This window comes from Fodinibius halophilus, from assembly GCF_011059105.1.
Taxonomy (GTDB): Bacteria; Bacteroidota; Rhodothermia; order Balneolales; family Balneolaceae; genus Fodinibius; species Fodinibius halophilus.
In genome coordinates this window covers 57,672-115,342 of record NZ_JAALLS010000003.1, presented here as the reverse complement: position 1 = coordinate 115,342, position 57,671 = coordinate 57,672, and the positions used below count along the sequence as shown (strand labels likewise).

General features: G+C 41.8%; 58 protein-coding genes (2 of these 58 cut by a window edge). 36 read left to right on the top strand and 22 right to left on the bottom strand.

Annotated elements, in window-relative coordinates:
• From G3569_RS03755 to G3569_RS03745, 3 genes are all read left to right on the top strand, one after another.
• A protein-coding gene (locus G3569_RS03755; protein ID WP_165266235.1) for a glycogen/starch/alpha-glucan phosphorylase crosses the window boundary here: on the top strand, positions 1-1,148 show its 3' portion. Its footprint begins 1,315 nt before the window's first position; only the last 1,148 of its 2,463 coding nucleotides appear in the window; the start codon falls outside the window, past its left edge; its stop codon occupies positions 1,146-1,148.
• Between the two features lie 125 nt (positions 1,149-1,273).
• Positions 1,274-1,702, top strand: coding sequence for a MarR family winged helix-turn-helix transcriptional regulator (locus G3569_RS03750; RefSeq protein WP_165266233.1), 429 nt, complete (start codon positions 1,274-1,276; stop codon positions 1,700-1,702).
• 100 nt (positions 1,703-1,802) lie between these two features.
• Entirely contained in the window at positions 1,803-3,611 is a 1,809-nt protein-coding gene (locus G3569_RS03745) for an AAA family ATPase (protein WP_165266231.1), read from the top strand.
• A gap of 30 nt (positions 3,612-3,641) precedes the next feature.
• Here G3569_RS03745 and G3569_RS03740 read toward each other — a convergent pair whose 3' ends face one another.
• The 3 genes from G3569_RS03740 to G3569_RS03730 are packed head-to-tail and all read right to left on the bottom strand — an operon-like array spanning position 3,642 to position 6,188.
• Entirely contained in the window at positions 3,642-4,310 is a 669-nt protein-coding gene (locus G3569_RS03740) for an alpha/beta hydrolase (RefSeq protein ID WP_165266229.1), read from the bottom strand.
• A gap of 6 nt (positions 4,311-4,316) precedes the next feature.
• Positions 4,317-5,249, bottom strand: a complete 933-nt coding sequence (locus tag G3569_RS03735) for a ring-cleaving dioxygenase (protein WP_165266227.1) — start codon at positions 5,247-5,249, stop codon at positions 4,317-4,319.
• 12 nt (positions 5,250-5,261) lie between these two features.
• Positions 5,262-6,188: a VOC family protein gene (locus G3569_RS03730; RefSeq protein ID WP_165266225.1), complete on the bottom strand. Its 927-nt coding sequence runs from the start codon at positions 6,186-6,188 to the stop codon at positions 5,262-5,264.
• A 166-nt stretch (positions 6,189-6,354) separates the two neighbouring features.
• Between G3569_RS03730 and G3569_RS03725 the strand changes: the two genes are divergently transcribed.
• On the top strand, positions 6,355-7,128 hold the full coding sequence (locus G3569_RS03725; RefSeq protein ID WP_165266223.1) for a patatin-like phospholipase family protein: 774 nt from the start codon (positions 6,355-6,357) through the stop codon (positions 7,126-7,128).
• A gap of 742 nt (positions 7,129-7,870) precedes the next feature.
• Here the strand turns inward: G3569_RS03725 and G3569_RS03720 are convergent.
• A complete protein-coding gene (locus tag G3569_RS03720) occupies positions 7,871-8,593 on the bottom strand; it encodes an SDR family NAD(P)-dependent oxidoreductase (protein ID WP_165266221.1) in 723 nt (240 codons plus the stop codon).
• Positions 8,594-8,764: 171 nt separating this feature from the next.
• On the opposite strand from G3569_RS03720, the gene G3569_RS03715 reads away from it, so the two are divergent.
• Positions 8,765-9,997 (top strand): M48 family metallopeptidase, encoded by a 1,233-nt coding sequence (locus tag G3569_RS03715; RefSeq protein ID WP_165266219.1) that lies wholly within the window; start codon positions 8,765-8,767, stop codon positions 9,995-9,997.
• A 491-nt stretch (positions 9,998-10,488) separates the two neighbouring features.
• Here the strand turns inward: G3569_RS03715 and G3569_RS03710 are convergent, their stop codons facing one another.
• The 4 genes from G3569_RS03710 to G3569_RS03700 form a co-directional block, all read right to left on the bottom strand.
• The gene (locus tag G3569_RS03710) at positions 10,489-10,758 is read right to left on the bottom strand and encodes an endonuclease domain-containing protein (RefSeq protein WP_165266218.1); all 270 of its coding nucleotides are present in this window, start codon (positions 10,756-10,758) and stop codon (positions 10,489-10,491) included.
• Positions 10,759-10,834: 76 nt separating this feature from the next.
• Positions 10,835-10,978, bottom strand: a complete 144-nt coding sequence (locus G3569_RS18315) for a hypothetical protein (RefSeq protein WP_205720016.1) — start codon at positions 10,976-10,978, stop codon at positions 10,835-10,837.
• A 706-nt stretch (positions 10,979-11,684) separates the two neighbouring features.
• The gene (locus G3569_RS03705; protein ID WP_165266216.1) at positions 11,685-12,071 is read right to left on the bottom strand and encodes a hypothetical protein; all 387 of its coding nucleotides are present in this window, start codon (positions 12,069-12,071) and stop codon (positions 11,685-11,687) included.
• A gap of 341 nt (positions 12,072-12,412) precedes the next feature.
• A complete protein-coding gene (locus G3569_RS03700) occupies positions 12,413-13,249 on the bottom strand; it encodes a LytTR family transcriptional regulator DNA-binding domain-containing protein (RefSeq protein WP_165266215.1) in 837 nt (278 codons plus the stop codon).
• 83 nt (positions 13,250-13,332) lie between these two features.
• On the opposite strand from G3569_RS03700, the gene G3569_RS03695 reads away from it, so the two are divergent.
• The 9 genes from G3569_RS03695 to G3569_RS03655 all read left to right on the top strand — a co-directional run bounded on the left by G3569_RS03695 (position 13,333) and on the right by G3569_RS03655 (position 22,933).
• Entirely contained in the window at positions 13,333-14,451 is a 1,119-nt protein-coding gene (locus G3569_RS03695) for a trans-sulfuration enzyme family protein (RefSeq protein WP_165266213.1), read from the top strand.
• Positions 14,452-14,500: 49 nt separating this feature from the next.
• Entirely contained in the window at positions 14,501-14,833 is a 333-nt protein-coding gene (locus G3569_RS03690) for a hypothetical protein (RefSeq protein WP_165266212.1), read from the top strand.
• A 195-nt stretch (positions 14,834-15,028) separates the two neighbouring features.
• Positions 15,029-16,783, top strand: coding sequence for a 2-oxoglutarate dehydrogenase, E2 component, dihydrolipoamide succinyltransferase (sucB, locus tag G3569_RS03685; protein WP_165266210.1), 1,755 nt, complete (start codon positions 15,029-15,031; stop codon positions 16,781-16,783).
• 73 nt (positions 16,784-16,856) lie between these two features.
• A complete protein-coding gene (gene panC, locus G3569_RS03680) occupies positions 16,857-17,705 on the top strand; it encodes a pantoate--beta-alanine ligase (protein ID WP_165266208.1) in 849 nt (282 codons plus the stop codon).
• 8 nt (positions 17,706-17,713) lie between these two features.
• The gene (gene panD, locus G3569_RS03675) at positions 17,714-18,151 is read left to right on the top strand and encodes an aspartate 1-decarboxylase (protein ID WP_165266206.1); all 438 of its coding nucleotides are present in this window, start codon (positions 17,714-17,716) and stop codon (positions 18,149-18,151) included.
• Positions 18,152-18,183: 32 nt separating this feature from the next.
• Complete coding sequence (locus tag G3569_RS03670; RefSeq protein ID WP_165266205.1) at positions 18,184-18,438, top strand: hypothetical protein; 255 nt, start codon at positions 18,184-18,186, stop codon at positions 18,436-18,438.
• Between the two features lie 279 nt (positions 18,439-18,717).
• A complete protein-coding gene (locus G3569_RS03665) occupies positions 18,718-20,073 on the top strand; it encodes an efflux RND transporter periplasmic adaptor subunit (protein WP_165266203.1) in 1,356 nt (451 codons plus the stop codon).
• A 33-nt stretch (positions 20,074-20,106) separates the two neighbouring features.
• On the top strand, positions 20,107-21,459 hold the full coding sequence (locus tag G3569_RS03660) for an ABC transporter permease (protein WP_165266201.1): 1,353 nt from the start codon (positions 20,107-20,109) through the stop codon (positions 21,457-21,459).
• Entirely contained in the window at positions 21,440-22,933 is a 1,494-nt protein-coding gene (locus G3569_RS03655; RefSeq protein ID WP_165266199.1) for a TolC family protein, read from the top strand. Before G3569_RS03660 ends, G3569_RS03655 begins: the two co-directional genes overlap by 20 nt.
• Before the next feature lie 120 nt (positions 22,934-23,053).
• Here the strand turns inward: G3569_RS03655 and G3569_RS03650 are convergent, their stop codons facing one another.
• From G3569_RS03650 to G3569_RS03630, 5 genes are all read right to left on the bottom strand, one after another.
• Entirely contained in the window at positions 23,054-24,427 is a 1,374-nt protein-coding gene (locus G3569_RS03650; protein WP_165266197.1) for a dipeptidase, read from the bottom strand.
• Between the two features lie 94 nt (positions 24,428-24,521).
• Positions 24,522-25,304: an outer membrane protein assembly factor BamD gene (locus G3569_RS03645; RefSeq protein ID WP_165266195.1), complete on the bottom strand. Its 783-nt coding sequence runs from the start codon at positions 25,302-25,304 to the stop codon at positions 24,522-24,524.
• A 2-nt stretch (positions 25,305-25,306) separates the two neighbouring features.
• Positions 25,307-27,085, bottom strand: a complete 1,779-nt coding sequence (locus G3569_RS03640) for a BatD family protein (RefSeq protein WP_165266193.1) — start codon at positions 27,083-27,085, stop codon at positions 25,307-25,309.
• Entirely contained in the window at positions 27,069-27,803 is a 735-nt protein-coding gene (locus G3569_RS03635) for a tetratricopeptide repeat protein (RefSeq protein WP_165266191.1), read from the bottom strand. Before G3569_RS03635 ends, G3569_RS03640 begins: the two co-directional genes overlap by 17 nt.
• A gap of 62 nt (positions 27,804-27,865) precedes the next feature.
• On the bottom strand, positions 27,866-28,633 hold the full coding sequence (locus G3569_RS03630) for a YebC/PmpR family DNA-binding transcriptional regulator (protein WP_165266189.1): 768 nt from the start codon (positions 28,631-28,633) through the stop codon (positions 27,866-27,868).
• A gap of 216 nt (positions 28,634-28,849) precedes the next feature.
• On the opposite strand from G3569_RS03630, the gene bshA reads away from it, so the two are divergent.
• On the top strand, positions 28,850-29,995 hold the full coding sequence (gene bshA, locus G3569_RS03625) for an N-acetyl-alpha-D-glucosaminyl L-malate synthase BshA (protein WP_165266187.1): 1,146 nt from the start codon (positions 28,850-28,852) through the stop codon (positions 29,993-29,995).
• 34 nt (positions 29,996-30,029) lie between these two features.
• Positions 30,030-30,917 (top strand): DMT family transporter, encoded by an 888-nt coding sequence (locus G3569_RS03620; protein ID WP_165266185.1) that lies wholly within the window; start codon positions 30,030-30,032, stop codon positions 30,915-30,917.
• Between the two features lie 60 nt (positions 30,918-30,977).
• On the opposite strand, the gene sucC is transcribed toward G3569_RS03620, so the two are convergent.
• The 7 genes from sucC to G3569_RS03585 all read right to left on the bottom strand — a co-directional run bounded on the left by sucC (position 30,978) and on the right by G3569_RS03585 (position 38,355).
• The gene (gene sucC / locus G3569_RS03615) at positions 30,978-32,183 is read right to left on the bottom strand and encodes an ADP-forming succinate--CoA ligase subunit beta (RefSeq protein ID WP_165266183.1); all 1,206 of its coding nucleotides are present in this window, start codon (positions 32,181-32,183) and stop codon (positions 30,978-30,980) included.
• Positions 32,184-32,451: 268 nt separating this feature from the next.
• On the bottom strand, positions 32,452-33,042 hold the full coding sequence (locus tag G3569_RS03610; protein ID WP_205720015.1) for a hypothetical protein: 591 nt from the start codon (positions 33,040-33,042) through the stop codon (positions 32,452-32,454).
• Complete coding sequence (locus G3569_RS03605; RefSeq protein ID WP_165266179.1) at positions 33,032-33,544, bottom strand: RNA polymerase sigma factor; 513 nt, start codon at positions 33,542-33,544, stop codon at positions 33,032-33,034. Before G3569_RS03605 ends, G3569_RS03610 begins: the two co-directional genes overlap by 11 nt.
• Before the next feature lie 108 nt (positions 33,545-33,652).
• Positions 33,653-34,666 carry a TolB family protein gene (locus G3569_RS03600; protein ID WP_165266177.1) on the bottom strand — a complete coding sequence of 338 codons (1,014 nt, stop codon included), beginning with the start codon at positions 34,664-34,666 and terminating at the stop codon, positions 33,653-33,655.
• A 92-nt stretch (positions 34,667-34,758) separates the two neighbouring features.
• Entirely contained in the window at positions 34,759-35,472 is a 714-nt protein-coding gene (locus tag G3569_RS03595; RefSeq protein ID WP_165266175.1) for an HAD family hydrolase, read from the bottom strand.
• 10 nt (positions 35,473-35,482) lie between these two features.
• Positions 35,483-36,031 (bottom strand): D-glycero-alpha-D-manno-heptose-1,7-bisphosphate 7-phosphatase, encoded by a 549-nt coding sequence (locus tag G3569_RS03590; RefSeq protein WP_165266172.1) that lies wholly within the window; start codon positions 36,029-36,031, stop codon positions 35,483-35,485.
• Between the two features lie 308 nt (positions 36,032-36,339).
• A complete protein-coding gene (locus G3569_RS03585) occupies positions 36,340-38,355 on the bottom strand; it encodes an ATP-binding protein (protein ID WP_165266170.1) in 2,016 nt (671 codons plus the stop codon).
• A gap of 319 nt (positions 38,356-38,674) precedes the next feature.
• Between G3569_RS03585 and G3569_RS03580 the strand changes: the two genes are divergently transcribed.
• Positions 38,675-39,097: a hypothetical protein gene (locus tag G3569_RS03580; protein WP_165266168.1), complete on the top strand. Its 423-nt coding sequence runs from the start codon at positions 38,675-38,677 to the stop codon at positions 39,095-39,097.
• A gap of 32 nt (positions 39,098-39,129) precedes the next feature.
• Here G3569_RS03580 and G3569_RS03575 read toward each other — a convergent pair whose 3' ends face one another.
• Positions 39,130-39,585, bottom strand: coding sequence for a hypothetical protein (locus G3569_RS03575; protein ID WP_165266166.1), 456 nt, complete (start codon positions 39,583-39,585; stop codon positions 39,130-39,132).
• A 506-nt stretch (positions 39,586-40,091) separates the two neighbouring features.
• On the opposite strand from G3569_RS03575, the gene G3569_RS03570 reads away from it, so the two are divergent.
• The 15 genes from G3569_RS03570 to G3569_RS03500 all read left to right on the top strand — a co-directional run bounded on the left by G3569_RS03570 (position 40,092) and on the right by G3569_RS03500 (position 53,807).
• Positions 40,092-40,541, top strand: a complete 450-nt coding sequence (locus tag G3569_RS03570; RefSeq protein ID WP_205720014.1) for a response regulator — start codon at positions 40,092-40,094, stop codon at positions 40,539-40,541.
• Between the two features lie 13 nt (positions 40,542-40,554).
• Positions 40,555-41,061, top strand: a complete 507-nt coding sequence (locus tag G3569_RS03565; RefSeq protein WP_165266164.1) for a chemotaxis protein CheX — start codon at positions 40,555-40,557, stop codon at positions 41,059-41,061.
• Between the two features lie 12 nt (positions 41,062-41,073).
• A complete protein-coding gene (locus G3569_RS03560) occupies positions 41,074-43,527 on the top strand; it encodes a chemotaxis protein CheA (protein WP_165266162.1) in 2,454 nt (817 codons plus the stop codon).
• Positions 43,528-43,624: 97 nt separating this feature from the next.
• Positions 43,625-44,413, top strand: a complete 789-nt coding sequence (locus G3569_RS03555) for a CheR family methyltransferase (RefSeq protein ID WP_165266160.1) — start codon at positions 43,625-43,627, stop codon at positions 44,411-44,413.
• Between the two features lie 14 nt (positions 44,414-44,427).
• On the top strand, positions 44,428-44,901 hold the full coding sequence (locus G3569_RS03550; protein ID WP_165266158.1) for a chemotaxis protein CheD: 474 nt from the start codon (positions 44,428-44,430) through the stop codon (positions 44,899-44,901).
• Positions 44,902-45,046: 145 nt separating this feature from the next.
• Positions 45,047-45,523 carry a chemotaxis protein CheX gene (locus G3569_RS03545; RefSeq protein WP_165266156.1) on the top strand — a complete coding sequence of 159 codons (477 nt, stop codon included), beginning with the start codon at positions 45,047-45,049 and terminating at the stop codon, positions 45,521-45,523.
• Positions 45,516-46,568 carry a protein-glutamate methylesterase/protein-glutamine glutaminase gene (locus G3569_RS03540; RefSeq protein WP_165266154.1) on the top strand — a complete coding sequence of 351 codons (1,053 nt, stop codon included), beginning with the start codon at positions 45,516-45,518 and terminating at the stop codon, positions 46,566-46,568. The genes G3569_RS03545 and G3569_RS03540 overlap by 8 nt, the downstream gene beginning before the upstream one ends.
• 35 nt (positions 46,569-46,603) lie before the next feature.
• Complete coding sequence (locus G3569_RS03535; protein ID WP_165266153.1) at positions 46,604-46,990, top strand: response regulator; 387 nt, start codon at positions 46,604-46,606, stop codon at positions 46,988-46,990.
• Positions 46,991-47,057: 67 nt separating this feature from the next.
• Positions 47,058-47,441, top strand: coding sequence for a response regulator (locus G3569_RS03530; protein ID WP_165266151.1), 384 nt, complete (start codon positions 47,058-47,060; stop codon positions 47,439-47,441).
• Positions 47,442-47,615: 174 nt separating this feature from the next.
• Positions 47,616-48,149: a chemotaxis protein CheW gene (locus tag G3569_RS03525; protein WP_165266149.1), complete on the top strand. Its 534-nt coding sequence runs from the start codon at positions 47,616-47,618 to the stop codon at positions 48,147-48,149.
• A 73-nt stretch (positions 48,150-48,222) separates the two neighbouring features.
• Entirely contained in the window at positions 48,223-49,935 is a 1,713-nt protein-coding gene (locus G3569_RS03520) for a methyl-accepting chemotaxis protein (RefSeq protein ID WP_165266147.1), read from the top strand.
• A 280-nt stretch (positions 49,936-50,215) separates the two neighbouring features.
• Positions 50,216-52,261 carry a methyl-accepting chemotaxis protein gene (locus G3569_RS03515; RefSeq protein WP_165266145.1) on the top strand — a complete coding sequence of 682 codons (2,046 nt, stop codon included), beginning with the start codon at positions 50,216-50,218 and terminating at the stop codon, positions 52,259-52,261.
• A gap of 125 nt (positions 52,262-52,386) precedes the next feature.
• The gene (locus G3569_RS03510; protein WP_165266143.1) at positions 52,387-52,806 is read left to right on the top strand and encodes an energy transducer TonB; all 420 of its coding nucleotides are present in this window, start codon (positions 52,387-52,389) and stop codon (positions 52,804-52,806) included.
• Positions 52,807-52,960: 154 nt separating this feature from the next.
• Positions 52,961-53,365, top strand: coding sequence for a hypothetical protein (locus G3569_RS03505; protein ID WP_165266141.1), 405 nt, complete (start codon positions 52,961-52,963; stop codon positions 53,363-53,365).
• Positions 53,366-53,414: 49 nt separating this feature from the next.
• Positions 53,415-53,807, top strand: a complete 393-nt coding sequence (locus G3569_RS03500) for a response regulator (RefSeq protein ID WP_165266139.1) — start codon at positions 53,415-53,417, stop codon at positions 53,805-53,807.
• A 782-nt stretch (positions 53,808-54,589) separates the two neighbouring features.
• Here G3569_RS03500 and G3569_RS03495 read toward each other — a convergent pair.
• Positions 54,590-55,582: a sensor histidine kinase gene (locus tag G3569_RS03495; RefSeq protein ID WP_165266137.1), complete on the bottom strand. Its 993-nt coding sequence runs from the start codon at positions 55,580-55,582 to the stop codon at positions 54,590-54,592.
• A 355-nt stretch (positions 55,583-55,937) separates the two neighbouring features.
• Between G3569_RS03495 and G3569_RS03490 the strand changes: the two genes are divergently transcribed.
• The 4 genes from G3569_RS03490 to fliF all read left to right on the top strand — a co-directional run.
• Positions 55,938-56,276, top strand: coding sequence for a flagellar basal body rod protein FlgB (locus G3569_RS03490; protein WP_165266135.1), 339 nt, complete (start codon positions 55,938-55,940; stop codon positions 56,274-56,276).
• Positions 56,277-56,294: 18 nt separating this feature from the next.
• Entirely contained in the window at positions 56,295-56,789 is a 495-nt protein-coding gene (locus tag G3569_RS03485; RefSeq protein ID WP_165266133.1) for a flagellar basal body rod protein FlgC, read from the top strand.
• A 73-nt stretch (positions 56,790-56,862) separates the two neighbouring features.
• Positions 56,863-57,180 (top strand): flagellar hook-basal body complex protein FliE, encoded by a 318-nt coding sequence (gene fliE, locus G3569_RS03480; protein WP_165266131.1) that lies wholly within the window; start codon positions 56,863-56,865, stop codon positions 57,178-57,180.
• A 14-nt stretch (positions 57,181-57,194) separates the two neighbouring features.
• A protein-coding gene (gene fliF, locus G3569_RS03475; protein WP_165266129.1) for a flagellar basal-body MS-ring/collar protein FliF crosses the window boundary here: on the top strand, positions 57,195-57,671 show its start. 1,161 nt of this gene lie beyond the right edge of the window; only the first 477 of its 1,638 coding nucleotides appear in the window; its start codon is at positions 57,195-57,197; its stop codon lies beyond the right edge, outside the window.

Sequence of the window (57,671 nt, the reverse complement as noted above, 5' to 3'; positions counted from 1 at the left end):
AAAAAGTAAACGGGGTCTCGAAGTTGCACAGCTCGCTGATGAAGAAAACTATTTTCAGTGATTTTAGCGACCACTTTCCCCAAAAGTTTACCAACGTAACAAACGGCATTACCCCCCGCCGATGGCTGCGGCAGTGTAACAGAGAATTATCGGAACTTATTTCTGATAATATTGGCAGTGATTGGGTTACAAATTTAGAACAGCTGCAGCAGCTGGAGAAGTTTGCCGGCGATGAAGAATTTCAGGAGCAGTTTAAAGAGATCAAACTTCGTAATAAGCAACAGCTGGCCGGCTATATTAAAAAGACGATGGGCGTGCAGGTAGATCCCCACTCTATTTTTGACATCCAGATCAAAAGGATCCATGAGTATAAGCGTCAGTTAATGGCTATTATGCATGCCATCGCGCTATATAACAGGCTGAAGAAAAATCCCAATGCAGATGTTGCGCCACGAACACTGCTTTTTGCTGGTAAAGCGGCTCCGGGCTATACGATGGCCAAGCTGCATATCAAATTGATTAACAGTGTAGCCGAGGTTATTAATAATGATCCGGATGTGGCACCTAAGCTAAAGGTGCTTTTTCTACCGGATTATAGTGTGTCGCTGGCCGAAAAGATGATTCCTGCCGCCAATCTTTCTGAACAGATCTCTACAGCAGGAATGGAAGCTTCGGGCACGGGGAATATGAAGTTTGCCCTCAACGGCGCGCTAACGATTGGTACACTGGATGGGGCAAATATTGAAATCCGTGAACAGGTGGGGAATGAAAATATTTTTATTTTCGGGCACACCGTGGATGAAATTAAAGAGGTGCGCAACAGTGGTTATCATCCACAGGAGATATACGAGGAGGATGAAGAGCTAAAGAAGGTGGTAGACCAGATACATGAGGGATATTTCACCCCCGAAACTCCGGACCTTTTTCACCCTATCACCAATGCTTTACTTAGCCAGGGCGACTATTTTATGGTACTGGCAGACTTCCGACAATATATCGACAAGCAGAAGGAGGTAGAAGAGAATTACCGAAATAGTTTCGACTGGAATAAAAAGGCAATTTTAAATGTTGCGAAGATGGGACACTTTTCTTCTGATCGTTCCATTCGTGATTATTGTGAGCGGATCTGGGATATCGATATAGAGTAATAGGTGCCCGGGATAGAACGGTTGATCCGTTTTTTTGTACAAAGGAATCGGTTTGTAGTGGGATTTGTTTTTAAAATTCTCATGGATCACTATATTGATTTGCATGCACAGCCAAAATAATTGTTATGGCAGAAAACAACGATGACATTCTTGAAGGGAATCTCTTTTTCTTAGCAGCAGCTTTTTCCCGAAAGCTTACGCGACAAGCCGATGAGGTCTTTGCTTCGGTAGGGTTATCATCGTCGCATGCGCTATTATTACTATTGGTTCAAAATGATCCGGGGATACAGCCGAGCAAATTGGCAGAGCGCCTGCACCTTAAGCCTTCTACCATAACACGACTGGTGCAAAAGCTGGAGCGGCGCGAACTGGTTGAGCGGGAATCGAAAGGACGTGCTACATCCGTTGTTTCAACAGCAAAGGGGGGACGCGTTGCCCAGGAAGTTAAGGATAAATGGAGAAGCCTTAATAGTCTGCAGAGCGAGCAGTTGGGAGACCGTTACGTAAAAGTACTATCAGAGATGATCGACAAAGCCCTGGAAGCCATGGAGTAGGTTTGATCAGAATTTTTATTAGGGAGACATTATCAAAATGTTTTTTATACATACTCTTTATTAAGAGTGTATTTTTAATTTGTAATCAAAGTTATTTGTCATGGAGTTAATTAGTTTTAGAATCTTTAATTTTAAATCAATTATTGATTCAGGGGAATGCTATTTGTCAAGGGATTTAACGATTTTAGCAGGAAAAAATGAGTCAGGAAAGTCTAATGTTCTTGAAGCATTGGAGTGCTTTAACGTAGATAAAGAATTCTCTGAAGATCATATACCGGTACATAAAGATGGAGAACCGAGAATTGAGCTTACCCTAAGAATTGGTCATGAAGAGCTTCCTACCTTTAAAGTAACAGAAGAGATTAAAGAGTTGTCCAAAAATGAATTGGAGCTGACTTTGACAAAAGATTTTTCATCAAATTATTTTTTGGATGAAGAATTCTTGCGCCAAATAGGATTATTAGAAATTAAAAAGGCACGATATAAAGTTAGGGAAGATATAGAAAAGAAAACTAGTGAGATTAACATATTGCATGATGAAAATGTGTCAAGACAGGCTGAAGTTAAACTTCCTGAGGTCATTTATAACAATCTTGAAGATTCAATAAAGAGATTCAAGCAATATACTAATCAATTAAATAACAATAGTCATGTTAGCAATGTAAATACTTTAACCCAAGAAGTTAATGAGTTGATTAGCTTACTCAAGATTAATAAAAATGATAACGATGATTTAAGATATGCGACTGAGCTTGCGCACTATGTGCCATATTTCGTTTTATTTAAATCTTTTGATGATATCTTACCTAATGAGATTGAAATCGATAATTTATCAAATAGTAAATGGATTAAAGCATTTGAGAAAATTTCTGATATTGATACAAGTTTAATAAAGTCAGGAGGGAACCTACAGAAGGTTAATCATAAAAAAAGATTAAATATAGAATTCAATGAAGAGCTTCAAAAATATTGGAAACAAGATCAGTCAGAGGTTTTAATAGAATGGGATAGTGATACAGTCTTGTTCTTTATTTCTGAAGAAAATGAGCATTTTAAGCCCAGCATGAGGAGTAAGGGAAAACAGTGGTATTTATCTTTTTATATTTTGGTATCTGCGAAGACAAAAGAAGAGTACGATAATATAATTTTGATAGATGAACCTGGTCTTTATTTACATGCTAAAGCACAGAAAGATATCATCAAGAGATTGAATGATTTGCCTTCACAAATTCTTTTTTCAACACATTCCCCTTATTTGATTAGTAATGATAGGTTGCATAGAGTTAGAGCTGTTTTGAAAGAAAATAATAATACTACAATATCTAATAAATTACATAAGGTTTCGGATAAAGAAACATTAACGCCAGTTTTAACAACAATAGGGTTAGGTATAAATGATGGAATAAGTAATGTTGATAAGATTAATAATATAATTGTTGAAGGTCCTTCTGACTACTATTATTTAAATGCTTTTATGAAAATTATGAATGAGAATTCAGTCAATATAATTCATGGGGGTGGGGCTACTAATATGCCACATGTTGGAACTATTCTCCAAGGCTGGGGTTGTGATATATATTATCTGTTCGATAATGATAATGGATATAAAGAAGCAAAAAAGAAGTTAGATAAGGATTGGGAGTGCACAACTAAAGATATGATAGGTAAAATACCATTGGCAAATGCAGCAATTGAAGATGTTTTAAGTAAAGATCTATATCATTCGGCAATATTAGAGACAGGCAAATATGATAAAAGAAAAAAGAATTCAACGATAGCAAAAAAAACGGATAAGGTACTTAACGCAAAGTTATTCTATGAGAAAGTACTAAATGGTGGAATTGATATAGATGATGAGTCCAAAGAAAATATTAAAAAATTGATAGATATACTTAGAAAGAAGTTCTAAGATAAAATGAGTAATTATACAGTATGTAAACTATATGCTTTCTAATATTTTGTTTACTTCTTTGATCTCATCCTCATTGACCGTATGGCCCATTCCCTTGTAGATTTTCTTTGTTACATCTGCATTCAACTGCTGTAAGATGCGGGCGGTATCTTCCACTCTTTTTTGGGGGATATGGGGGTCAACGTTGCTGCATCCCAGGAAAACCGGTGTTTCTTTTAAGTCTCCTTCATAAGCGGCCTCGTCAATCATGTCGCCAATTAATCCACCGCTAAATCCAATGATTGCCCCAAAACGTTGTGGGTGACGGGCCGCAAATTCGGTGGTAAGGCAAGCACCTTGTGAGAATCCCAGCAGGGCGATATGGTCAGTATTAATTCCAGCTTTATTGAGTTCGCTAATTTGATTATAAATAGCTTGCAGTCCGCTGGAGATTCCGGGCTGATTGTTCTCCCGGGGTGCCAGAAAAGATCGGGGATACCAAGTGTGACGCCTTGCTTGTATGGCCCGGTAGTGGATATCATCTCGTTCAAATTCATCAGCAAAGAGCATCATACTTTGTGCCGATGCTCCCCGTCCATGGGTCAAAATCATTGCCATGGAGGCATCGTTAGGAGATAGGCCGCCCGTAACTACCTGCATATTTTGTTGGTGAGGCCCGTTGAATGGGTTGTCGGGATCTACGCGAAAAAGGGACATAGGATGCTAGGTTTTAAGAGTTGGCAGGGCCGCTTCTATCTCGTCTCGTTGCGAGCGATACCACGGGGGCAGTTCTAGTTTTTCGGCTTGGTCGGCATCAAAATCAGAATTCACAAAATAGCCCGGTCCGCTAGTAGCCATTTCAAAAAGCAGTCCGTTTGGCAGTCGAAAGTAAACAGACTTAAAGAAATGGCGATCAGTAATTTCTGTCGGTTGAAGGCCATATCGCAGTACCTCGTGACGCAGCTTTTTCAGATCTTCTTTATCCTCAGTTTGGAAGGCCAGGTGGTGGACAATGCCCGCCCCATTTTGTCCTTGCCTTGCCGGGGTTTGTTTGAGAATGATGGTTTTTCCGAGTGTGCTCTTGCTTTTATAGAGCGTTGCGTTCTTTTCAGAGCTATCTTTTTCAAATCCCAAAATGGAGGTCAATACGTTTTCTGTATGCTCAGTGTTAGCTACCTCCAAGGTAGTGCTCCAGAATCCTTGTATCTGATGTTCGGTAGGGACCGGTGATTTCTCCCAGCCTTTGGGATCTGAGAGAAGGTCATCAAAAACCAGGTGAAGCTGTAGGCCATCCGGATCTTTAAAAGAGAGGTGCTGTTTATTATAGCGGCTAATAGGACCGCTGAAAGGAATCTTCTGTTCTTTAAGATGTTCTTGCCAATAGGATAAAGAATCTTTTGGCACTGCCAGCGATATAGCAGTAGCTTCCCCGGTTCCGTTGATCCCTTCCCGGGCATTGGGCCATGGAAAGAAGGTCAGGCTAGAGCCCGGGCTCCCCTCGGCATTGGCATAGAAAAGGTGATATTTCGTGGGGTCATCTTGGTTTACCGTTTTCTTAACCATTCGCATCCCCAGCTTTTTTACATAAAAATCATAATTGGCTTGGGGATCGCTGGCAGTGACAGAAATGTGATGAATTCCGCGGTGTTCAGACATGGTAGCAATAAGTTAAGCAGTTAAAGAGGGTAGATCTTGCTCAATATCAGTTCGTTCATGTTCCAGCCAATCGGGTAATTGAAGTGATTGTCCCAGCTTAGCAACATCTTCATCGCAGGTAAAACCGGGTGGATCCGTTGCAATTTCAAAAAGAATGCCGCCCGGTTCGTGGAAATAGACCGATTTAAAGTAATCTCGATCTTTCACTTCCGTGAGGTAATATCCTTTGTTCAATAACTTTTTCCGGTACCGTTCCTGTTCTTCTTCATCTTCGGCGCGAAAGGCAATATGGTGTACGGTGCCTTTGCCCGGTTTGCCATTGAGGGGAAACTGATCAATAATCTCTATCGTTGATCCAAATTCAGCTTTTGATTCATATAGGTACCGGTTTTCAAACTGATTGGTGAGTTCAAAACCCAGATCCTCTTCAAGCAATCGACCTGTTCCTGCATAATTATCTTCGGCCAGGGTAGCGCCGTGGATGCCACGAATGGTGTGTCGAGCCGGAATGGGTCCATCTTCCCAGCCCTCTGCCTTATCTGCCACGGGATCCAATACCAGTTCCAAGTGTAAACCGTGTGGATCTTGCAGTCCAATTACTTCTTTGCCAAATCGTTCAAAAGGATCTTCAAAGTCGATTTTCTGTTCTTCGAGATGGTGCAGCCAAAATGATTTTGAAGTTGTTGGAATAGAAAACGATACAGCCACCACCTGTCCTGCATCCGGTTCTCCGTCTTTCAAGTGTTCCCAGGGAAAGAATGTTAGGATGGTACCCGGTTCGCCCGTTTCGTTGCCATAGTAAAGGTGGTAAACCGAAGGATCGTCAAAATTGACCGTTTTTTTAACCATTCGCAAGCCCAGCACCTGTGTATAAAATTTGTGATTTTCTTTGGGATCGCCGGCCACGGCAGTAATGTGATGGATGCCTTGGTGAGACATAGAGAAAGTTCAGTTTAACTTTTTATTTATAAATTGAATTACATTTTGCACCTTCTTGGTACTACTGAAATTCGGTACCTTAAAGTAAGTGTAATATTGAAAGTTATCATCTTAAATTGGAACAGAATTTGGACTAAAAAGAATTCAGATAAAGAGAATATTATTTATGACTGAGAATGACAGTTCTATTGGTTTGGCCTTGGGAGGCGGTGCTGCGTTGGGCGCAGCTCACGTGGGAGTGCTTCGTGCCATGGAGGAGTTAGAAATAAACATTGATTACCTGGCAGGAACAAGTATCGGGGCTATGGTCAGCGCTTTATATGCCTTTGGGATGCCGGTGGATGAGATTGAAAGTATTGCTCTGGACCTGGACTGGCCGGATGTGTCGGGTATTGCCCTTTCAAAAATGGGATTGTTAACCAATAACGAACTGGGAATGATGCTGGATAACCATTTGGGAAATGTTACGTTTGAAGAGGCTGATATCCCTTTGGCTGTTATTGGCACCGATATTTCCACAGGTGAGAAGCTGATTATTGATGAGGGGGATGTCTCGGATGCGGTGAAGGCGAGCACTTGTATTCCGGTGCTTTTTGAGCCGGTTCGGTATCACGGTCGCCTTTTGGTTGATGGTGGGTTGAAAGAGAGCGTACCGGTATCTGCTTTACAAGCTTTTGAAGCGGATTATATTATTGGCGTAGATTTAGGTGCCAGGCGGGAGTATGAACAACCAAATAATATTTTAGGAATACTGAATAATACGCTCGAGATCGCCCTTTCTCACTTGGCACATGTAAATCCCCTTGATATTGATCTCATCATTCAGCCTGATTTGGGAAAGTTCAGTCGAACTGATACTGAAAACACAGCAGAAATGATCGAAATTGGATATCGCTCTGCCAAAGAATCTTTCAGTACCCTGAGTTCAACTAGTAAGTGAAAGATGAAGTAATATCCCAGGAAATTCCCCGAGGCCTTCCACCAAGCGGTTCATATTATTTCTGTGCAGTTTAAGCCATTAAGCTCGGGTAGCTGGTATTTCCAGTGCTTTAGTGATGGTTCTTAAATTGCCATCAAAAATTTCTCCTCTTTATAAAGAAGTTCATAGAGTTGTGGTTTGGCAACCACCCGTGTCCCCGGCCTATACATGATAAGGAGGGGGACTTTACTATGAGTTAGGTGCTAAATTTATAACCCAATACATCTAAAGCAGGGTTCTATATTTTATTGTTGTTGTAGCCTATGAAGATGGCACATTCATTTCTCCTCCTTATGAAGGAGGAGACCAAGAGGAGGTTGAAAAATAACGGGGAATTGGGCTGGTTAAAGGTCGAAAATCCCAAGTCTTTACTACCGGCGTGCTGACCCACATCTGGCCTATCCCAGGGACGCCTGTCAATAATATGTGCTGATTTTAAAAGCTTCATAACCTTTCTTAGAATCCCAGCCGAACTTCCAGCTGTTACTTATAGAAAGGGAGCTTTGCAAAACTCGGTAATGTCATCCTGAATTCAGTTCAGGATCTCGGTTTTAATGCTAATAACTGTATATGAGATGCTGAAACAAGTTCCGCATGACAAGATGTGACTAGTTTCGCAAAGCCCCCAAAAAAAGTCTTTTCCCCTATGGACAGCCTCAGAACAAGATGGGGCCAGAACAGAGCTACAACAAAAAAATGTGAGCTAACTTTTACCGTAAACAGGAATAACGCCCCCGCGAGTCACTTCATTTTCCGGCGATACCAAGTAAGCAATCTGTTGTGCCAGTTGGTTGGGTTTGGGCCAATCTTCATAGTTTGCGTTGGTCATGTTATTGCGGTTTTGTGGGGTATCAATAATAGATGGAGCAATAGCATTGACGGTAATATCATCTTCAATTACTTCGGCAGCGAGGGATTGGGTAAGGGCGGCAACGCCGGCTTTGGATACGGTGTAAGCGGTCATCCCCTTTCCTTGGCGCGGTTCCACTGCAGGTCGTGCAGCAATATTGACAATGCGTCCCCCGGTATAATTTGATTCCCTTATTCGTTGCACTGCAGCCCGACAACTATTGTAGCAGGTTACGGTATTGAGTTGCAGCTGTTTGTTAAAATCACTCATTGGTGTATCTTCAATATTCCCCATTCCAAATCCGCCTGCAATATGAATGGAAGCCCAAAGGGGCCCTTGCTGTGCTATAGCATCATCATAAAAAGTTTGGGTTTGCTCTTCATTGGTAAGGTCAATGTTCGCTTTGGTAAAAATATTGGCGTGATTACGCAGTCTAAAAGTTTCTTCTTCGGTTGTATTATAGCAGGGTATACTACATTTAGCCCCCTCATTAAGTAACAATTGTACGACGGCTGAGCCCAGGGCACCCGCTCCTCCGGTGACGATGATATGTCGATTAGTAAAGTCAGAATTCATACTAAAGCAGATGTTTTTAAGATTAATAGATTTATTTTCATCTGAGGTTATAACATAAGCTACTTACAGGAAAATCATAGTATTGATAATCTTACATAGCCTAATAATAATTTGTACTTTTGTTAATTGTAAGTTCACAGGATTTCTGATCATATATATACCCTATAGAAGATGAATATTTTTGCAATCATCATATTAGCAACGCTGCTTATTGATTTCGTGCTTAACCTTGCAGCGGACTTTTATAACCTAAAATCGTTGGAAAAAAGTTTACCGGAGGAGTTCAGCGATGTCTATGATGAAGAGACGTACGAAAAGTCGCAAGAGTATACTAAAGTAAAGACAAAGTTTGGGTTGTTAACTTCCAGCTTTAACCTGGTTTTGTTGCTGGTTTTCTGGTTTGCCGGAGGATTCAACTGGCTGGATGAAATTGTTCGTGGCTGGGAATTGGGCACCATCTGGACCGGTTTAACTTATATCGGGATGTTATTGTTGGCCAAAAGCATTTTGTCACTTCCTTTTAGTCTGTATTCTACTTTTGTGATTGAGGAACGCTTCGGATTTAATAAGACAACTCCTAAAACGTTTGTTCTGGATCTTTTGAAAGGGTTGGGATTAGGAATTCTACTTGGCGGCCCGCTGCTTGCCGGCCTGTTGGCGTTCTTTACCTATATCGACCAGTATGCATGGCTCTATGCCTGGGGAGCAGTAACAGCCTTTACGTTGTTTATACAGTTCGTAGCCCCCACCTGGATAATGCCTCTGTTTAATGATTTTGATCCCCTTGAAGAAGGTGAACTCCGACAGAAGATTCGAGAGTATGCCGATAAGGTGAACTTTGCCCTTGAGGGGGTGTACGTAATGGATGGTTCAAAACGAAGCAGTAAATCCAATGCCTTTTTTACCGGTTTCGGTAAGAATAAGCGCATTGCACTGTATGATACCCTGATTGAAAATCATACGGAAGATGAGCTGGTGGCCGTGCTGGCTCATGAGATCGGGCACTATAAGAAAAAGCATATTATTAAAAATATGGTAATCAGCATTGCGCAGACGGGCATTATGTTCTTTCTGCTTTCCATTTTTCTTAATTCGGAAGGCTTGTATGATGCTTTTTATATGGAGCAGATGTCAGTGTATGTCGGACTTATTTTCTTTGGGATGCTCTATGCCCCTATTGACATGATTGTGTCGATATTTATGCAGGTGCTTTCGCGCAAGTACGAATTTGAGGCAGATAATTTTGCAGCTACGACCTTTCGCAAAGAACCGATGGTTGAGGCTCTCAAGAAGCTATCGAAAGACAACTTGTCGAACCTTACTCCACATCCTTTTTATGTGTTCTTGAATTATTCGCACCCGCCGGTGTTGGAACGGATTAAAGTGATAAGGGCCACAGATTAGTACAGATAAAAACTGATAGAGTTGTGTTTATAATCTTGTTTTGCCGCTCTACTATGCACAAGGCTTTGTAGTGCAAGCTAAATTCCTCTTACCACCGGCAGTCGGTCACGGCTCTAAGAGGGACTTTGGTTGAAACCTAATTTAAGGAGTTCCTTCTTGGAGAAGGAGGACAGGAGGATTAGGGCATAGTAGTAGGATAAAGGGCACCTTTCATGCATTAGTCAGTTTCTTCGGGGAGATTGCCGTGTCGTCCCGCCAACCCACGGCACTTCTCGCAATGACAGCCGTTGGTTTTAATGATTTAAAAGCAGCGTCACTGCGAGGGATTCCGGTGATTTTTCGGAAGACCGCGGCAGTCTCCCTTTTTAGTTCGCGTAGTATCTAAAGAGCAAACTTCATACATCAGACAGATGCCTTTCTAGTATTCGAATTATGTTGTCTAGGTCGTTTCGGACTTCTTTTTCAGAAATTCGTACAACGATATACCCAAGTTATGACAAGTTCTTATCCCGAAGTTTATCTTCTTTGTGTTTAAATCTATGAGAATAACCATCCACTTCGATAATTAGCTTAAGTTTTCGAGATATAAAATCAACGATATAATTATCAATACAGAATTGTCGATTAAACTGATATCCATGAATCTTTTTGGCTTTCAAAACCTCATTCCAAAGAATAGTCTCCCCTCTGGTGCCGTCTTTCCGAAGTTTTCTGGCTAATTCTTTATGGTCCTTGTTGTAGTGAGATCTGTTTTTACTCATTTCTCTTAGATGCATGTTAAAACTAATAAATAAGTTTTTCTTGATAAAAGGAAGGTGAATTGGCTGTAGTGGTTCATTAGTCAATCTCCCTAAATCCCTCTTCTCCAAGAGGGACTGTGGGGTTAGTTGCCTTAAAAAGTTCCTCCTTGGAGAAGGAGGACAGGAGGATTGAATAGATCTTATCAATTTTTCTCAACTGTGGTAACTTTTTGTTGAGCATGGCTAGTATCTAATTGTCGAGAGGGAGTTGGGTAGTCAAACTTGGCCTAGGTTTTTTATTTGCACGAGCAAGGGTGCTTGTGCCACAGCTTTGCAATCATATTTACTTTGCTACTGCCGCTGATTTATGAAGCCAAAAAAGACAGTATGTGGGACGATTTGCCAAATCGTCCACTATATTTATCCTTAAGGTTCCTTCTGCCTTACCCCAAAAGGGCCAAAAAGAGTATCCACAAGCCAGCCCAGAGGTTTATTATCGGCAGGCGAAATTTCCGGGAGGTCTGCGTAGGTGCAGTTCCCTTTGGCCGAGAGAACTTTTGCAACAAAACCTTTTGGGTCACTAATGGTGTTTCCTCTCCCATATCCAACTTATCGTTTGACAATAGTTATGTTGCTGGTAGTCTAAAAACTAGCAAAGATTGTGTGCTGGACGATTTGCCAAATCGTCCCACATATATATCCTTAAGATTCTTTCTCCTTTATCCCAAAGGGGTTAAGGAGGGTACTTTTCATCAGCTAGTTCATTAGTGTTGACGAACCACTTAGTTTTGATTTGTATTTTTGAATGTCCCATCCAATCAGTGGAGAACCGATAATGGCGGGAGCTAGCCAGACAAGCAGTTGGGGTAAAAATGGACGTTAACCACAAGAAAGGCGGTTACCGTTGCTATAAAAGCTCCTCCCATTCTTCCTATATGTTGATACAACTACCAAAATTTACTGTTGTGAGCAGGACGATAAAGATTAATCAGATCAAAAGCCGACATGGTGGTATTGATAAGGCCAAAGGCCAATAATACGGTGTCGAATCTACTAATAACTGATGGGAATTCCATTCCTGACCAAACGGCGACCGGGAGTCCTATCATAGCGAGGCCTGACAGAGCTACGGCTCCGGTTAATACCAGGTTGAAGATATAAGGAATGGTGCCCATCGGTTTGTTCTTCCAGTGAATTGCCCGGAAACCACTCCACGTCAGATAGAAACTGAAGATACTTATGAGCAGCAAAAACATATTGGGGCGAACAATCGATAGATATAACGAAGTGGCAGTAACGGCCGTTATACTTCCAACATAGAGTTGACCTGCCATCACATGACGCTTTCCACCTTTTCTTGAAAGAGGGCAAATACTCCGCTTACCAAGGCAGTGAATCCCGATAGAATATGAGTTGCTAAAAAGAATGAAGTCATATGGTGTGGATTTTCAGCGTTAGTGTATGATATTTATAATATTCTCTGCGGATATATGACGACCTGAATAAAATCTACTTCCAGGTGATCGAACCAAAGTTGGCTGCCAACCTGTGTTGGAAGTGATAAAAAAGGAGTGTAACGCAGATTAGTTCGGAGCACAAAGGAAGGTGAAGGCGTGGGGCGAATATCCCAGCCAAGAGATAACCCCCAACTCCATTTTTGTTGGATGAAATCTGATCAGCATAAGAACGGGAGACCGGAACAAAAAAATCGGTGCCACGAAGTTTTAAAGAGTAGCCTTGAGCGTTCCCCGAAATATTGACGACTTGTGAGAGATATAACGATATAGGAACGATGGCATCGGATGACTCCCGTTTCTTTGAGTTGATCTTCAAAACCTTTTAATGTACCGCGTAGCAGGCTCCTTTTTAAATCCGAATTTATTCGATATACAATCTCTACATAATTGTCTGCGGAGGTCAGATACAGAAGCTCATCTGGTTTTAGTTGAAGCCGTTCGTTTTTATTTTCAGAAATGAATGTCAAAGTATTTCCATTTGCAGAGGAAAGTGCTGAAAGTTTATGCTGCAGCTCTTCGGCGCGGTTGGCATGTTTCCGGTACAGCCGTAAATAGTCAACTAGAATAAGAGCAGTAACAGGAAAAATGCCGACAAGCGCGACATAAAAAATTGATATTAGTAATTGGGAAAAGGAGAATGGAGCAGTCTCGACCCAGGCCGAATAAATACTATTGAAGATACTGATAGTGAAAAGTATCCAACCGATCCATAAGATTTGATACCCGACTGTCCATGTTGATTCTTTAAAAAGGTTGGGGAGTACGGGTTGAATTAGATAATAATTAAGAGCTATTGCAGCTGCAGATGTACAACCGTATCCCAGGCATATATAAAGTCGATAGTTAATGTCCAGCTCGGCAAGGCCAAAAGGTGCAAAGAGAAACAAAAAGGCAAAAACAAAAAATGAAATTACGAAAGTTGACTTTGCCTTTTGGGTATGGGAGAGGTCACAAGGATATGGCTGGTAAAAAATGTCCGGAAATATTGTCTTCAATGGCTAAAATCGTTTAATTCACATCAGTAGTGATATTAGTAACTTATTTTTGGTTTATAAACTAAATTAAGCCCCAACATACAATGCATACCAAGACCAAAGCTATTCATGCTGCCATGGAGGTAGTTAATCAGAATCCCGATATCGTGCCGCCCGTTCATCGATCCACAGTATATGAACTTGATAAAGAGGGACGGTCTGAGGATGACTGGCACTATACCCGGTTGGATAATCCCAATAGAGTACAGTGGGAGCATGTGTTAAAGGTGATGGAAGATGGAGAAGCGGCAGCAGCTTTTTCATCAGGAGTAGCAGCAGCTTCAGCGGTTTTTCAGGCGCTGGAGCCGGGTAATCATATTATTATTCCGGAAGATGTATATGCCGGAAATCGTAAACTGGTTAAAGAGCTGATGCAGCCATGGGGGCTAAAGGCGGATTTTATTGATATGACGGATCTGCAGAATATAAAAGCTCATATTACCGGTGATACGAAGCTTATTTGGGTAGAGACGCCTTCAAACCCGATGATGAATATTATGGATATTGGAGCGATTACAAGTCTGGCACATGAAAATGGAGCATTAGTTTGTGTTGATAATACCTGGCCAACACCCATCAACCAAAAGCCTCTCGACCTGGGATCTGACCTTGTATTGCACTCCACTACAAAATATTTTGGAGGACACAGTGATATCCTGGGAGGTGCGATTGTAAGTGCTGAACAAGACGGTATTTTTGAGAAAATAAGAATGGTCCAGCGGGTAGGGGGCGCGGTGCCTTCGCCTGATGATTGCTGGATGCTGGCTCGTAGTACGCGGACGTTGCCTTATCGCATGCGAGGCCACAATGAAAATGCAGAATTGTTGGCTCGCTTTTTACAGAATCATCACAAGGTAGAAAAAGTATTTTATCCCGGATTAGCTACCCATGCCGGGCATGAAGTTGCCGAAAAGCAGATGACTGATTTTGGGGGTATGATCTCTTTTTTGGTTGACGGTGATGCCGATGATGCAATTGATATCGTGGGACGATCAAAGCTTATCGGTCGTGCTACGAGTTTGGGAGGAGTGGAAAGTACCTGGGAGCATCGCCGAAGCAGTGAGGGAGAAGATTCCATCACCCCTAAAAACTTAATTCGCATTAGTGTAGGATTGGAACACGCCGATGATCTGCTGGAAGATCTGGATCAGGCTCTTGTATAATCTCGTAAAAAGAAGTTAGGCAGTATATACCAGACGTAAAGAGCGAAAAATGTCAAAGACCGTCTTCTACATAAAGTTTATTCATTCCTTGCTCTTCTTTCTGATTGGCATCAGCACCATCTATGTATTAATTACCGCAATATTGGATCATATTACCGTGTTAACATGGATCGCATTTGGTATTGCTGTAATCGAATTGCTGGCACTCATGCTTAATAACTGGCGCTGTCCCTTAACCGTTTTTGCCGAAGACCAGGGGGCAGAGGTTGGTTCTGTAGCTGATATATTTTTACCGGATTGGCTGGCAGATCATATTTTCCCAATTTTTGGCATTTTATTTACCGCAAGTTGTATCCTTCTGCTCTGGCGTCTCTTGGCATAGTAACATGCTAAAAGCATTAAGAAGAATATCTAGTGTTAACTAATTGGTTATTTAAATTGTTGTTTGCTCTTGCTAATCATTTTGATCTAATCCCATTTATTGTGATCTTTGAGGGCTGTTTTGCACAACTTAAACAGCACTATTTTTGATAAGGATATTCTATCCGGAAATTTTAATGATTTAATCTGAGTAACGATGGCCAGAGTTGAAGTAGAAATGCCCCAAATGGGCGAATCGGTAATGGAAGGAACTGTCATCGAGTGGTCGAAAGATATCGGTGATACTGTTGAAGAAGATGAAACTCTTCTGGAAATTTCCACTGATAAAGTGGATTCTGAAGTTCCCTCGCCCCAGGCTGGGACGCTCGTAGAAATGTTAGCCGAAGAAGGCGACACTATTGAAGTAGGACAGGCAATTGCAATTATTGAAACAGATGCTGATGCTGTAGATACTTCTGGCGGCGGTAGCACACAGGAAGCTGATGAAGAGCCTGCCGAGCAAGAAGCAGAGCAGCCTGCTGCTGACGATAGCTCTGAAGAAGAGGGCGAGCGTATTGAGGTAGAAATGCCCCAGATGGGTGAGTCGGTAATGGAAGGGACCATTATTGAATGGACCAAAGAGATCGGTGATAAAGTAGAAGAGGATGAAACCCTTCTTGAGATTTCAACGGACAAGGTAGACTCTGAAGTTCCTTCGCCACAGGCCGGAACGCTTGTAGAAAAGCTGGCCGAAGAAGGCGATACTATTGAGGTGGGACAGGCCATTGCCGTTATTGCAACAGGAAAGGTCGCTTCAGGTTCGTCTGCTACTGCGTCAAGCGCAGGTACAAAACAAGAAAGTAAGCAAGCAACGGCTGAAACCGAATCCACTTCTCAGCCTGAGCCGACTTCTACTTCTTCTGATGGTGCTCCATCAGGCGGCGGAACGGAACCGCAGCGAATTGGTAGTGACGGACGGTTTTATTCTCCACTGGTTCGATCTATCGCGAAGGAAGAAGGGATCTCCCAGGAAGAACTGGAAAGTATTGAAGGATCCGGGCAAGGCGGGCGCGTATCCAAAGAGGATGTGATGGCCTATCTTGAGGATCGTAAAGCCGGAAAAGCTCAGCCAGCTGCAACACAGCAAGCTGCAAGTGAACTTAGCAAACCAAGTACAAAGAAAACACCTTCTCAAGGTGAACAACGTTCTATTTCTGCCGGGGAGCTCGATATTCAACGTCCCGCCGAAAATGTAGAGCGTATCAAAATGGATCGTATGCGTAAGATGATTGCCGAGCATATGGTTCGCTCTAAGCAGACATCTGCACATGTAACCACTTTCTCTGAGGTCGATGTCACAAACTTGGTCCGCTGGCGCGAAGCAAATAAGCATAAGTTCCAGGATCGGGCAGGCATTAAGTTGACCTACACGCCGCTCTTTATTGAGAAAATGATCCAGGCAATTCGTGAATTTCCATTAATTAACAGTTCTGTTGATGAGGAGAATGATGAAATTATACTGAAGCGCGATATTAACTTTGGTCTGGCGGTAGCGCTGGGCGAAGGCGGAAAAGGCGGACTTATTGTTCCCGTAATTAAGCATGCACAAGAAAAGAACCTGGTAGGCTTGGCCCGATCAGTTAAGGATTTGGCTATCAAGGCACGGAATAAGAACTTGAGTCCGGATGATCTGGTAGGCGGTACCATAACGCTGACCAACTACGGAAGTGTAGGAAACCTTATGGGTACTCCTATTATTAACCAACCCCAGGTTGCAATTATTGGAACGGGCGCTATCGAAAAACGCCCTGTTGTCCGTGAAACGGATGAGGGCGATGTTATTGCGATCCGTCATATGATGTATCTCTCCATGAGTTACGATCACCGTATTGTTGATGGCGCGCACGGCGGAGCATTCCTCAATCGCGTAAAAGAACTGCTTGAGAACTTTGATCCCAATCGGGCAGTATAGTACAGCCGAAATATAATTCTGAATTATTATGAATAAGGGTTTAGTTCGCTAAACCCTTATTTTTTGGGCTATTATGGAAGCAATAAAAAGCATCGATGACATACGTAAGAGGGTGAAATCCCTAAAGCAAGATGGTAAAACGATAGGCTTTGTCCCTACGATGGGAGCCCTCCATGAAGGGCACCTTTCGTTATTTCGTCTCGCACAAAAACATGCCGATGAAGTTATTGCTTCTATTTATGTGAATCCCGAGCAGTTTGCTCCTGACGAGGATTTTGAAGAGTATCCCCGAGAATTGGAAGATGATCTGGTTAAGTGCAGAGAAGAAGGTATTTCTGCTGTCTTTGCTCCTTCTGATGATATTATGTATACAGGTCGACAATTTTTGAGTATCGAAGTTGATGAGCTTAATAAATATATGGATGGAGGTTCACGGCCCGGCTTTTTTGAGGGAATCCTGCTTATCGTAAATAAGTTATTCAACATCATAGAGCCCGATATAGCTGTATTTGGGCAAAAGGATATCCAGCAGTTCCGCATTTTGCAGCAGATGGTTAAGGAGTTTAACCATGATGTAGAATTGGTAATGGGCCCGATAAAGCGGGCTAATGATGGATTGGCACTGAGTAGCAGAAATGCTTATCTGGATGCTGAACAGCGAAAGCTAGCCCCCGGTCTGTATCGTTCGTTACAATATGTGGGTAAACAGATTAAGGACGGAGCAACTAACATCCAATTGTTGCTGGAACATCAGAAAAATGAATTGGAAGCAAAAGGTTTTAAAATTGATTATCTTAACCTGTTTTCATTCAATACAATGGCTCCAGTGAAGAATACTGAGGATAATAATAAATATATATTGGCCGGAGCCGTTTATTTGGGAGAAACACGTTTAATAGATAACTGTATTATAGAAAAGTAGATACGACCATGAAGCTTACAATGTTTAAATCGAAGTTACACCAGATGAAGGTAACAGAGGCAAACCTTCATTATGAGGGAAGCATAACTATTGACAAAGAACTGCTGGATAAGGCAGATCTCCTTCCCTACGAGAAAGTTCAGGTCGTAAATATTACTAATGGAGAACGTCTTGAAACGTATACTATTCCAGGAGAGGCGGGATCGCGTGTTTGTTGTTTAAATGGTGCAGCTGCTCGTAAGACAGAGATCGGTGATCGTGTTATCATTATTTCCTATGCCGAAATGACCCCTGAAGAAGCGGAAGAGTTTAAGCCAACGGTTGTTATTGTTGATGAGAATAATGATCCCAAAACAGTGGTTGATGAAACCGAATATGCAACCAAGTATGATCTTGAGACAGGAGTAGCAGACAATACTGTTATTACCGATACAGATAATGATTAAATAGTGTTAGCGAGTCGTAAACAAATCAAGTTATGAAGCTTACCGTACCTGATCGTAAAAAAGCTCCCAAGTGGGTTCGTTTAACCAATCTTCTGAATTTATTTCTCGCAGGAATTGCTATCGGTCAGTTTTGGGCTTTAGGATATGATACTCCCTTTGTAATGGGGTACTTTATTTGCGGTCCCCTTCTTGCATTAATCCTTGATTCTCATTTTACCCCAAAAAGGAAAGTTGATATTCCGGGTGGTCTTCTAGCATATATCAAGGACCATTTTTCAGCTGTTTAACTATTAAGTGGGCTTGGGAATATTGTTCTGTTAAGTGATTTCATGGTCTTACTTATCGATCGGGGTTAATACAAGTTTTAACCAGATTGTAAAAACTCTTCAAAAGAGAGCCTATTGTATAACAACCTCTTTTTATTTTCGTAATTACTTTATCAGTGTTTGTAAGTAAGCAATACTATCACGATAATATGTGGTTCTGTGTCGTGGTAACTTAAGATGATAATTGCCTGCGTACAGAATCGTTTTACAGTATTTTTAAAATTGGAACAGTCATAGTATATGAGTTTTATCAAAGAAAGAAAGTTTATCTATTTGGGAGGCGCATTAGTATTTTTAGTTACATTCTGGTGGTTTTTTGGGAGTGAATCAGGAGAAGAAAAAAATCTTTTCGCATCACCTAAACGGGGTCCCTTTACCGTAGAAGTTTCTACAACTGGGGAACTTCGAGCTAAGAATTCGACCAGTATTCGCGGTCCTGAAGGCATGCGTGAGTTTCGAATTTTCAGTGTGCCTGTTCAACGATTGGTTCCAGAAGGAACTATGGTTGAAAAAGGAGATTTTGTAGCTGAGTTGGATCGTTCTGAAATTACCAGTAGCCTGCAGGATGCTCAGTTAGAGCTGCAAGAGGCCGAGTCGGAATACGAAAGTTCCCAACTCGATAGTACGCTTACTCTTTCAAAAGCACGAGATAACCTGATCAATCTTGAGTATGCTTTAGAGGAGGCAGAAATTGCGGTAGAGCAATCAAAATATGAGTCCCCCGCTGTTCAGCGTCAGGTTGAGATCGATTATGAACGAGCTAAGCGAAAATTAAAGCAAGCCCGAAAGAACTATAAAACAGAAGTACGGCAAGCCGAAGTGCAGCTCAAAGAAATTGAGGCGGATCTCAAACAGGAGGAACGTGAAGTACAGCGTATTCGTGATATTATGAAAGATTTTACCATTTATGCTCCGGAAAAGGGAATGGTAATATATAAACGGAGTCGTCGTGATGGGTCTAAAGTAACAGAGGGGAGCTCCATTAGTGCCTGGGACCCGGTGGTGGCGAAACTTCCTGATTTTAGTGTGATGAACTCAGTGACCTATGTAAATGAAGTCGATATTCAAAAAGTGCGTAAAGGTCAAAAGGTGGATATTGGCTTAGATGCTATGCCGGATAAAAAGTTAACCGGCACTGTTACAAGTGTTGCGAATATTGGGGAGCAGCGACCCAATGCAGATTCTAAGGTTTTTGAAGTAATTATTGAAGTGAATGAGTCTGATACGACGCTGCGCCCCGCCATGACAACCAGTAACACTATTCGTATCAATTCTGTGGATAGTACTTTGTATGTTCCGCTGGAAACTATTCATACCCGGGATTCTACTAATTTTGTATTTAAGCGTGAGGGCTTAGCCCCTGTTATGCAACAGGTGGTATTGGGACTAATGAATGAGAATAGTGCAATTATCCACGAAGGAATTTCTTCTACCGATCAGCTGTACCTGTCCACGCCTGCTGATACGACCAATATTAAAAAAGAGTATTTGTCACAGGAGGTATTGAAGAAATATAAACAACAAAAGGATGAGGCAGAATCCGGGGATAATTCGGCGAAGAAGAGAACCACCCGGCCAGTGAAAGGGAGCAATTAATAGGCTATTTAATTAATAATAAAGACAGATATTTTGCTGCAGATCATATTATATAACCTGGATATCGCTCTTGATGCGATTCGCCAAAATAAAATGCGCTCCTTCCTTACCTCTTTGGGTATCATATTTGGTGTGGCTTCTGTTATTGCAATGTTGGCAATTGGGCGTGGTGCACAAGAAGAAGTGTTGAGCCAGATGAAGCTGCTTGGTACTAATAATGTGATTGTTGAACCGGTGGTGAAACAAGTTGATGAGGAGGTCGGGAATCAATCGACAATAAAAAAGAAGCAGAATAAATTTTCGCCGGGACTTAGCCTGGAAGATATGGCAAGTATTAAACAACAGATTCCACATATTGAGGCTGTGAGTCCTGAGATAATTTATGAGACTTCTTTTATCCGTGACGGTCGCTTGCGATCGGGAAAATTGGTAGGGGTTAATGAGACCTATTTTGGGATCAATAATTTTCAGGTCGATTATGGAAGTGGCTTTTCAGAGATCCATATGAAAGAATCTAACCGGGTTTGTGTGATTGGTTCTGATGTGAAGACCAAGTTTTTTGCAGGACAAAACCCTATTGGCAAAAAGATTAAGGCCGGTAATGTTTGGTTAACTGTGATCGGCGTTCTTGAAAAGCGTGAGGTTAGTACAGAAAATATTGAGAATTTGGGGATCAGAAATTACAACCTCGATATTTTTGTCCCTGCGACTACAGCCCTTCTTCGTTTTAAAAATAGAGCAATGGTTACCGGACAGGAGATAAAAAAAGCCGCAGCCGAACGTAACGACAGAGATAATGACGAACAATCTAATGGGACGACCCAAGCCGTAAACTACCATCAGATCGATAAACTAATAGTACAGGTTAGTGATACTAAATATAGTGTGCCTATTGCTGATGTCGTACGACGGATGTTAAAACGACGTCATAATGCAGTAGTCGACTTTGAGGTGGTTGTCCCCGAATTGCTGTTACAGCAGGAACGACGGACCCAAGAGATCTTCAACATAGTCCTCGCTTCAATAGCCTCCATTTCGCTACTTGTCGGAGGTATTGGCATTATGAATATTATGTTGGCATCAGTGGTTGAACGCTATCGAGAGATTGGAGTCCGTCTTGCCGTGGGAGCTCAAAAGCAGGATATCCAGCTCCAGTTCTTAACCGAAGCATTAGCAATAAGTGTAACGGGAGGTGTTATTGGGATTATCGTGGGAATTTCCTTCAGTTATATTATTGAGCTGGCAGCAGGTATTGTTACAATTGTCACATTAATGTCCATTTTAATTTCATTTGGTGTTGCAATGGCGATAGGTGTGGTTTTTGGTTATTTCCCCGCCCAGCGTGCAGCAGAACAAGATCCAGTACATGCTTTACGACATGAATAATATTATTACACGATTCACATACGTTTTTGTAATCCTACTTGTAATTTCCATAAGGGCACGAGCACAATCCTCAAATGATCTGGGTAGTTTAACATTGGAGCAGTGCATTGAAATTGCCCAAGAGCAGAGCGCGGTGTCCAGTGCTGCCCGTTATGCTTTAATATCGAATAGGTGGCAGTATAAATCGTACAAGGCCGACCTGCTGCCGAGTATTTCATTGACGGGTGATGCCCCCAATTATGACAAGTCAATTTTTTCGAATGTGCTTGACAACGGGGAGGTGACATTTTCTTCTCGGACACAGTCCGAGGCATCGGCATCCATTGCGGTAGAGCAAAATATTTTGCCAACGGGAGGTACTCTTTCGTTGTCTTCAGGGCTAACCCGATTAGGCATTTTCGAAGGTGAAAACACCTACCTTTGGCAAAGTACGCCCATGGTAGTAGGGTTACGCCAGCCGATATTTCAATTCAACAACTTGAAATGGCGCAAGAAAACGGAGACGCTCCAGTACGAAATCGCTCAAAAAGAATATGTTGAAGAGATGGAGAATATTGCCAAAACTGTTACACAACGATTTTTTGATGTGTACCTGGCAAAAATAAACCTCCAGAATGCTAAGCTGAATGTCACGCAGAACGATTCGGTATATCAGATATCCAAAGGGCGGTATAAGGTGGGGAGTATTGCTGAAAATGACTTGTTGCAGACTGAGTTAGCTTTGCGAAATGCAGAGTCGAACCTAACAACGGCGCGTATTGAATACGAACGGACGCTAAATGAATTTAAAATTCTGCTGGGATATTCCACAGATACCCAATTGAAACTGCGTGATCCTAAAGAACCACCTAAGATTTCAGTTAATATTGAAAAAGCGAGACAACTTGCCCTTAAGAATAATAGCGAGTCACTAAATTATAAGTTAAACGAGATACAAGCAGATCGCTCGTTGGCGCAAGCAAAGAGCGAAGCGGGGCTCAGTGCTACACTCAACGTAAACTACGGTCTGAATCAAACAGCCAGAGACTTTGCTGACTTGTATGACAGGGCTGAAAACAGGCAGTTTGTGACGCTTGGTTTCGATGTTCCTATCTTTAACTGGGGTAAGCAAAAAGCGCAGGTTAATGCAGCCCGCAATCAACAGCGCGAAGTAGCAAATAGTGTGCAATTTCAGCGCAGGCAGTTTATGCAACAGGTTGATTATACCGTTAGCCAGTTTTTACAGCTGCGCGGGCAGGTGTTGCTTGCCGCCAAGGCCGATACCATTGCACAACGCCGGTATCAGGTTGCCCAAAATAGATATAAGATTGGCAAAATTGATATTACCAACCTGTTTATAGCTCAGGATGAAAAAGATTCTGCCCGACGTGCGTACATTCGTGCACTCCGATCATTTTGGACTGGGTGGTATAATTTGCGTGAACTGACCCTTTACGATTTCAAAGAAGATGAACCGATTAGCTACGAGCTGTAGATAGAAGCGTTTTAGTTTGGGGCTATGTTTTTTGCTGCAAGATGAAGTTTAAAGGGATTAATAAAAAAAGTGCCGAAGAGCTTTCGCTCTACGACACTTTTAATATAACGAGTTAATATTTTATGAGGTATGTTCGGGCAGCAGTTCAAAGAATTTGGCGGATGTATGAATGCCCCGATAGAAATCTTTGAGAGCAAACTTTTCGTTCGGTGAATGAATTGCATCACTATTAAGCCCAAAGCCCATTAAGATAGACTGCGCTCCCAACACTTTTTGGAAGTCGGCTACAATAGGAATAGATCCGCCTTCGCGTGTAAAGAACGGCTCTTTGTCATAAATGGCTTCAAAAGCATCAGCCGCAGCTTGCAGTCCGTAAAAGGACAGGTCAGTAATAGCCGGATGCCCACCATGATGTTCTTCGACTTCAACCGTTACCGTATCGGGGGCTAGTGATTCTACTTGCTTTTTGAAGAGCTTTGCAATTTTCTTTGGGTCTTGGTCAGGGACCAAGCGCATACTTACTTTTGCACCGGCTTTTGCAGGTAGTACGGTTTTAGCTCCTTCGCCCTGGTATCCACTCCACAGGCCGTTAACATCCAGAGTGGGGCGGGCCGAGGTGCGCTCCAGGGTGTTGTACCCCTTTTCTCCACGGAGTCCATTAAGACCTAAATTCTCTTTGTATTCTTCTTTGTCAAAAGGCAGCTTTTTATACGCTTCTCGTTCTTCTTCGGTCAATTCGATTACGTCATCATAAAAGCCGTCGATCTGAATTACCCCATCGTCATCTTTGAGCTGGGCAATAATTTCTGTAAGTACATTTGCGGGATTATCAACGGCCCCGCCGTACACACCCGAATGTAAATCTCGATTTGGCCCTTGAACATGGATTTCCATATAGGCTAGTCCGCGAAGTCCATAAGTAATTGAAGGGGTATCTTCTGCAAACATGGCCGTATCGGAGATCAGTACCATATCACATTCCAGCAGATCTTTGTGCTCTTCAATAAATGGTACCAGGTGTGGAGAGCCAATCTCTTCTTCGCCTTCAAAAATGAATTTAATATTGACAGGGAAATCCGTATCAGTCTGTTGGTAAGCTTCCAAGGCTTTTACATGGGTAAAGGACTGTCCCTTGTCATCACTGGCTCCGCGTGCATAAATATCGCCATCCCTTACCGTGGGTTCAAAAGGCGGTGTGTCCCAAAGGTCCAGCGGATCGGGCGGCTGTACGTCGTAGTGCCCATACACCAATACCGTGGGTTGCGATTCGTCGGTTGTTAGTTCACCATATACAATGGGGTTGCCATCTGTTTCAAAGATTTCCGTACGGTCAAGGTCTAGTGAACTTAATTTGTTGTGGATATAGTTGGCCGCATCCTTAACGTCATTTTTGTATTCAGAATCAGTGCTGATGCTCGGGATGCGAAGGAAATCGAACAACTCTGATTTAAAATGTTCTTTATTGTAATCGATGTAATCAGCTACGTTGGACATAGATATATATCAAATTTAAAATGTTAGCATATTATCGTTATGCCTACTAAAAATTCTTACTACTACTAATAATCTCTTGTACTGCCATTTAAGGCTAGAGTATACGTATCTCACTGTTGGGAATCCATCCATACAGCCCATTGCTCATACGTACATACGACCAGCCCTCTGTTGATTGGCTGCGATAGTGGTCAACAGTAAAGGTATAGCCTTCAAAGGCCTGGCTCACTAATGGGGCATTATTGTCGGGTTGCTCAACAACCGGTACCTTATCAGTTACCATAACAGCTTTACTGTACCGGTTACTCACATAATCAGTATAAAAGCTGCAGGTAATAAGTAAGAGTGATAGGATAAGTGTTGAGAGACCGGAAAGACGCAGATAATTTGGGTACCAGTCAAAAAACCAGTGACTTACAAATGCAAGTATCCCCAGGTTAAGGAAAATAATGCCGATAAGGAGAATGGTTGAAGCCCCGATATTATGACGAAGCCAATCGGTTGCGACATCCCAGGGAAATTTTGGAAGCACTGCAGACTGATGACTGAACTGGGATTCTAAAAATTCGAGTGATTTGATCGCTTTTTCCTCAGTCTCTTCAAAACGAGAGGCTTTAAACAGGTAGTACTTAGACATCCCCAAAGAGTCTATTCGCTGATATGCGATGCCCATATTTAAAAATAGAGCACCTGAATAATCATTTTGGGCTTCCAGGGTTTTATATAGTGAGAGGGCTTTAGAATAATTGCCATCGTTTAATTCATTGTTTGCCCGGTCAAAAATAGCCTGTGGACTCTGTTGTGCGTGGGAGACTGATAGCGTGCAGGAAAATAAAAGTACCAGTAATAAGTATGTTCGACAGTTTGCAGTGATCACAGTTATAATACTTTTTTCAATTTTTCGAGGGTGCTCTCGGCAAGGCCCACATGAGACTTCAGGTATTCATGGGTTGTATCAGGTGCATAGCTGATAGACGCACACTTGTCGAGCAGCATGCGAATATTTTTGATCAGGTTTTCATCAATATCTTCCTCCTTTAACGCTTCAATATAGTCGGCATTTGAAAGGCCGGCTTCGGGCAAGGTAAGGCGATCACTGATAAAACCGGTAAGGGCTTTTTGAAGCATGTTGTAGGCTTGTTTGATGTTGCCCTCTTCTGATAGTGTAATAGTTTTGTCGAGGCGTTCCATCGCTTTGTCGGTGGCCTTTTGAGAGCGGGCGAATGCCTGATCGTTATTCATTTTTTCGATATAAGATTTCTGCCAATATGCAACGCCTAAGACTGCGAGGGGTAATATAATTCCCATCCAAAACCACCAATGAGATATTAAAGAAGAGGATCGCGGACTAACCCATGAGGCAAGACCGGTAACAGGGCGTACGGGAAAGGCCTGTGTATTACTTGCTGCAGTTATTTTATTTGGGTTCTCTTTTACATTAAAGCTTAAAGCAGGAAGGGTCTTAGTGATAAAATCATTTTGGGTGGGATTAAAATAGGAGACCGTTTTTTCGGGGATGGTATAATCGCCCGGAGAACGCGCTACAAAGACATCAGTAAATGTTTTACTTCCGCTAATACGACTATTGCTGCGGTTAAGTGCAGAACCCTGTTGTGGATCATAAACTTCAAGGCCATCGGGAAGTTCATATTCCGGCTTAGTAATAAGTGGTACATTGCCGGTTCCTTCGATGTTGGTTGTAAGTTCTATGGATTCACCAACAGTAGCTGTATTAGTACTAATTTTTCGTGATATATTAAAAGAGCCTACGGCGCCCAGGTAATCACTGTTTTCGGTACTGGGCAACGATTTTACGTCAACTTCAAGAGGGTCGCTGGTTAGTTCTATTTGGCGTTGATTATTGCCAAAGCCGCTAAAGAAACTGCTGAAAGGATCGTTACGTGATTTGGTAGATCGTACCGAGACTATAATTTTGTAGGGACTAATTTCGAGTTTTCCTGCTTTGGTAGGGAAGAGCGAAAACTGTAGCAGTCGTGCTTTGCGATACCGGATACCATCGATAATTGTTGAGGTCGCTTTTGGGCGGCGGGTGTTTTGAAGCTGTTCCTTCCAGAATCCTTCCGCTTTCCAGCCGGGTACTTGCTGGTAAGAGCTTACTTCGAGACCATCCTTAAAGAACAAAACCACATCCGTGATTATCTGCTGTCCGGTAACCGGTTTTAGGTCAGAGACCTCAAGTTTTAAAAAAATATCAGGCTTCTCCGATTTCGAAGAGTTTGCAGACGTATTACGGTCTACAATTTTTACATTAATGGGATCGGTGTTATACTCTTCACCATCAATAGTGACGGTGGCGGGAGGGATACGCTGTTGCCCTTTGTTTTGAGCTACTAAATAATAGCTGTAGGTATAGGTAGTACTACTTTTGCCATTAACAAAGCTGTAGCTGCGCGAAGTGGAGGGATTATTGCTGAGTAAACGGAGGCCTTCAAATTCCGGAAGCTTGGGCCGGGATACGTTATTAAAGCTACCGCTTATCTCTATGGAGAAGCCGACACGTTCACCGGTATAAATAGTCGTTTCCGAAACGCTGGCATCAACAGAGACATCAGATTGGGCTAGTGCCTGTTTGGGGAGTAGGCCCAGCAGTGGAAGCAGAAATACTATTACGCTAAGTTGCTTACCAATCTTTTTCATTCTTACTCTTACTGGACTTCGTTTTCTTTTTCCTGAATTTTTTTAGCAGATCTTTCTCTTTTTGTTCCAGGGCTTTAAGAATCTTCTCGGCCTCGGCTTTACTCACTTTCTGAGGGCGCTGCTGTTTCTTCTTTTGCTGCTCTTGGTTCTGTTGATTTTGCTTATTTTTTTGCTGTTGATTTTGTTGATTGTTCTGGTCGTTATTCTTGTTCTGCTGGTTTTGTTTGTTTTGCTGCTTTTTATTCTTGTCTTGGTTCTTCTGGTTTTTCTTATTCTGCTTCTTTTGTTGTTTCTTTTTTTCGTCCTGCTCTTTTTTCTTCTTTTTAGCCAATTCAAAATTATGTTTGGCATCAGCATCATCGCTCATGTAACGAAGCGACTTTTTATAATAATCAACAGCTTTATCCCATTTCTTCATCTTTGAGAGTACATTGCCGATGTTATAATTTGCTTTGGCTCGCTCTTTGGGAGTATCTGTCATCGACTTGTATTGCTCAAAAGTGCGTATAGCCTCTTTTGTTTTACCGGCTTTGGCTTGGGCATTAGCCAGATTAAAGTAAAGCTTTGCGTTTTCAGGGTTGGCATCAATAGCCTTTTTATACAGTGTTATAGCTTCTTTGTAGTTTTCATTTTCATAGGCCTCGTTGGCTTTTCGAGCATCTTCAACGGAGGCTGCTACAAGGAATAGTGCAAGTACAAAAGTGAGAAAATATTTCATAGCAACGTCATCTGATTTCAATGAGATAGCATAACGAAAAATGACAATCGAAATTGTAAAATTTAGTCCATTTGTTCAGCAATAGCCAATGTCTCTTCATCCATCTTCATATTAGTAAAAACATTAGAGACATCATCGTCGTCTTCAAACTTATTCATAAGCTTAAAGTTAGACTCTGCCACATCAGGTTCAACCTTAACTTCGGTCATGGGGATACGAATAAGTTCTGCAGATTCAATTTCGTAGTCAAGATCTTCTAACTCATCTCGCACCTCGTACATCGACTCGCGGCCGGTCGTTACATTAAAGAACTCGCCATCGGCATCGATATCTTCGGCACCGGCATCAATAGCTTCAAGCATAAACTCTTCTTCGTCCACATCGTGCTCATCCTTTTTAATACGGATCATTCCTTTTTGTTCAAAAAGGTAATCGACTGAGCCATCCGTCCCGAGATTACCGCCGAGGGAAGTAAAGATATGTCGAATGCTGCCAACGGTACGGTTGTAATTGTTCGTAGTAACCTCAATAAAAAAAGCAATGCCGCCCGGCCCATAACCTTCATAGGTGGCATCTTCATAAGCACCGTCGCCTTCGTCAAGTTCACCGGTGCCCTTTTTAATAGCTCGTTCAATATTATCTTTGGGCACGTTATCGCTCTTTGCGTTCTCAATAGCAGTATCGAGACGTGGGTTCATTTCAGGGTCACCGCCACCTTCGCGGGCTGCTACAGAAATTTCGCGCAGATGCTTATTAAAAAGTTTGTTCCTTTTTTTGTCTTCTTTGGCCTTCTTATGCTTTATATTTGACCATTTGGAATGACCTGCCATAGGTAAAGTGCTATTTTTAGGTTAAGACAACTAAGCTGTTATCGGTACTCTTTTAAGCAAATACTTAAAAGCCTATAATATAATAGATAACTCCCTTTGCACCTAATATAGCATTGTCGGAAATGAGGAGGTTCATTTTTTTGTTGCTCATAACATCTGACAATATTTACAGGTAAAAGGCGTTTTAGAATTAAACGATTTAAAAAAATATAAAGCATGAATATTGGAATTGTTTGTTACCCCACCTTTGGCGGTAGCGGAGTGGTTGCTACTGAATTAGCAAAAGGTTTAGCACAACGCGAACATAATGTTCACATCTTAAGTTATGACAGGCCGGCCCGGCTCGATACGTTTCGAACTAATATTTCGTATCACGAAGTGAACATGAATACCTACCCATTGTTTGAATATCCGCCTTATGACTTGGCGCTGGCCAATCAGATGGCTAACCTTATCGAATATGAAAAGATCGATGTGCTGCATGTACATTATGCTATCCCTCATGCCACCAGCGCATACCTGGCGAAGCAAATTTTAGGTGAAAAGGCAGTTGATGTACCCTTAATAACCACGCTCCATGGTACCGATATTACGATTGTAGGAAGTGATCCCAGTTACAAAAGTGTGGTCGATTTTTCTATTAATCAAAGTGATGGAGTGACGGCCGTCTCGGAGTATCTGCGTGATGAAACCTACGAACGCTTCGATATCAAGAAAGATATTGAAGTTATACCCAACTTTATTGACCTGGATCGGTTTAAGAAATCTGATAAAAACCATTTCAAAAAAGCGATCTGTCCCAATGATGAGAAAGTGGTAGTCCACGTATCAAACTTTCGGGAGGTAAAGCGAGTGCCAGAGGTCGTAAGTGTTTTTGAACGGGTACTAAAAAACGGTATTGAAGCAAAACTGTTACTGGTGGGGGATGGTCCCGATCGCCAACGTGCCGAACAACGCTGTCGTGAGCTTGGGATCTGCGGACATGTTCGTTTTCTTGGCAAGCAAGATCAGGTTGAAGATATTCTTTCCATTGCAGATCTGTTTTTAATCCCTTCCGGATCCGAGACTTTTGGGCTGGCGGCACTGGAAGCGATGAGCTGCAGCGTGCCGGTTATCAGTTCTAACATAGGCGGCTTGCCCGAAGTGAATATTCACGGAGAAACGGGCTACCTTTGTGATCTCGATGATATCGATTGCATGGGCTCATATGCGGTTGATATTTTATCTAATGAAGAGTTGCACCAAAAGATGTCGCAGCAGGCACGTAAGCAGGCCGAAGAGTTTGAGATGAGTAAAATTATCACGCAGTACGAGAACTATTACGAGCAGTGCAAAAGTGAGATGCACAAGCAGATAGCATAATTAATAGGCGATTTTACTCCTGGCTTTTTACTAAATGAGATCATCCAATATTCATGCACTCGCCTATATTATTTTCGGCGCGGCAATGGTCAGTTTTACCTCGGTATTAGTGGAATTGGCTCACGTAGGGCCTACTGTTTCGGCCTTTTACCGCATGCTTTTTGGCGGTATTATTTTGTTGGGGGTCTCCCTTATTCGCAGAGAACGATTGTGGTATGGGATAAAAAGCCTGGCTATTCCACTTCTGTGTGCCTTTCTGTTTAGCTTAGACCTGTTTTTCTGGCATCGAAGTATTCTTTTTGTAGGTCCCGGGTTGGCTACGATCCTGGGTAATATGCAGGTTTTCTTTGTTGCCGTGCTGGCTGTGTGGTTCTTGAAAGAGCACCTTGGCTGGCGCTTGATGGTGGCTATTCCAATAGCCGTTATCGGGTTGTTTCTTATTGTAAGAACCGGATGGGGCGAGCAAGGTGGGGCTGTAAAGTTAGGTGTTGTATATGGACTACTGACGGCTCTTTGCTATGCTCTATACATTTTGACGCTCAGAAGATCACAATCAGAGGAGCAAAAATTGCGCTACTCTCTTTTTGCCAATATGACCTGGATCTGTTTGCTGGCCTCTGTGTTTTTAGGAATTACGGTTCTGGTAGAGCCCGAGGCCCATTTTAGTATACCGGATCTTCAAACGTGGGCTGCCTTGCTGGGGCTGGGCATAATGGGCCAGGCTCTTGGGTGGGTTTTTATTTCTAAGGGATTGCCCCAGGTGAATGCCTCGGTAGCGGGATTAGCCCTGTTACTACAGCCGGCCTTAGCGTTTATGTGGGATATTCTCATCTTTGATCGCCCAACAACGGCCCTGGAATATGTAGGTGCGGCTATTGTATTAGGGGCAATTTACCTCGGTTCCTCCAAAAAAAAGAAATAAAAAAAACCTGCCGGGAAATGAATCCGACAGGCTTATATAAGTGTGATAAACTACCTTCTGTTAGGCAAGTACTTTAGAAACTTCTTCAGCAGCTTCTTTGAGTAGTACTGCAGAGATTACATTCAGATCAGAATTGTCGATAATCTCTTTTGCTTCTTCGGCATTGGTACCTTGCAGACGTACAATAATGGGTACATTTTCAACCTTCTTAGCAATCTCAGGATCTTTAACAGCTTCAATAACACCGTTGGCAACACGATCGCATCGGACAATACCGCCGAAGATGTTAATGAGAATGGCCTTTACGTTCTCATCTTCAAGGATAATGCGGAAGCCGTTTTTGACGGTTTCAACATTGGCGCTACCGCCTACATCCAAGAAGTTTGCTGGTTCACCACCGGATAGCTTAATGATGTCCATCGTAGCCATGGCCAAACCAGCACCATTCACCATGCATCCGACATTTCCATCGAGCTTAATATAATTCAAGCCAAATTCAGAAGCTTCCAGCTCAACGGGATTCTCTTCTGACTTATCGCGCAGTTCTTCAATTTCGCTGTGGCGATACAATGCGTTATCATCGAAGGTCATTTTTGCATCCAGTGCCATTACATCACCACCGGGTGTTAGTACCAGCGGGTTGATCTCAACCATGTTGGCATCGGTTTCCAGGTAGCAGTTATACAGCGCCATGATAAATTTCACAGCCTTTTTAAAAGCATCGCCTTCAAGACCGAGTGCAAAAGCGAGGTGGCGAGCTTGGTTGTGTTGCAGGTCCATGCCCGGCTCAACCCATTCCTTAACAATCTTTTCAGGAGTCTCTTCAGCAACTTTTTCAATTTCAACGCCGCCTTCTGTCGATACCATAATTACATTTTGGCTTCGAGAGCGGTCGAGCAGGATTCCGAGGTAAAACTCCTGTTCTATATCCACACCGTCTGTTACGTAGATACGCTGAACCTTTTGACCTTCTTCGCCGGTTTGAACGGTAACAAGCGTATCACCGAGCAGAGATTCAGCTGCTTCGCGAACTTCTTCAATAGTATCACAGAGAATAACACCGCTAACGCCGCTTTCTTTTGTTTTCCCTTTACCGCGTCCCCCGGCATGGATTTGGGCTTTTACTACAAAGAGAGTAGCGCCATTTTCTTTCATTTCTTTTGCCGCCTGTACAGCTGTATCAACTTCTGTTGCTGCAACGCCGGCCGGTACCGCTACGTTATACTCTTTTAAAATATCTTTCGCTTGAAACTCGTGGATTTTCATAACAACAATCTGTGTGGTTAATAATTACAACAGTTAAGCTCGTAAAACTCAGGGCGTATTACTAAAGCCCATAACAAAGTCTGAAGTACTTCCTAATTTGAGCGCTTAATATAACAAATCGATGGCAAGAAATTCAGTCTATTAGCTGAATTATTTACGGGCTTGTGATCGCCGTAAAAATTACTGGTTTTATAACAATTTAATAAGAGGGTAACTGTGGTGTATTTGGGAATGGTCGTTTCTTTTGGTTGACTTACTGCGTTTGTGGTTAGTCCTGACCTGAAGGATCAGGCTTTTCCAAGGTATCTAGCAATCCCCGCAGTTCATCACGGCGATTTACGTAGCATTGATGTTCCCATTGTGAAAACCAGTACGTGGCGGCAAATACAACTACAGCCAATGAGAAGAAAAGGATGTTGAAGACATTGCTAAGGCCAAGACCTAACAGAACTAGTATACTGATAGGCAGAAGATACCACCGCAAAAGTTGTGATAGCTGAACCTGGGATTGGCTGTCGGCTAACGCTTCTTCCAGTTCGCCAACTATTGTTTGGTCAAAATTATCTGCTTTGCGATTTCTTTTAAATCTGCTGAAAAATACAAACATCCCCATTGCTACCATCATGCAGCCGAGAATTAAAAAGGGGGTATTAAGATTTTTACCTATGAGCGTCATGTATAACATAAAACCACCGGCGCCGATATTTGCCAGTATATTAGCCCATTCGCTAAAATTTAAAATATTCCGGCTTTTATGTTTTTTTGAAATAATCAGGTCATGTAAGGCTTCTTGGTTTATGGCGTACATCGTTTCCTCGTTTTGTTGGTCCCAGATTTGTTGTAGATTTTCAAATTTCATGGTGTTCATAATCCTCCGATAGGCTTATAAGATGTTTTTTGATGCGATGGATCTTAACCCCGATATGTGAAACACTTAATCCCAGAATGTGGCTCATCTCTTTATAGCTGAAGCCGTCAAGCATCAATAATGTTATTGATCGGTCAATTTTATCAAGTTGTGAGATCTGCTCGTACAGCCAGTCGAGCCGGGGATCTAGGTCAGTCTCCTTTTTATGGAGGAGGTGCCAGAAATCATCAAAAGAGGAATGACCATCATGGTGCTTGGTTTCCTTGCGGGTCCATTTCATAGCAGTATTCAAGGCAATGCGATACAGCCAGGTAGTAACGGCAGAATTTTTTTTGAAATTCGGAATCGATCGCCACACCTGAATGGCGATCTCTTGAAAGAGATCGTCATGGTCTTTCGGGCTAAAAGCATAAGCACGCACTACTTTAAAGAGTAGGGCTTTATGGTTATCCAGCCAGTGCTTAAATATTTTTTCCTGTTTTTGTTCAGTCATTGTATGGGTTGTTTACCCTATTAGTACCAAAGCATACCCCATTTATTACAAGAAAGGACAAATTTAAAAAAACAGGAAAAATACGGCTTAGAATGTTCATAGCCGGGATTACTGGTGCCGAAGTATCTGTATTTTTCGCATGTTTTCCCCATTATGATCCATAATATAGATTTTGCTGGTGCCTGACCTGTTGGAACAAAAGATGATTTTACTACCATCCGGGGACCATGAGGGGTAAAAGTCTTTTGCAGAATGATAGGTTAATTGGGTGAGATCGCTACCGTCTTTTTTTATGGTATATATATTAAAGTCCCCTTCGCGGTCAGAAGTGAAAACCAATTGATTGCCGTCAGGAGACCATTGAGGGCTAAGGTCAAAGTGCGAATCGGTAGTTAATCGAGTTTGGTTAGACCCGTCTGCATCCATAATGTAGAGGTCAAAGTTTCTGTACCGATCAGAGGCAAAGGCGATCTGTTTCCCGTCCGGCGACCAGATAGGGTCAACTTCATAGGAATGGGGCGAGTACGTAAGGCGGGTTTGGTTCCGGCCATCCGGTTCCATGGTATAGATCTCCATATTCCCATCCCGGTTAGAGAGGAATAAGATTTGATTGCCATCGGGCGAGAAAAATGGGTAGACATCCGTAGAATCACTAAAGGTGAGTTTGCGCATGTCATTAGTAAAATGGTCGCGTAAATAAATGTCCATGTCACCATCTTCACTTGAATGGTAAAGTACATTTTGGCCATCCGGCGACCATGAAGGTAGATCACCACTGCGAGCCGAGCTAATGGGAAATTGTTCACCCTCTTTACCGATGTAGCTCATATCATAATGGTGTTCACGTTTGCGTTCCGAAAAATAAGCGACGTGCCGTCCGCGGGGAGACCACGACGGGTAGTAATCGTTAGCGGGGTGTTTGCTTATGTTTTCAATTTCAAATGTGTTGAGGTTAAAAACATATATATCAAAATTTCCATTGAGAGATGAAGCAAAAGCAATCTGGTTGCCGTCTGGTGACCAGTACGGATGCAGGTATGTTGCCGAGTCTGCTTTAGTAGATTGGCAGAAAGCCGTACTTTGAAGTACGAATAATAGGAAGATCGTGAATATCCGCTTCATAATGCACTCCCTTTATTATGATTACGTTTTAAGGGTAATCATTTTTTGGGATTATCGCATAATTATTGTGGGTGCAAATCTTTAAGAGGGATTTAAAGAAGGGTTTCGGCTATGTCCCCCCAACTTTTGCAGATAAAATCTGGCTGGGGATTTAGGGGAGCATCTCCATAGCTTTTAAAGCTAGTGAAAAGAATAGCCTTCATACCTACCTCTTTGGCTCCGGTAATATCCGTTTCTATTAAGTCTCCGATATGCCAAGATCGGGCAGCAGAACTTTCTGTTGCTTCTAAGGCCTGAAGATACGCTTTGGGATTGGGTTTGCTAAATCCTGTTTCATCACTAAATACAAAGTGGTCGAAATAGGGGAACAGCCCCTGTTTTTTTAAATATGCACGTAGAACCCGGCCGGGCGAGTACATCGTATCCGAAATGAGAGTTAAAGGATAATGTTCAGCAAGCTTGGGTACAATTTCTGAAACACCGGTAGCTAAGTTGGGTGGTCCCTGCCATAGCGATTCTTCAAACTTTTTTGTTAAGTACTGTTGTTCTTTTTCGGTTGCAGGGATTTCAAGGTGCTTGAGAATGTTGGAGACTAATTCATCAGTTGTCGGGGTACGTTGCTGGTTAAGCCAGATACGATCAAACTCTTTGGCCGCTGCGTTTTTTGCATCATCAAATGATTGCGAGGAAAGGCTATCAGTATAATTTTGAGCTATCTCCCTGAGAGCATTAATGCGTACCTCACGCCGTTTACTGCCGCCGGTTTCGGCCTGTACCAAGGTATTCCAAAAGTCAATTGAGATCATATCGATATATTTAAGAAAGAGTATTTATTACATTTTGAATGTTATCAAAGGTTGAAATATGGTGTTCTTTTAACCATCGTTTGTCTTGGTTGGGCTCGTGCCGCGACCGGATAAAAAATGGGGTAATTCCCAATTCAATAGCGGGCTTGAGGTCACTGACTTTGTCTCCTGCCATATATGATTTACTAAAATCAATATTATGCTTTGTAGCTGCTTTTTCAAACATGCCAGTTCCCGGCTTTCGATCATTGGGCTCAAATTGACGGTTGGGGTCATGCTTGGGATGGTGGGCGGCATAGTACCAGTCGTCGATAGAGATATCTTTCTTAGCCAGCTCAGCATCAACCCACCGGTGGAGTGTTTGTACTTTTTCCTCGGTATAGCGTCCCCGTGCTATTCCCGATTGGTTGGTGACTATAATAATTTTGAAATCATTAGTATTCATCCACCGTAGCGCCTTTATGGCTCCATCACACCAGGTCCATTCCTCGGGGGTGTGCACATAGTTATAATCAACATTGATGGTTCCGTCGCGATCCAGAAAAAAAGCTTTGTTCATACGGTCGATATAGTGCGAGTAGATGTTATAAAATAACTCACAAGAAAATGAAATGTAGCAAGGGGTGCAACGATTGTCCCCGAAATAACGCGGTTGTTACTCAAAAAGTTGTGAGTTATCCTGTTCGTCAGCTGACAGATCAGAATCTATAAAGCCCGGTAACGTTTAGCAGAACATTAGCATTGATATCACTACGAGATGCCGGATTAAGTCCGGGATGACAAGGGAGTATAGATTGTTTATTAGTGAGTGAATCCAATGACTAAATGCCTACTGGCTATTTGTACCGTAAATTTTGAATATATTGGTCAGCTTATAGACGCATTGGAGCCCAGGCACGAATGGATAGTTGTAATAAGCTTTTTATGGCTTTCAGTATTCTTTTTAACTACGGCATCGGTATATCGCTGAACTCTTTCAAGTTCTTTGCTTTTCAATATTTTGCCGGTATAGATAATGATAGGGATATGCGAATATAATTGATGGTTTTTAAGGTATTTTGCCATTTCAATACTATCGGAATCTACTAATATATAATCGAGGATGATACAATCGATAGATTCACGTTTTAATATCTGATATCCCTTGGTTTTTGAGGTGGTAGTGATACAGTTGTTAAATGTAAAGCTGAGTAACTCTTTGATCGCAAGGTTATGCACCATGCTGTCATCAATAATAAGAATGGTTTTATCTGACTTGTTGCCATTCGTGAAAAACTCTGATGTCTGGGTAATGGGGCTTTTTTTGCCGGGGTAATCTACTACTTTGTCTAAACGCAATGGTTTTTTAACAGGCAAGTAAAGGGTAAAGGTACTTCCAATACCCACTTTACTCTCCATATCTATTTTTCCATCTAAGGCTTGGGTCAATTCTTTGCAGATGCTTAAACCCAGTCCGGAACCGCTTGATATTTCAGAAGCATTAGGGTGTTCACACCTGGTATAGCGTTCAAATATTTGACTTTGCTGCGATTCCGGAATACCGATTCCGGTGTCTTTTACTTTAAAAGCAACGGCATGTTCGCCACTGAAGTTTATTTTTTCCAGCTCTTGCCGGGTGGGGGCATATACCGTAAAGCTGACATTGCCCTTTTCGGTATATTTAAATGCATTGGATAATAAGTTCTTTAAAATGCGTTTTAAATATGTCGGGTTCGTGTTGAGTTTTTCATGGTTGAAGTCTGATACTTCATAGTTAAAGTTCATACCTTTTTTGTCTGCAATAGCAGCAAACGTCTGGTAAACATTGTTACTGAAAGAGGGGATATTTACCGGTTCTTTCTTGACTTCGCTTTCATCCAGTTCTTTATCCGGCGAAGCAAAAAACTCATCTATATAATTAAGTAAGTGACTCCCTGAGTGGTATATAGCATTAATAAATCTATCAACACCTTTTTCGGGATCTTCGGAGTTTTGCTTTGCCAGTAGTTTGTTAGACAACATGATAGAGTTAATACTGGTTCGCATATCATGAGCAGCGTCGGCCAGAAAGTCGGCTTTGCGACTGTTTTTCCGGATATATTTTTTTGTGAGATTTCGTTGTCGTTTCAATTTTTGGATTTTATACCATAAGCCACTGATATCTTTATTGGTAGAGAGTATAAACCGGCTTCCTGAGCTCTCAATAAGACGGAGGTGTGTTTCGGCCGGATACACAACCCCTGCTTTTCGTTTGATATTGGTACAGATTGAAATAGATTTTTGTCGCTTTTCGAGCAGGGGTACGATTAGTTGCTTAAAATACTCGGGCGAATATTCGGCATATAGGTCAGATGGAGTAATTTTGTGAACTTCCTGCTCAGAGTAGCCACTCTTTTGTATTGCTCTGTTGTTGGCATAATAACAGAGAAGTGTTTTGCTGTTAAATAGGTATACCTCTTCGGTGCTCGATTCGATAATGGAAGAGAGAATCTCTTTCCGTTGTAGAGCTTGCACATAATTGTTGTGCACTTTTTTTCGAGCCAGCTCTCGCTCAATAATGGGGAGCAGCCGTTCAAGGTCGTGGGGAGATACGCAATCTTTTGCTCCCTGAGCCATTACATGTTGAACCACATCGGTTATATCGGCAGTAGTAAAAAATACAATGGGTATTTCCGGATGGGTGTCTGCTATTGAGGTTAGCGTGGGAAATTGATGGCTGTCATCGATTTCTGAAATAATAATCAGATCCCACGCCTTATCTGAGTTCAATGCCAGGTTTATTTCCTCTTCTCCGTTAGCAGTATGGCAAACAGGTTCAAATTCTCCACTGCCGAGTACCTCTGTAATAGTAGAGAGGTAGCGGTCATCAATATTAGTAATAAGCAGTTGGAGTGTTCCAAGCATAGAATAAATATCCCTACTTAGCGCCGTCATTTAAAATACGAGAAAAATGTGGGAGTATAACAATTATTTAGACCTAGCCATTTCTTATCCCTTTAGTATTTATTTACCGAAAGCACAAAACCTTATTTTAAAAGTAGAATAAGGTGTTAGGGGGAAGGAATCAAAATTAATATTAAGATTTTTTAATGTTAAGAGAAATTAATATATTTTTAGTAAGCGTTTAGGATAGTGCAGAATCAGGAAATAGTTCTGCTCATTTTAATATTAACTAAGGGGTAGAAGTAGGAATTGTTCAATATATCCAAAGAAGGTTTTACCAATGGAAAGTACACACGAAGAATCGGTTACAGTAGCAGAAAACAGATCTGACATATATAAAAAGGGGTTAGGTAATGAGGGCAGTAATATTTACCCGGTGCTTGCACCGAAGGCAGTAGATGGGGAGAAAGATAAGCTAGAAGCGGTATACAAGCTACAGAAACGGCTGGTACAAAAGAATATGCATAAGGCGATGTCGCCGATAAGTGCAATTTCAGGGTATTTGGAGCTTATGAAGCTTTTCCTTGAAAAAGGCGGTGATACTGTTAAGCTTGAAAAGTATAGGGCCAAGATCGAAGAAGGGGTAGGAGAGTTAAGCGAAATCATTGAAGATCTCTACGAAGCGTTTGAAGAAGATTCAGATCAAAATGATATCGATGAGCTCATATTAGAAGAGATCAAGAAAAACCGTCGTGCAAGCTAGTAATGAGGTAGCCTTCGAGGCTATGTAATTCATTACAAGACCATATCATATTGATCTCCTTTTGGAGTGTTATGATATACAATTTGCAGTTGGTAACGGTGTTTTCGGAGGGTTTGTATTTTGTTTGCGCTGGCCTCCGTTAGCGCATCGAAAGATTCTGTTTCGTTTTTCTTGTTATTTCTTATTTCATATTGGGCATCAAAAAGTTGTTTGTGGCTCGTTACAAATAACTCACCTAAGATCTCTTTAAATTCACTATTGGGAAGTAATGCAGTAAAATCGGAACTGCTGTTACTTTCTGTATTGCTAAAGTGTGTTTGCGCGTCATCTTTTCCATGTTCACTGTTATTATCAGACTCATCTTTGTCAATTTTCGGAAACGTGGAGTTTTCAGAGGAAGCTTCGGGTCCGTACTCCTGAAGATGCCGTATACTTTCAGCAGGAGTAACTCCGGTTTCGATATTTGTTTGTGATGAACGCGGTAACATAATGTAGTTGGCTATGGCATAGTGCCATGAAAATTATCTACTATAATATTTATCGGTTTCAAAGAGACAAACTTTAGTATATCGTTTTTTTTGTAATGTATTCCTAAAAGCTTCCTTTATATACTACAGTAAGATACCCTGTAAATATGTGCCGGAAAATTTATCCGTTATCATTGGGCCGGCAGTATTCCGCTTTTCTAGAAGAAAGAATCATGCATATAAGGTAAAATTGCATGTATACCCTCCAGGGCAGGATGCCTATACTATAATTGTCCATTCTCTTTCGATTACCGGCAGTTCAGAAAAATAATAACACAGGTACTTAAGAAATATGGTTTTATGACGATAAGTAAATCGGTCAGGCGCACCATGTACAAGATAGTACGTGATAATGGGACTGATGGTGAGTTGTTTCAGGGTTTTGAAAATTTTACCCCAAAAATAATGTGGTGCGCGCCACCATTGTTCACATTTCATTACAAAAACAAAGAAGATCGGAGTAAGTAATGGCTAATATAAAAGCGCTGGTTGTTGACGATTCAAAGATAATGAGAAGTGCCGTAAAGCGGGCCCTCAATCAACTAATGATCGCGGATTTTGAATATGTCGAAGCAAAGGATGGAGAAGATGCTTTGAGCAAGTTTAATGAAGAGATCGAAATCATGTTTGTTGATTGGAATATGCCCAATATGACGGGAGTTGAGTTTTCACAGGCTGTACGAGCCGAAGGGAATGAACATATTCCCATTATTATGGTGACGGCTGAAAAGTCCATGGGTAAAGTAGATAAAGCTCTAAACGAAGGTGGGGCAAACGAATATATAACAAAGCCTTTTACTGCAGATAAAATGCATAAAGCGATTAGCGATTATTTTGATGATGATGGTAATATCGCTACAGAAGGTGAAGACGAGGAAGAAGACAAAAGTTTCTTTCAAGGTATTCTCAACTCTTAAAAACAATAGATAAATGAGTATTGAAACATTAGATAGGATAGATGATTTAGATGAGATTCCTGCTGAGATGGTAGAGAAAGTGCAGGAGTCTGTTATTAACACATTTGGATCGATTATCGGGGAAGAACTTTCTTTCGTAGATGAGGCCAGTGATGATAGCGCGCTAAATGGGATAATAGGAAATGTAACAGTTTTTAACTCAGAGCATACGCTTTCGCTCATGTTGGCTATTCCAAAAGAAACAGCCCTCTATTTTTCTGAGGTTTTTATTGGTATGCCTTTGCCGTTTAAAAGTGATGATATGGGGGATCTTATTGGAGAGATCTCAAATATTCTTGCCGGTGATGTGGCAGCAAATGTAGAAAAAGTTGGTTTTCGGGGGCAGTCTTCGCTTCCAACAGCAACCAGGGGTAGTGATCTTACTTTGTTTATGCCCAATAAGCCGCCAACGAAAAAGATGAAGTTTGTGAGTGCAAACTCAGAATTTTGGCTTACGATGGTACTGAGTGAATCTAAATAAAAGTGTATTACAATGAGTAGCTTAAAAGAAGAAAGAATACAAGAGTTAGAAAAAATTATTCGGGCGCTGGCTGATGTTTGGCCGGCAGACAGGGATAATGTTGCTGTGGCCGGAGCTCAGTTTGAGGAGTTTATTTCTACTTTTGAGGATGATCCCGGTCAGCTCCAAAGGCTCATAGACGTTGCCTGGAAAGGGTTACGTTATCTCTATGAAGAAGATGAATTCTTCATGAGTGTAAAAACCTCAACAATGCAAGCTGTTAATACCATCCGTGAATATTTGGTTGAGGATGGAGATATAGAGGTTGAGGTTTTTGAGAAGGCCTATGATGATCTTGACGAAGCATTATCGGGAGGCAAAGAGTCCGCCGATACGTTGATTGAGTTAGAAGAAGAGCAGGCCGCCGAAGATGTTGATGACGAGAAAGAAACAAAGCCTCGTACGCTTAATGATCTGGCATCATACATTTTAGGACTCAACGAAGAAGATGTTTCTGAAGAATATGTAGAAAAATTAAGCGCCTTAATAGAGGGAGTTAAGGGGAATATCCCTGACGAAGCTATGCCGCTCTTGGATAAGGCTCAAGATATTGTTGATCAGCTAAAATCCGGAGATGCTGAAGAGGGATGGCTTGCAAAGTTGGCTGACCTTACCGAGAAAGCTATAGAAGTTGAATCTGATGAACAGTGGAATGAGTCTACTGAAGAGGTAGAGCAGGCTGAAGCGGCCGAAACAGGATCGGAGCAGGAAGAGAAAACGGAAGAAGTATTTACGGTACCGGAATCAATAGACGGGGCAATGGTCGGTGAGTTTGTTACCGAATGTACTGAGTTGTTAGAGATGGCCGAAGGTGCGCTGCTTGACCTCGAGGAGTCGCCTGATGATGAGGAGCTTGTAAATAAAGTGTTCCGGGCATTCCACACCATAAAAGGAACATCCGCTTTTATGGGATTGCAGCCCATTTCAGAGTTTACGCACCATTTGGAAACGGTGTTGAGCATGGTCCGGGACGGAGATATCGATTTCGATACTGCTTGTGCCGACATCTCATTAGAAGCTATTGATATTATTAATAGCATGCTCGATGTGATTGAGACTTCTGAAGGCGGTGAAACTTTTCCAAAGCCACTGAACTATGAGCGTTTAACCAGTGTGCTAGAGCATATCGCAGATGCAGAAGTTGCTCCAGAAAAAGCGCTGGAAGAAGCAGGTGGTATACAATATGAAACGCCTACAGAAGTAGAAACCAAGCAAGGAGCTGGTTCTTCCGATGATGGAGCAACAGTTAAAGCAGCCCCTAATTCTTCTGACGATTCTCAAACAGAGTCATCGGTTCGGGTAAATGTAAGCCGTTTAGATCAGCTTATTGATATGATTGGAGAACTGGTTATTGCACATTCTGTAGTAGCCCAGGACGAGAGTATTCCTGATCATTCCAATCTGCAAAAGAAGATCAATCATACAAGTAAGATTTTACGAGAACTGCAAGATACAAGTCTTACACTGCGGATGGTGCCCCTTAAGGCTACGTTCCACAAGATGAATCGCCTGGTTCGTGATTTAGCTCGAAAGGCCAGCAAGGATGTGAAGCTCAAGACGTTTGGTGAAGATACCGAGATTGATCGTAATATGGTTGATATTATTAATGAGCCGCTGGTACATATGGTTCGTAATGCTATCGATCATGGGATCGAAACAAAGGAAGAACGTGCAAAAACAGATAAGCCAGATCAGGCCACTGTTTGGTTGCGGGCTTCCCAGGAAGGCGGAAAGGTTGTCATTGAAATAGAAGATGATGGTAAAGGTATTAACAAAGAGAAAGTACTCGAAAAAGCAATCAACAAAGGGTTGGTTGAGCCCGATCAGAACCTGACCGACAAAGAGATCTACAATCTCATTTTCTTGCCCGGTTTCTCTTCTACCGATCAGGTAACCGATTTATCGGGGCGAGGAGTAGGTATGGATGTGGTACGTAAATCCATAGAAGAGCTGAAAGGCAAGGTGGATGTTGAATCTGAAATTGGAGAAGGGACCAAAATTACTATTGAGCTGCCCTTTACGCTGGCAATTACAGATGGAATGTTAGTACGTGTAGGCAATCAGCGGTTTATCGTTCCTACTCTTAATATCGATCGCGCCTTTAGAGCACAAAAAGATGATGTGTTTACCGTAATGGGGAACTCGGAAAAGGTTTCTATCAGAGGCGAAACAGTACCTGTTATCCGATTGCACGATCACTTTAACATTGATGAAGGTAAAAAATCATTAACCGATGGTACGTTGTTGGCTATCAGAAATGCCAATAAGAAATATGCACTCTTGGTTGATGAAGTAATTGGACAGCAGCAACTCGTAGGTAAGTCTATCAATATGGTTGCAGAGATGAATCATATTTCTGGTGGAGCAATTCTGGGAGATGGGACCGTAGGGCTGATCCTGGATACAGCTGCATTGATGATGAATTAAAGCAAAGAAATTTAATAACCAGTCATAAAAAAAGGGGAGGAGGTAGCTTTCGTTTATCTTCTCTGTACAAATATAGGCTGACTAACAGGGTAGTAAAATGAAGTTAAAAGAGTCAGAATTCACCACAATACGCGAGAAGATCTACCAGTATTGTGGTATTAATTTGCACGAAGGGAAACAGGCCTTGGTACGATCCAGGGTAATGAAACGGATTCGAAAGCTGGGTATGTCGGATTTTGCACAATACATTAATTACCTGGAGCAAGATGGGTCTGGAAATGAGTTTCTGGCTTTGGTAGATGTGCTCACGACAAATAAAACAAGTTTCTTCCGGGAAGATCAGCATTTTGAGTTTATTAGAGATGAGGTAATTCCTCAGATTAATGGTCAAAGTGTAAAGTGGTGGTCGGCGGGCTGTTCTACAGGAGAAGAGCCGGTTACCTGTTCAATGGTATTACAAGAAGAAGGCATATCGCCCGGAAGAGTAAAGATTTTAGCAACTGACTTGTCAAGGGAAGTTCTGCGCATAGGAAAAAGAGGGGTATATGCAGCTAAAAAAGTAGCGGATATCCCCCCAGAGTTTCGCAATAAATATTTCCGACGTGTCAGTGAGAATCAGTTTCAGGTTACCAGTGATATACGGAAAATGATTACCTATGGGCGACTGAATTTAAAAAAGAAATGGCCGATGAATGGACCGTTCCACATTATCATGTGTCGAAATGTGATGATCTATTTTAACAGAGAAACACAGCGCCGATTGGTATCTCGATTTCGGGATATGCTTAAGCCAGGAGGTTATCTGTTTATAGGACACTCTGAAAGTGTGTCCAGTGAAAATAAGGGGCTCAAGAATGTGTGTCCGGCTGTTTATAAAAAGATATAGGAGGATAATTGTTCATGAAAAAAGTAGTAGGTGTAAGCGATCTTAAAGTTTCTTCTAATGCCAATGAAGTAATTATTACTTATGCACTGGGAAGTTGCTTGGGAGTCGCGTTATATGATCCGGTTGCAAATGTAGGCGGCATACTACATGCAATGCTTCCTTTATCAAAAGCCGACCCCGATAAAGCCAAGTCTAAACCTGCAATGTATGTAGATACCGGGCTGAAGCTTATTCTTGATCAACTATATGATCTTGGAGCACAAAAGAAGAATTTGAAGATTTCAGTGGCCGGTGGGGCAAGTATGAAGAAAAAGGGTGACAAAGATTTTTTTAAAATCGGGAAGCGAAATTTTACGGTATTTCGAAAGTTGCTCTGGAAAAATGGATTTATGATAGAAAAGAAAGATGTAGGAGGCGGCAAGGCCCGTACGATGGCTCTGAGACTAGCTGATGGGTCTATTACTATTAATAAGAAGCCGATGAAGTAATAGTCTTTTTTGTCGAAAAAATTACAACAAACTAGAAATTAAAATTTGTATTAAACATCTGGTCAAGCCTAGCCGATAACTAAATTGCAAGACGTTTTTTAGGCTAATACTTGGTTTTAAATGTTCATATAGATCGGAGTTCACAATGAGCGAAAACTATAAAAATAAAATTCACGATATAGCTGTTAACACTTTTGAGGTTACTTGCTACATGTTCCCGCTTGAGGAGTGGGAAATGGAAGATGACCCCATAACAGAAGTTCCCAAAGATGGGATTCAGTCTGTGGTTGGGTTTAATGGTGCCGCAGAAGGAGAAATGGTGATCACCCCCACTCAGGAATTGTTAACAGCAATAGCGGCAAATATGTTGGGTGAAGACTCACCCAGCGATGAACAGAAATCCGGCGCGTTGGGTGAAATTGCAAATATCATTTGTGGTAACCTGGTTCCTATTTTTGCCAGCAACGACAAGATCTGTTATCTCGATCCTCCTAAAATTATAGAGGGTGGGTTTGACGATGCCGGTTCTCCTAAATTACATGAAGAAACGGTCTTGGTTTACTTAGATGAAGGAACCGCAGAAATTACCGTGCACTATTCAAAAGAGGGGGAAGATGATTAAAGTATTAGTTGTTGATGATTCCGCATTTGTACGGAAATTGTTGAAAAAAGAGCTAAATAAACAGAAAGATATTGAAGTAGTCGGTACGGCTCTTAATCCATATATAGCTCGCGAGCAAATTGCGAAGCTTAAGCCGGATGTGATAACACTGGATCTTGAAATGCCCCGTATGGATGGTCTTTCATTTTTGTCAAAGTTGATGAAGCATCATCCTATTCCGGTGGTGGTAGTAAGTTCTCTGACTCCAAAGAATAGTGAAAACGCACTTACAGCCCTGCGGTTAGGGGCGGTAGATGTTATCTGTAAACCAGGGTCGGCATATTCTACACAAAATATTTCACGAGAAATTATACAGGCGGTACGAGCAGCTTCGGTAGCAAGTTTTGATAATAATTTCAGCGTTTCTAAGCCCAAACCTAATGTAAAAGGGAATGGGAAAGTACCTAAAGCCCGGCTAAAGCAAACAACGAAGAAGATCATTGCTGTTGGAGCTTCTACCGGTGGTACTAAGGCCCTCGAGGCGGTGTTGCCGCACTTACCTCCTAATCTGCCGGGTATGGTGATTGTTCAGCATATGCCCCCGGTATTTACGCAAAGCTTTGCCGAACGATTGAATACCGTTTGTGCTGTAGATGTAAAAGAAGCTGAAGACGGCGACTGGGTTCGGCCGGGGCAGGTGCTTATAGCGCCGGGAAACCATCATATGCTTGTTCGAAAAAAAGGAGCAAAGTATTATACCCAAATTAAACAGGGCCCCCCCGTTCATCACCATCGGCCAAGTGTAGATGTATTATTCAATTCTGTAGCCGAGGCAGCAGGTATAAACGCCACGGGCGTTATACTGACAGGAATGGGATCGGATGGAGCCAAGGGGCTACTGGCTATGAAAGAAGAAGGGGCTCACACTATTGGGCAGGATGAAAAGACGTCGGTGGTATACGGTATGCCCAAAGTAGCACATGAGGTTGGGGCAGTATCAGAAACATTACCACTACCGGAGATCGCAGATGCAATTGTATCACGCACAAAGGAAAAAGCAGTTTAACCTCACAGACCACTAACCAAATAAGACTTAGAAAAATGTCACTAAATGTACTGATTGTAGACGATAGTGCAGTAATGAGGAAAATGATCACAAAGACAATAAATCTGTGTGGTCTTGATGTCTCGGATTATTATGAGGCCGGAGATGGAAAAGAAGGCTTGGAAAAGTTGGATGCCCATCTGGTGGACCTGCTGTTTATCGATATCAATATGCCCGTTATGGATGGTATGGAGATGCTCAGTGAAGTAAGGAAGCGTGAGTGTTCTCAAGATCTCCCCGTCCTCATTGTATCAACAGAAAGTAATGAAGGGCGTATTGAAGAAATAGGCCGACAAGGTGCCGCTTTTATCCATAAGCCATTTACCCCCGAAGTATTACGGGAAAAAATTATGGGAATTATCCAGAACCGAACAATATCATAGACCGTCGATATATTGCGCATTGTTCATACTATAGTAATTGACTGTTAATAAAAAAACTTGAGATCTAATGTCTACCCAAATTTTGATTGTTGATGATAGTGCAATGATGCGTAAGGTTATAGAAAAGACCATCAATATATGTGACATCGACGATGTGCATATTTATGAAGCCGGCAATGGCAAAGAAGGTCTTGATATGATGAAAGAGCATCCGGTAGATCTGCTTATTATGGATATTAGCATGCCCGTTATGGATGGCATGGAGATGTTAAAGGTGGTCAGAAAAAATGAAAGCATAGAGGCACTTCCCATTCTTATTGTTTCTAATGAAAGTAATAAAAGGCGTATTGAAGAGCTTATTAGCCAGGGCACGGTATTTGTTCATAAGCCCTTTACGCCCGAAGAGTTGGGCGACAATATACTAGAGGTTATACGTGAAAAGCTGGCATGACATTGCCAAAGCTCTTGATAATACAGGAGTGAAAAGTTTAAGAAAAAAACAATTCTACCGATAAGAAGATACAGGTAGGTTGCCTAATGGATAAGGCAATATAACAAAGCACGATTAACTGGTGGGGTAGTAGCACCAGTTGCACAATAATTGAGAAAATTAAGTTCTGTAACTATGAGTGAAACAACGACCGAACAAGTTGAACAACAAGAATCTGATGCTAAGATAAAAGGAGGAAAGTTTTTAACCTTTTTCTTGGGAGAAGAAGAGTATGCAATTGAAATTCTTAAAGTACAGGAAATTATCGGGTTGATGTCTATTACTCCCGTTCCTAAAATGCCTTCTTACATACGTGGGGTATTAAATTTAAGAGGGAAAATTGTACCGGTTATGAACCTGCGCACCAGGTTTGGATTAAATGAAATTGAAGATACTGACGAAACCTGCATCATCGTAATCCAAGATGAAGAGTACTTGATGGGCGTACTGGTTGACAAAGTCTCGGAAGTAGTAGACATAGAAACCGGTAATATCGAAGATGTACCATCGGTAGGAACAGGTGAGCAGAGTGAATATTTAGCAGGTATCGGTAAGATTAATGAGTCTGTTAAAATGATTATCGAAGTACACAAAGTATTATTTGATGTACCACAGGCTGTGCTCAGCTCATCGGGCGAGCAGTCTGAAGCTACTGTAGAACAAGACTGATTTTAAACCAATACATGTATTAGAGAGCTGTAGCTCAACGGGGAAATAATATTAAAATCTTATGGAGTGAATTATGAGTATAAAACAAAAGGTAGGGACGGTACAAGACTGGACAATAAAGAAGAAACTTATTGTAATGACAGTATCGTTGCTCGCAATAACGGGTCTTCTGTTGACAATTATCACTATTCTTACAGCAAATAGTAGTTTAAGCAGGCTTACCGACAAGGCACTTCGTATGAAGCTTAATGGAGATATTACTTCGTTACAGACGTATTCTAAAAGTCAGTTTGGTGAGGTTAAATTATCAGGTGGCAAGCTTGTTGATGAAAACCAGAAACCCATCGCCGGCCGTTCAACCACAATCGATGAATTCGCAAATGGGCATGGTGTTGCCGCTACCATTTTTAAACGCAAGGGAAATGACTTTACCCGGATTGTAACCAGTATTCGAAAAGAAGATGGGAGTAGGGCTGTTGGTACCACTTTGGGTACCGGTAGTGATGCCTATAAACCCGTTATGGATCGCGAATTATATATAGGTAAAGCTAATATTTTAGGCATATCGTACCTGACGGCCTACGATCCTATTATAGGAAAAGGCAATGAAATAATAGGAATCTATTTCGCGGGAATCCCCATGAACGAGGTTAACGCTATTGCATCCGAATCGAGGTCCCTTATAATTCGCAATTCGGCGATTGTCTTACTTTTTGTGATTGGTGCCGGTGCATTTGTAGCATGGTTATTCAGTAATTCCATCAGCAGTAAGCTTAAAGAAATTATTAATAAACTTGCCGGTGGGGCCAGAAAGGTGCACGATTCTTCTACTCAACTTACGGGCTCAAGCCAAGAGTTGGCCGAAAGTGCCAGCGAGCAAGCAGCCAGCCTGGAAGAAACAACATCTTCGTTAGAAGAGATATCTTCGCAGATTAAACAGACAGACGAAAATTCTGCGGAAGCAGAAACTACTATGAAAGAGACCCAGCCCATGGTAGAAAAAGGAGTAGAAGCTATGGACCGAATGAAAGGGGCTATGGAAGATATCAGGGAATCTTCTGATGAAACTTCGAAGATTATTAAAACGATTGATGATATCGCTTTTCAAACTAATCTGTTGGCTTTAAATGCCGCAGTTGAGGCAGCACGAGCCGGTGAGGCAGGAAAAGGATTTGCTGTAGTGGCAGAAGAAGTTCGAAATCTGGCCCAACGTAGTGCCGATGCCGCTCAAAACACCTCTGATTTAATTGAAAGCTCTCAGGAAAGTTCTCGAAGAGGGCAGGAGGTAGTTCAGGAGGTATCAGAATATTTGCAGAAAATTGATCAAAAAGTGTCGGACGTAAGTACGTTAGTTGTTGAGATATCTGCAGCTTCTCAAGAGCAGGCTACCGGTATCCAGCAGATAAACTCCGTGATGTCGGAGATGGATGGCGTAGTGCAAGGCAATGCTTCTGCTTCAGAAGAATCTGCAAGTTCGGCCGAAGAGCTTTCTACCCAGGCAGCTAAGCTCGGTAATATTGTAAATGAACTATCGGAGCTTGTAGGGGGGCTTGGCAATACAATGAAGAAAAACGGAATGAGCAGGTCAAATACCGCTTCTAATAATTTTAGTTCTAATGATACTGCTCCCAACAACGGCGGATATTCAAATGGGAATACAAACGGAAACGGAAGTTCAAAAAAACAATCCGGTTCCGTTACTTCCCAGTTTGAAAATATTGACGCTTCCGATGGCAGCGAGTTGATCCCTTTTGATGATGAAGATGACGATTTTAGTGGGTTTTGATAATATTCATTGAGTGAGATAGTCTATCCCTTATAGATGTAAAATCTTCTAAAGGTGTCTCTCTAGATTGAGGGACACCTTTTTTATTTGTTCTGAAAGCGTTTTGGGTGAATCACTTTCTGCAAATTATTCCTTAAGAAATTTCATAAAGAACCGATAATAACACTTAGAATGTATGATAGACTTGATTGAAATCATTGAAATATGATTTCCTGAAGTTAGCAGTAACAAAAGCAGAAAGAATATTCAGTATCCTCTTTAAATAGTTAACACAAATGGTATGAACTATATAAAAAGCCTAGTTCGAGACTTAGTAGCAAGATATGGAAATGAAAGCCGTACGATTGGAAAGCGAATTCTTATTATCGTCGCAGGCGGTTCTTTGATGACCTTTTTAGTAGGGTTGGCTGCGGTAATATCCCTGAATACGATAAATAATTATACCGATCAGCTAACGAAAGTAAATTTAGCCGAATGGGATATATCTAATTCCATTGAGACTGATATGCGAAAGGTTGGAAATAATCTATCTCGCTATAGTGCTACCTATGATGATACGTTGTATAAGACTGCAGTAAGTCAGTTGGATGGCGTAAGCAGTGAGATTAATAGAGGAAAAAAGCTGGCAAAAGAGTATGAAATTAAGGAGTTCAAAAAAGGCATTTCCAGTATAGAAACAGCATATGCCAGTTACCGTGAGTCTGTAACACTATTTAATAGTGCAATAAAGGAGCTATCAGGATATCGTAAAAATACCGCTTCCGGTTCGCAGGAGTTTGTAACGAATATGGACGAATATGCTTCTATTACATCATCCAACATAAAAAGTTTGAATGATGCGCAAGCGATACAGCAAGCCCAAGAGAAATTGGCCAAGGCTGATGATATTACAAAGCGTTTCTTAAACAATATGAACAAGCTCTGGCAATCCGAAGCTCTGAATAATTCGGATCAGTTATCTAACCTCGCTAGTAACTTTGATAAGCTACGCACTGATCTGGGGGAGTTGTATGAAGGTGTTACCGACCCGCAAGGGGATATGTTACTGAGCATTGCACTGGCTGTACTGAATGATAATGTCGGAACGGTTAAAGCGATGATTTCAGCTCGCCAAACCGTAGATCAGCAAGAAAAGGTTCAGCTTACTGCATATGATGAGATTATTAATAATTCGCGCACGCTGTCTGATAAGGCCAAGAAGTGGGCAGAAGAACAGGGAACGTTAACAAAGGCTACGGTCAGCGGTTCCATTTGGTTTTTAAGTATTGGTGTTGTTGTGGCGGTTATAGGAGCAATTCTATTCGGATTTTTCATGAGCGAGTCGGTCTCCCATGCTCTCTGTGCAATTATTGAGCGATTGTCTTCAGGGGCTACTCAGGTTAACGATTCGGCCGTGCAGATGAGTGAAGCCAGTCAGACGTTGGCAGAAAGTTCAAACCAGCAGGCAGCAGGGTTACAAGAAACCACCGCTTCGCTTGAAGAGATGTCGGCACAGTCTAAGCAAACTGCACAAAATGCGCAGCAGGCTGAGGTGGCAATGAAAGAGGCCAAACCACGTGTACAAAGTGGTGTTGAAGCCATGGAACGTATGGATGAGGCGATGGAAGAAATTAAAGAATCGTCTCTGGAGACTTCCAAGATTATTAAAACAATTGATGATATCGCCTTCCAGACAAACCTGCTGGCATTAAATGCTGCAGTTGAGGCAGCACGAGCTGGTGAGGCCGGAAAGGGCTTTGCCGTAGTGGCCGAAGAGGTTCGCAATTTGGCCCAACGCAGTGCTGAGGCAGCAAAAAACACCTCAGAGCTTATCGAAAGCTCACAAGAAAGTTCGGAGCGTGGAGCCCAGGTTGCTAATGAGGTATCCGAAAATCTGGAAAAAATCCAGGAAAGTGTTGATAACGTCAATACGTTTGTAACAGAAATTTCTGCGGCTTCTACGGAACAGCAGAAAGGTATTGAGGAGATGAATTCTGTAATGAATGAACTGGATCAAAATGTACAGAGTAATGCATCCAGTTCCGAAGAGTCTGCAAGCTCTGCAGAGCAGCTTTCATCACAAGCCAATGAGTTAACCAGTATTGTGGATAGCCTCATAGAGCTGGCCGGAGTTGAGGAAGAGACAGCAGCTAGTATGGACCATAATGACGGTATGTCGGATAATGGTTTTTCTGATGCCGCTGGAAGCAATAATGGAAATGGTTCATTGAATGATGACTTTGATGCAGGATATGATGAGCCCCAAAAGCAGCACACGAATGGAGCGAACGGTGCCAATGGTAATGGAGATTATTCGGATTTTGATACTAATTTCAACGGATTCTAATGATGAGGCCGTTTACTCCATCGAACAAACTTTCGAAGTCAAAAACGAGAATAAAGAATATTTCAACTTACTCCCTTTTGGAGAAATTTAAACATGCTAATTTTAAACAAATAACAAATACTGTTATGATGAGTACATATAAAAATATCAAACGACAATTAGGAATAAGTATAATACTAGGGGTAGCCCTCTTTTTGGTGGGGTCGCTGATTAATCCTACAACGGTAAATGCACAAGACGATAAGGTGTATACCGTAGTAGATAAGATGCCGGAAATTAAAGGCGGACTACCAGCACTGTATAAAGAAATAGACTACCCTAAAGAAGCGCGAAGAAAAGGAATTTCCGGACGTGTTTATCTGCAAGTTATTGTAGATGAAAATGGAGACGTTCAGGATCCCAAAGTACTGAAAGGTATTGGCGGCGGTTGTGGTGAAGCTGCAATTGATGCTATTAAGGATGTTAAGTTTACTCCTGGTCAACAAGGTGGGAAAGCGGTAAAAGTTAAATACTCTTTACCTGTTACCTTCAGAATTGAGAATTAAGAAGGTCTCTTTTTTCCCTGATATTAATAGTAGTTTGGGATGGTGTAATTGTGTTACTGTTGCACCAAGTGTTTGTCTTTTCTTTACGGGTAATAAAGAATAATTGCTGGTATTGTTATATCAGCAAGACAAATTATAATAAAAATGAAATAACATGGATAACATTCCAACCGACTTCGAGATACTCGAAGATATATACTATAGGTATTATGACGAGTTCCGAAGGTACGCTAAAAAAGAACCTGATAGGATCGCACGTATACGCGTACCTATAGAGGTCGAAGAAGTAGCAGAGGCTTGTGGAGTTGAAAAGGATATGATTTTTGGTCGTATCTTCTATCACTTTAATAAAAAGTACAGCTACAAAAATGAAAAGGGAGAGATAACAACGTTTTTTTCAACCGAGAAGTTTGAAGGGCTTAGCGTTAATTTTCCACTGGTAGCCTCGGTTTTATCTGATATGTATGCAGAGAAAAAAAGAAGAGATACTTTTACTATCTTGTCAGGGAGTGCTATTGCTATTTCAGTAATAGCTCTGTTAGTTGCCTTCTTTTTGTAGTAGTTTAGAATTGTGATGTAAATAATAACTGTACGCGAGGTACTGTGTAATGGATATTAATGTCCTAATAGTTGAAGACGATCCTACCATGCGGGTGGTACTTAAAAATACGGTACTGTCTGTTGAGATGGATTTCAAAGTTAATGAAATTTACGAAGCTGAAAATGGCAAGGAGGGCATCAAAGTACTCGAGAAAAAAGATGTAGACCTGATGCTGGTAGACATCTATATGCCGGTAATGGACGGCCTGGATATGTTAGACTATGTCCATGACCACCCCGACTTTCAGCATATTCCTGCTATTGTGGTTTCAACTGAGAACGATGAACAGCGTATTGATGCTATTCTGCGACAAGGCCTGGGCTTTGTCCCCAAACCACTTACCCACCTGTTGCTAAAAGACCAGATTGCTAAAATGCTGGGAGAAAGTACAAAGCCTTAGATAAATACGAGCTCGGTACCATTGGGCTTGTTTACATTATATATTGTCTGTCCCCACCACTCACCGAAGGAAACTAAGATGCATATCGAATTTGCTATTATCCGGGGGGGGGACACCGTTCTCCGGCTGGGGCAGACGTAAGTTGTACTGATATCTTTGTAATAAGACCAGTGATGATCCCTTCGGGCTTTCTGTTGAGCAATTGCCTGTCCCGTCGACCATACCCCAAATTCTCTATGGCCAGAATCTGTTGGGCGCCGCTCCTGGTGTTCAACAGACAGACGAGTCACAAGTGGTTTGAATAGGTTCATCTAAATCAATTCTTGCAATTGGACTTTAAGGGAGAGGTTTCGTTGATCGATTACCAGCAATAAAGAGTGGATGTAAGAAAATAAGCTACCGGGGAGACAAGTATCGCATAAGTAGGATTTTCAGCGGGTACCCCGTAGCTATTCGCCCAAACGGCCAGTCCGAGGAGAGAAAAGTATATCTTTGTTATCAACAACAAATTTGAACCGTGTATTTACCATCACAACGGGGCATAAATAAAGGATGTCTCCGGATAGGATAAATCATGACTCCTAAATACCAAGCTCTGATAGTATTGTTGGGTAAACTTTTTTTACGGAGGAGGAGCCAGTACTTATCATTGAACTGCTGACTGCTGCAGGACAATCTGATGTTATTTAATATGTATGGCTCATAAAAAACCTCTTACTGGATAGGCAAGAGGTTTTTGTAATCAAAAGAAAGTTGCCAGCCCAAGGGCTGATGGTCTGATCTTACAAAGAAACTTTATATGGTGCCGAGGTAGGTGGCAAACAAAGGGTAAATGAAACTTCGCGGAATGGATTGTTATCTGTTAAAAAGATTGAGCCCCGGTATCGCTTGGCATATAACATGGCCATGGTAAGACCAATACCCATCTTTTGTGCTTTTGTTGTTACAAACGGGTGAAACAACTCTTTTGCAATCGATTTTGGAATGGGATTACCGTTGTGAGAAATCTTTATTGAGTGGGCAGAAGGCTGTGAAATTGAAATACGGTGTTTCTCAATAGGGGCGTGTTCAACAGCATTTGAAATCAGAATGGAAAGAATACGTTGCAAATCGCCCGGGTTACAGCGTACGTTATTAGTTGATGATGCAGCAAATGTGATTTTATCTCTACGTGCTTCGGAGTATCCTGATAAGATATCATTTATCACCTTTTCGGGATTCGAAGAATGGTTGTCCAATGCTACCGGATCAAGTGAAATTTCTTCCAGCGATTCAAGTTCATCCAGAATGTCAAAGAGTTGATCAATTCCTTTATCAACTTGATTTAGATATCGTTGATTCTGCTGTTGTTCAACTTGATTGGCTATCATCCCGGTGTAGCCTTGGATCCCGGTCAGGGGAGAACGAATGCGATGTAATAAAAACCCAACCATCTTTTTCAAAGATTGCATGGCTTCAATACTGGGGATCTCCTCACGCTCTTTTAAAAGTACTTTAATATGCGGGCTGCCATTCCACAACAAGGTTTCTTGTTCCAGGCAAAACCATTCGCCATTAAAAAAGGCCGGAGATGTATCTCGACCTATTGCTTTATCAATGTGAAGGATCGAGTTAAGCTTTTCCCCAACAGGGTTATGATTATTACATAGTGCAATAGCTTTATCGTTGACCTCGCAAACCTTTCTATTGTCGATATCAATAATAAAGCTAGGCTCATTATTATCAGTTTCTTCCATCAAGCCTGATAGTTCGATAGCATTTTGTGTTTGGACCATAATATTAAATCTAGTTGAGATCTCCATGCCAATGGAAATCTCATTTTATAAGTTATCTGAGGGGCTACATTTTATCCTTTTCTATTATCAGCGAGGTTATGCAAATCTTAAATAGAATAGTTGGAAAAATACCAGTCAGGAAAAATTTACCTGCCGAACGGTTATTTCTGCCCCTACTTTGTGAAAATCCAACGATTCTAAAGCCCGTCAGATAGCGATTGGTGTGAAATAATGATCTGGCATAGCTATTGCCTACTGTATAACACACACTAATACTATTGTGTGACGAAAAATGTTCCGAAAAAAAATTAACTAGTTAAGTAAAAACAGCAACAATCAATTTAATGAGTTCCATATGAATTTAATTGATAGTGGACATAGTCAATTATTGGCCCAAGCGATGGACAGTTATACGCTGCGACAGCGTGTTACATCTTCGAATATTGCCAATATCGATTCTCCCGGCTATAGCCGGCACGAGGTGCCTTTCGAAGAGGAGTTGCGCCAAGTACGAGCAAAAGGTGCGGATGTTAATAATATGACGCCCACCATCAGAGATACCGGAGACGACGTTGTGCTCGAGAATGAATTAATAGAGATGGCTGATACCCAAATGAGGGTACAGCTTGTTACTCGTTCTCTTCGCCACCATTACGATATGTTAAAAACAGGTATTACAAGTACTACACGTTAATCATAAAGTATTAGAATTATGTTACCCGATAGAATTTCAACAGCATTTCAGACAGCGGCTCAAGGCCTTTCGATGCAGCGCGAGCGTATTAATGTTGCATCACGAAATATCGCAAATATTAACTCCAGTTCTACTAAGAATGGTGCCAGTTATCGTCCACAGACGGTACGGGCACGAGGGCCAGAGCCCACTAATTTTAAAAATGTATTACGTAATAGTGTCAGTTCCATGCGGAAAACAGATGGCCGCCATTTATCAGCGGCAATGCCTTCGAGGCAACAACAAACGCCACAAGGTTTAGGTCCATCATATGAGGTAGCCGAGAGTAATAGCTTTCGATCTGAGTATGATCCCCAGCATCCTGATGCCGATAAAGATGGGATGGTTCAATATCCCGATATCGACATGATTGAGCAGATGACCAATATGGTAAGTGCCAACAGGTTGTATGAGGCGAACCTAAGCAGTATTGAAGCGGAAAAGCAGATTATGAAACGTTCAATGCGAATATAAATTCAGTTGTCGGCACATAGTTTTCTGTATCCAATAAAAGATGAAATGTGAACCCAGATAATTTCCAGATAGTATGATTGAAGGTATACAAGCTAGTGAAATAATTAAGCAAGCAAATGAGATTGAGCTGTCACCGGAACGCCAAGAGATCCAGACCGAAAAGGGTGATAAGGCATCATTTGCTAATGTGTTAACTGATGCTATTAACAGTGTTGATGAGACCATGAAGACTTCAGACAAGGAGGTGCAAAAATTTATCTCCGGGGAGTCGGATAATGTGCATGATGTTATGATTTCTATGCAGCGTGCCAAGCTAAGTTTCGACCTTATGGTAGAGGTTCGAAACAAGGCTGTTGAGACCTATCAGGAAGTAAGTCGCATGCAAATATAAGGTATTAGGAATAAATGAATTCTATCACAGACAAAATAAAAGAGTTTCTCGATCCACTAAGTCCGGCTCAGCGTACCCTTTTCTTTGGGTTAGCAGTGTCTATTCTTGTACTTGTGGGGACATTATTTTATTGGACCCTGCGTCCAAGCTACACCCTTTTATTCGGATCGCTCAAGCAAGATGCCGCCCAAGAAATCACACAGTCGCTTGATGAGCGCGGGGTACAGTATAAGCTCGAAAATGGCGGGCAGTCGATCTATGTCGAAAACGACAAGGTTGACAAGCTTCGTCTTGAATTAGCTCCCCTGGGAGCTCCCCAGTCAGATATGAAGGGGTATGAGCTTTTTGATTCGAACTCTTTGGGAATGACCGATTATATGCAACAGCTTAATAACAGGCGGGCCCTGGAGGGAGAGTTGTCGAAATCTGTTAATTCGCTAAAACAGGTTGAGTCTTCCCGGGTTCACTTGGTGTTGCCCGAACGATCTCCC

Excerpts from the sequence above, each read along its gene's own strand:
- G3569_RS03750 (WP_165266233.1), top strand. The coding sequence starts at position 1,274 with ATGGCAGAAAACAACGATGACATTCTTGAAGGGAATCTCTTTTTCTTA.
- G3569_RS03745 (WP_165266231.1), top strand. The coding sequence starts at position 1,803 with ATGGAGTTAATTAGTTTTAGAATCTTTAATTTTAAATCAATTATTGAT.
- G3569_RS03740 (WP_165266229.1), bottom strand. The coding sequence starts at position 4,310 with ATGTCCCTTTTTCGCGTAGATCCCGACAACCCATTCAACGGGCCTCAC.
- G3569_RS03735 (WP_165266227.1), bottom strand. The coding sequence starts at position 5,249 with ATGTCTGAACACCGCGGAATTCATCACATTTCTGTCACTGCCAGCGAT.
- G3569_RS03730 (WP_165266225.1), bottom strand. The coding sequence starts at position 6,188 with ATGTCTCACCAAGGCATCCATCACATTACTGCCGTGGCCGGCGATCCC.
- G3569_RS03725 (WP_165266223.1), top strand. The coding sequence starts at position 6,355 with ATGACTGAGAATGACAGTTCTATTGGTTTGGCCTTGGGAGGCGGTGCT.
- G3569_RS03720 (WP_165266221.1), bottom strand. The coding sequence starts at position 8,593 with ATGAATTCTGACTTTACTAATCGACATATCATCGTCACCGGAGGAGCG.
- G3569_RS03715 (WP_165266219.1), top strand. The coding sequence starts at position 8,765 with ATGAATATTTTTGCAATCATCATATTAGCAACGCTGCTTATTGATTTC.
- G3569_RS03710 (WP_165266218.1), bottom strand. The coding sequence starts at position 10,758 with ATGAGTAAAAACAGATCTCACTACAACAAGGACCATAAAGAATTAGCC.
- G3569_RS18315 (WP_205720016.1), bottom strand. The coding sequence starts at position 10,978 with ATGCTCAACAAAAAGTTACCACAGTTGAGAAAAATTGATAAGATCTAT.
- G3569_RS03705 (WP_165266216.1), bottom strand. The coding sequence starts at position 12,071 with ATGGCAGGTCAACTCTATGTTGGAAGTATAACGGCCGTTACTGCCACT.
- G3569_RS03695 (WP_165266213.1), top strand. The coding sequence starts at position 13,333 with ATGCATACCAAGACCAAAGCTATTCATGCTGCCATGGAGGTAGTTAAT.
- G3569_RS03690 (WP_165266212.1), top strand. The coding sequence starts at position 14,501 with ATGTCAAAGACCGTCTTCTACATAAAGTTTATTCATTCCTTGCTCTTC.
- sucB (WP_165266210.1), top strand. The coding sequence starts at position 15,029 with ATGGCCAGAGTTGAAGTAGAAATGCCCCAAATGGGCGAATCGGTAATG.
- panC (WP_165266208.1), top strand. The coding sequence starts at position 16,857 with ATGGAAGCAATAAAAAGCATCGATGACATACGTAAGAGGGTGAAATCC.
- panD (WP_165266206.1), top strand. The coding sequence starts at position 17,714 with ATGAAGCTTACAATGTTTAAATCGAAGTTACACCAGATGAAGGTAACA.
- G3569_RS03670 (WP_165266205.1), top strand. The coding sequence starts at position 18,184 with ATGAAGCTTACCGTACCTGATCGTAAAAAAGCTCCCAAGTGGGTTCGT.
- G3569_RS03665 (WP_165266203.1), top strand. The coding sequence starts at position 18,718 with ATGAGTTTTATCAAAGAAAGAAAGTTTATCTATTTGGGAGGCGCATTA.
- G3569_RS03655 (WP_165266199.1), top strand. The coding sequence starts at position 21,440 with ATGCTTTACGACATGAATAATATTATTACACGATTCACATACGTTTTT.
- G3569_RS03650 (WP_165266197.1), bottom strand. The coding sequence starts at position 24,427 with ATGTCCAACGTAGCTGATTACATCGATTACAATAAAGAACATTTTAAA.
- G3569_RS03640 (WP_165266193.1), bottom strand. The coding sequence starts at position 27,085 with ATGAAAAAGATTGGTAAGCAACTTAGCGTAATAGTATTTCTGCTTCCA.
- G3569_RS03635 (WP_165266191.1), bottom strand. The coding sequence starts at position 27,803 with ATGAAATATTTTCTCACTTTTGTACTTGCACTATTCCTTGTAGCAGCC.
- G3569_RS03630 (WP_165266189.1), bottom strand. The coding sequence starts at position 28,633 with ATGGCAGGTCATTCCAAATGGTCAAATATAAAGCATAAGAAGGCCAAA.
- bshA (WP_165266187.1), top strand. The coding sequence starts at position 28,850 with ATGAATATTGGAATTGTTTGTTACCCCACCTTTGGCGGTAGCGGAGTG.
- G3569_RS03620 (WP_165266185.1), top strand. The coding sequence starts at position 30,030 with ATGAGATCATCCAATATTCATGCACTCGCCTATATTATTTTCGGCGCG.
- sucC (WP_165266183.1), bottom strand. The coding sequence starts at position 32,183 with ATGAAAATCCACGAGTTTCAAGCGAAAGATATTTTAAAAGAGTATAAC.
- G3569_RS03610 (WP_205720015.1), bottom strand. The coding sequence starts at position 33,042 with ATGAAATTTGAAAATCTACAACAAATCTGGGACCAACAAAACGAGGAA.
- G3569_RS03605 (WP_165266179.1), bottom strand. The coding sequence starts at position 33,544 with ATGACTGAACAAAAACAGGAAAAAATATTTAAGCACTGGCTGGATAAC.
- G3569_RS03600 (WP_165266177.1), bottom strand. The coding sequence starts at position 34,666 with ATGAAGCGGATATTCACGATCTTCCTATTATTCGTACTTCAAAGTACG.
- G3569_RS03595 (WP_165266175.1), bottom strand. The coding sequence starts at position 35,472 with ATGATCTCAATTGACTTTTGGAATACCTTGGTACAGGCCGAAACCGGC.
- G3569_RS03590 (WP_165266172.1), bottom strand. The coding sequence starts at position 36,031 with ATGAACAAAGCTTTTTTTCTGGATCGCGACGGAACCATCAATGTTGAT.
- G3569_RS03585 (WP_165266170.1), bottom strand. The coding sequence starts at position 38,355 with ATGCTTGGAACACTCCAACTGCTTATTACTAATATTGATGACCGCTAC.
- G3569_RS03580 (WP_165266168.1), top strand. The coding sequence starts at position 38,675 with ATGGAAAGTACACACGAAGAATCGGTTACAGTAGCAGAAAACAGATCT.
- G3569_RS03575 (WP_165266166.1), bottom strand. The coding sequence starts at position 39,585 with ATGTTACCGCGTTCATCACAAACAAATATCGAAACCGGAGTTACTCCT.
- G3569_RS03570 (WP_205720014.1), top strand. The coding sequence starts at position 40,092 with ATGGCTAATATAAAAGCGCTGGTTGTTGACGATTCAAAGATAATGAGA.
- G3569_RS03565 (WP_165266164.1), top strand. The coding sequence starts at position 40,555 with ATGAGTATTGAAACATTAGATAGGATAGATGATTTAGATGAGATTCCT.
- G3569_RS03560 (WP_165266162.1), top strand. The coding sequence starts at position 41,074 with ATGAGTAGCTTAAAAGAAGAAAGAATACAAGAGTTAGAAAAAATTATT.
- G3569_RS03555 (WP_165266160.1), top strand. The coding sequence starts at position 43,625 with ATGAAGTTAAAAGAGTCAGAATTCACCACAATACGCGAGAAGATCTAC.
- G3569_RS03550 (WP_165266158.1), top strand. The coding sequence starts at position 44,428 with ATGAAAAAAGTAGTAGGTGTAAGCGATCTTAAAGTTTCTTCTAATGCC.
- G3569_RS03545 (WP_165266156.1), top strand. The coding sequence starts at position 45,047 with ATGAGCGAAAACTATAAAAATAAAATTCACGATATAGCTGTTAACACT.
- G3569_RS03540 (WP_165266154.1), top strand. The coding sequence starts at position 45,516 with ATGATTAAAGTATTAGTTGTTGATGATTCCGCATTTGTACGGAAATTG.
- G3569_RS03535 (WP_165266153.1), top strand. The coding sequence starts at position 46,604 with ATGTCACTAAATGTACTGATTGTAGACGATAGTGCAGTAATGAGGAAA.
- G3569_RS03530 (WP_165266151.1), top strand. The coding sequence starts at position 47,058 with ATGTCTACCCAAATTTTGATTGTTGATGATAGTGCAATGATGCGTAAG.
- G3569_RS03525 (WP_165266149.1), top strand. The coding sequence starts at position 47,616 with ATGAGTGAAACAACGACCGAACAAGTTGAACAACAAGAATCTGATGCT.
- G3569_RS03520 (WP_165266147.1), top strand. The coding sequence starts at position 48,223 with ATGAGTATAAAACAAAAGGTAGGGACGGTACAAGACTGGACAATAAAG.
- G3569_RS03515 (WP_165266145.1), top strand. The coding sequence starts at position 50,216 with ATGAACTATATAAAAAGCCTAGTTCGAGACTTAGTAGCAAGATATGGA.
- G3569_RS03510 (WP_165266143.1), top strand. The coding sequence starts at position 52,387 with ATGATGAGTACATATAAAAATATCAAACGACAATTAGGAATAAGTATA.
- G3569_RS03505 (WP_165266141.1), top strand. The coding sequence starts at position 52,961 with ATGGATAACATTCCAACCGACTTCGAGATACTCGAAGATATATACTAT.
- G3569_RS03500 (WP_165266139.1), top strand. The coding sequence starts at position 53,415 with ATGGATATTAATGTCCTAATAGTTGAAGACGATCCTACCATGCGGGTG.
- G3569_RS03495 (WP_165266137.1), bottom strand. The coding sequence starts at position 55,582 with ATGGTCCAAACACAAAATGCTATCGAACTATCAGGCTTGATGGAAGAA.
- G3569_RS03490 (WP_165266135.1), top strand. The coding sequence starts at position 55,938 with ATGAATTTAATTGATAGTGGACATAGTCAATTATTGGCCCAAGCGATG.
- G3569_RS03485 (WP_165266133.1), top strand. The coding sequence starts at position 56,295 with ATGTTACCCGATAGAATTTCAACAGCATTTCAGACAGCGGCTCAAGGC.
- fliE (WP_165266131.1), top strand. The coding sequence starts at position 56,863 with ATGATTGAAGGTATACAAGCTAGTGAAATAATTAAGCAAGCAAATGAG.